This is a genomic window from Leptolyngbya sp. AN10, assembly GCF_050565645.1.
Taxonomy (GTDB): domain Bacteria; phylum Cyanobacteriota; class Cyanobacteriia; order Leptolyngbyales; family Leptolyngbyaceae; genus Leptolyngbya.
The window spans coordinates 1-57,671 of record NZ_JBNXVP010000013.1 but is presented as its reverse complement, the minus strand read 5'-3'; the positions used below and the strand labels follow the sequence as shown (position 1 = coordinate 57,671).

The window sequence follows — 57,671 nt, the reverse complement described above, 5'->3', positions numbered from 1 at the left end:
TGAATTTGTAAAACGATTTGTTCGATTTCTTTCGATGCTTTCGCGGCTCGGTCTGCCAACTGCCGGACTTCATCTGCAACGATCGCGAATCCCCGTCCTGCTTCTCCTGCCCGCGCTGCCTCGATACTTGCGTTCAACGCGAGAAGGTTCGTCCGAGATGCAATCTGAGAAATCAATGCAACGATCTTGGAAATCTCTTGAGAAGATTCTGCCAATCGTTTCACTTTGCGAGTCGTTTCTGCTACTGTTTCCCGAATTTCCAGAATCCCGGCTACAGTTCTTTCTACAGCTTCACCACCCTTGAGCGCAGTTGATGATGCGGTTCTTGCGACTTCTTCAGCTTCACGAGCGCTTTCTGCCACCCGCTGAATCGAATTTGTCATCACCTGTACCGAGTTCAGCGTCACTGCCAGTTCTTCAGCTTGTCTCAAAGCATCCGAAGACAGACTTCGCGCAAACATTTCGTTTTCGGTTGAACCCTTACTCACTTGGCGTGCAGCCTGTTTCACCTGTTGAACGATTTCGCGTAGGTTCTGAATTGTCAAGTTAAACGAGTCGGCAACGGCTCCTAACACGTCAGCCGTAACTTCCGCTTGAACAGTCAAGTCTCCACGTGCTGCGCCTTCCACATCGTCTAGCAGTCGAATCACTTGGCGCTGCAAATCTTCTTTTGCTTGCTCTTGTTCTTCTGCCTTGCGTTGCGCTTCGCTGGTTGTGGTCGAGATAACACGAGTCATTTGATTGAACTCGGTCGAGAGATGACCCAATTCATCCTCAGCGAAAACGGTTGCACGAGCGTTGAAGTTCCCTTGAGAAACGGCTTGGAATTGCTGTCTAAGGTCTTCTGTCGATCGCTTCATGTGTCGGGCTGTGAGTTGACCGACTGCCAAGGCTGTCCCACCTCCGCAGATTCCACCCGCCAGTGCCATCATGATGCCAGTGGTGCGAAGTTGAGAAACAACGGCTCCATTGTTCTGCTGTGCCGCTTGGTTCGCTGAAACGAAACTTACAACTGCAACCGCGACCGCTGAAACGATTCCTGCTGCTCCTGCTGTAATCATCTGCTTGGTGGCAAATGACGCATTCTCGATCGGTGCTAACCAGCCCTGCTCAATGGTTGGGGTTGGCTCTGCTACAGGTGCATCTAGCTGAGTGGTAAAGCTAGGAACTGAATCAGTCGTACTGGACATGCTGAAAAGTTCATCTTCACGAAGTTTCGAGTCCGTACCGTTCGAGGCGAAATTGGAATTTTGACCAAAATCAATTTCTGCACTGTCTGAAGCGGCTGACATATTCGAGGTGAATCCGAAAGCGCTTCCGACTGAAGGACTGGTGAAGCCTGCGGAATCTTCAGACAGGTCAAAGTCTGAGAGATTTCCGAGATCGTCGAAGTCTTCAAAATCGTCTAGAAAATCGACGTTGCTTTGATTGCCAGGGGTTGAGACTGGCGTACTTTGAGGCTCGTCGTAGATTGGTGCAAATTTGTTTTGCTCGGTTGGAAAGTCAAATTCTGCCGCAGCTTTCTCATCGTAGAAACCAGGAGCCGCCATGAAAAGAGTGTCTTCGCTGGTGTCACGACTTGCGATCGAGCTTCGATTCGGAGCGATGTCACCCTCAGAGATACCCGGATCGGTTGAAACCGTGGTCATACTGCCGTGTGACGGTTCATCATCGGCTGCAAATACTTGATCAAAATCATCGAGAACATTTGCAAAGTCACTGGTCGGTTCACTTGCGAAAGCACTTCCATTCGATGAAACTGCAAACGGATCATCTGCACCAAAGTGGTCTTGATTCTTTGAACCGTTTCCGTTGTGGCTTGCGCCAAATGGATCGCCAAACGGAGAAGCGTCTTCAGTTTCCGCATTGAAATCATCTTGCAACACGAAATTATCGAGAGAATTCGCTTCAAATGAATCAGCGTTGTGAACTTCTCCGAAAGATGAGTAATCCGTTTCTAAGTTCGTATCTGCAAAACTGTCTGCTCCGCCATCCGCAAACTGACCAGCATAAGCGAGTCCGCTATTGGCATAATCCACAAATTCGGGGTCAGCAGTGAGGTTGAGAACGGTTTGATACTGTTCTTGCGCCACATCGTATTTTTGTAGTCCGTAGCAATAGATGTGTCCGCGCAGTAGTCGAGCGCTCGGATCATCAGGATAGCGATCGACTAATCGATCGACAATGCCTGCCGCCTCTTCATACTTGCCCTGCATATAGGCGCGTTCTGCCTGTTGATATTCTTGGGCAAACTCATTCGTTCGTGCCATATGCCTCCTCCTGCAAGTATGTGCTGCGCTGAAAACCGAATTTGAAAATGGGAGCAGTTAGGGTAAAGTGAGAATAATACATGGTGTTACTTATCGTGGCGAAGCTTATTAAAAAGCTTTCTAAGCTCTCAGACTTGTAATACTCAGCATTTAAGTGTATCTCGATCGGGAAACGCTCCTCTTCAAAATAGTTCCCCTGTTCCTTTACGAAATCAACATATTTCGCTGAGTTCCGTACATCTTGCGTTGACATCCTCATGCCGCCCACCTTGCCGATCGCAATATCGAAACCTGATCAAGCAGGCGCAAGCATTGACCCCCTTCTTTATCCAGAATCCACTCGCCTCGTAAAAACGGTGCAACACTGTCAGGAACAGCGGTCGCGGCTTGCACATTTTCGATATCAAGCCACTCCATTCCGAGAATGCGATCGACGGCTAAACCGAGCATGATATCTTGATCCTCGACCGCAATCACCGAAATTTCTGGACGATCCGTATTCAGTGCTGCCGCATCTCCTAGAAATTGACCCAGATCTGCAACCCAAACGACGCGACCCCGGACGTTTAGCGTTCCGAGCAACAATGGCGAAACATTTGGAACAGGCGTAATTCGATCCGGTGAGGGCGACAACACCTCGCGAATTCCAGTTGCAGGTAACGCAAATTCAGCCCCGGAAGGCGTATAGAATCGCAAATGCAACTCACCTTCGGGGCTTTCTAGCTCCTGAAATTCGGGCGCTTGATCTTGCCCTCTTCCTGTTAAGAAATCTGGACTTCCTACCATTACCTCTGTTCCTAACCGCGCAACAATTGTTTCACCGTACCGACGAGTTCGGTGGGCTGGAAGGGCTTGGCAATGTAGGCATCTGCCCCTTGCTTCATTCCCCAATAGCGATCGAACTCTTCCCCCTTAGAGGAACACATCACCACAGGCACTTTCTGGGTCTTGGGATCAGCTTTAAGCCGACGACAGACCTCGTAACCATTCATCCGAGGCATGACGATATCCAACACAACCAAATCAGGACATTGCCCCTGAATGTGTTCCAAGGCTTCAACGCCATCGGTCGCGATCGTCACCTCGATCCCACTGCCTTTGAGCAGATCGGTGATCATTTCTCGCTGAGTGACGCTATCTTCCACGACTAAAACTGTACTCATAACCCCCTACCTGTGAGCTTTGCTGAACCGATGACGGGAGAAACTAGCCCCTGTTTACCTTGAATCATTACTAACTAAAGTACCCGCAATTACTGAATTAAACTGATACTGGCGCAAAAACTGGTATTTTCACGAGGCATTTAAATTTAATTCGGCTTCGAGCGCATCTAAAACTTGCTGTGTGGTCGTTAGATGTTCGGGCTGACCAACACCAATGTATTTTTCTAGCAGCATCAAAATCTCATGTTCTCCAAACGGTTTGGTTAAATAATCTGTTGCTCCGACCATTCGCGCTCGGACTCGATCGATAAATCCATCTTTGCCCGTCAGCATGATAATCGGAGTTTGCCGAAATGCGGTGGATTGCCGCAACATTGCACAGATTTCGTATCCGTCGAGTTCTGGCATCGTAATATCACAGAGAATCAGATCGGGCTTAAGTTGAAACACCAAACTTAGGGCAGTCAGTGGATTCTCGATCGTGCTGATATCGTAGCCGTTGCGATCCAGCATTAATTCTACTGCCTTGCAAACCGTCGGACTGTCATCGATACAGACGACCTTGGGAGCCTTCGGAGTGCGAGGAGGTGAGGATTGCACAGTAGGATTGCTGAGGTGCAGCCATCCTCGCTGAACATACGGATAGATTGCCCTCGCAACGGTAGAAATATCGCGATTCAGATATCGAGCGATTTGCCGAATTGAGGTTTTCCCGTCGGCATAGCGATCGAGCGCTTGAAAAGTAGTATCGGGAAGTGCCGCTTTTAATAAAGTTGAATTCCCGATCGTGGGACATTGATCGGGCGAGTGTAAATACGGGTGAAGCTGTTTCCAGTCTTGGACTTGCTTCAGTATTTTTGTCGCGAGTGGCGCAATCTCCATTGTGAGCAGTTGCGGAGTGAGCGGATTTCCTAGCTCGAACACAAATGAGCCATGATGCAGACTGAGCAAATCAAACAGAGTTTCGCGCACCATGCCTTGGATGATTTTTCTTCCCTGTTCTGGGGTCACTAAGTGATTTTCCAGAAGTGCCCAGAGACAACCGTACTCAGGCGTATTAAAAGTTGCGATCGACGAGGCGGGAATTTGGTCGATCGTTGATTCCAATCGATATCGATGTAAGTAATCTCGCAGACGAGAGAAATCGGATTCGGTTTCGCCTGCGTATACGATTTGACCGTTGAGAAAAAAGACAAACCAGGAGGGATGCTGACGGGATAAGCGATTCGTACTGCCTGAATATGCCTCGACAAATAATTCGCCCGTTCGCTGACCGAGTTCGATCAGTTGCAGAATACTTCTGATGTCAATTTCACTTAGCTGTCCTTGCATGAAGCTATGCCATTAACCCGCGTGAATTGTCCACACATTGTATCTATTAATGCTTGGGTGTACCGGAATTTTCTAAGACTAAGATTTTGCAAAGCCGATAATTTTTTCGATCGCGATGGGTAGAACGCAAACAATGCGGGCACATTAATCAAAGCATTGGGCATCGAAAGGAGAGGCTATTAGTGTGCTGTATCTAGCAGAAGTGGTTCAGAAGAAAGGCAACTTCATGGGCAGTGGTAAGTCTGAACTGAAGTTACTGGCTTGTCAGCGCGGGGAACAGAATTGGAGCGCGATTACCGCAGAAGAAGTCGTAGCGGCGGATGAAGCAAGTAAATTCAGCCCTGGGACGCTTTTGCTCGTCGATCTGACTGGCAATAAGCAGGTGCAGCGCGTTCAGGAAGCCGGTCGCCCGATCGCGAATATCTTACAGACGTTCTCGCGGCTTCAAGACAAGATTAAGACGAAAGAAGCTGAGATCGAGCAGTGGAACGAGTCGCTGACTTATCAGAGTCAGGAATTGACCCGTCGAGAAATGGAGATGGAAGCTCGGCAGGAAGAACTCAAAATTATTGAGGCTGAATGTCAGCAGATGGATCAGCAACGCCAAGAATTTGTGGCGATGCGGGATGAGGTGTTGCGCCAACAGGAAGAATTGGAGCGCAATCGCCAAGAGTTACAAGGGGCGTGGGAACAGTTACACGGACAAAAGCAGCAGTTAGAAGAGCGTCAGGCTGAATTGCTGGGTGCTTGTGTGTTGGATGAAGCGAAGGCACAAGAGCTTTATCAATTGCTCGATCGCTTAATGGAATCGGGTACTTCGCGGGAAACAATGCAGCAGTGCCATGAACTGCTCGACTACCAACAAAGTCTACTAGGTCATCATTGGCAAACTCTGGAAGAGCAGCGTCAGTCGGTTAAACAGATGCACCACGAGATTGATCAGCAAGCACACAATATTGCTGAACAGTGGCAAGCCTGGTATCAGGCTCAAGAAGCACTCGAACAAGCCAGAATCGAAGTGAAATCACAAGGATCGGTTTTGGAAGCCAAACAGGAAATTGCTCGATCGCTAAATGCTCAGATTCAATACCATAGCGATTTGTACCAGAAAATTCAGAATACGATCGATGGCGCAAACGGCGATTTGCCTCAAGTTGATGTTCAAGCTTTGGAAAATATGTCGCTTGAGGAACTCCGATCGATCGTTGAAGGAATTCAGCGGGAGTTCGATCAGTCCTCTCAATTCGTACATGGACAGGAAGAAGAACTACGGCTGAAAGAGAAAGAGATTCAGGAACTTAAAGATAAGATTGCTCAGGCGAGTGAGTTCGATCGCATGAGTTTAGAAACGGAACTCGTGGATGAGCAAGATGCGTATGAGTTTCTGCATCAAACTTTAGTCGGTCAGCGTCGCAGCTTGAAAGAGAAAGAAGTCATTTTGCGCCAGCACAAGATGGTTTTAGTGCGTCGGGGTGGGGCTGAACCGGATGGAGATGGAATCGATTTCTCGATCGTGTTTGCTCAAATCGAAGCGCAACGCCAAAAGCAGTCTGAAGAATTGCAGCAAATTGAGGCGCAGATTCGAGAGATTGAAGCCGCAATGCAGCAAGCCCAGGATCGAGTGAATGGTCAAACTGGTGAACAGGATGCAAAACGCAACGAATTGAAGCAGTTTGAAGAAGCATTGCAGGCTCAAAGAGTTGTAGCAGCGGAAATTGCGGGTCGAGTGGCGTTGTATCAGGAGATGTTACAACCGATTCAGGATTCGATCGCGTCAATGGGTCAGCAGCTTGAAACGATCGCACAATCGGGCGGGCAATATGCAGCGATCGAGGAAATGAAAGCGGTGATTTCTAGCCTGACTCAAAAGCCAGAATTTGTGATGGCTTAGGGTAGTTCTTTCAGGTAGATGAGATTGCCTGAGACTTCTGCGATCGTTCTTCCAATGAACGGATCAGTCCGCGATCGATTTGGAGCGGTAATCAGCGCGACGAATTTTTCAACTTGCTCAAAATTTGGGTTGAAGTTGAGGGTTTGAATTAGAAAGTGCCGTACTGCTCGACGTTGAAGCGCGATCGGGGCTTGGCAGAGAACTTTACGATCGAAACCTTCTTCTGAGATCGCTTTTTTGTAAAGTTCTTGTGCAGCATCTTCTAGATAATCAACATCTGCGGATAAAAGCTCGATCGTTTGTGCTAAATGCTGTTCAGCTTGGGGATTGAAGTGCGTTTTCAGATAAGGAATCAATTCTTGGCGAATTCGGTTTCTTGAATACGTTAAATCTGAATTCGTGCTGTCTTCCCAGATTTGAAGATTGCGATCGCGGCAAAATTCACCCGTTTGAGAGCGAGTTATTTCTAGTAATGGACGCACTAGGGTTTGAGTTGGACTGAGCGATCGTGTCCAATTTAGCGATCGTAATCCGTCGGCTCCACTTCCTCGAATTAAGTTGAATAAAAGTGTTTCAGCCCGATCGCTTGCGGTATGTCCAGTCACGATCGCGCTAAATCCTTCAATCGTTTGAAGTTGAGCGTATCGCCAGTTTCTAGCTTCTGCTTCATTGGCGGGAACGGAATCTGCGGTTTTTAGATGAAGCGGTAAATTCCATTGTTTGGCTAGAGTTGCTACATACTCGGCGTTCTGTTGAGAGTCGGAACGCCAGCGATGATCACAATGTGCGATCGCGAGATGCCAATTCCAACGCGATCGTAAATCGATCATCAATTGCGCCAGACACATCGAATCCTGCCCACCCGAAACGGCAATCAGAATCGATTGATTTTTCTGTAATAGATTGCGATGGCGAATCGATCGATGAATTTGAGCGTGGATCGGAGTCCAAGAATTCGCCATAGTCCGAGATTAATAATCGTCTTCGTCCGCGTAAATGTCGTCGATATTGCGAGGGCGAGGTCGATCGGATAACGGTTCTAATTTCGTCAACGGTTCCGGTTGCCGCGCTGACGATCGTTCCGGCAGTCGTTCTGGTTGTCTCGCGGGTGCGAATTCCAACCGAATCCGAACTCGTCCGCGTTGCCAACCTGTTCCAGAATTGAATCTCAAAGCTTCACATTCCAAGCCTTCATCAAACCAAGCTTCGCTATCTTCTGACCATTCATCGGATTGTTCACTGATGACTTGTGCCAGTTGATCGAGAAATTCGCTCACTTTGAAGGTTGGATTGTTCATCAACACGCGACCTCGATCGACGAACAAGACTTCATCTTCATTCATTGGGGTAAATCCGTTATCCATTCTCATTCCTCGTCGATCGCGTTCTCTGTGACATTATAGGAACCAACCGTAGCTGTGAAGTCCTTTACCGAGAAGATTCACTCCCAAATAACAGATCCAAACGACGACAAATCCTGCTGCTGCGAGAAGTGCGGGTCGTCGTCCTTGCCATCCTTTCGTGATTCGTGAGTGCAGATAAGCGGCGAATACCAGCCAAGTAATAAACGCCCAAGTTTCTTTCGGGTCCCAACTCCAGTACGATCCCCAAGCTTCGTTCGCCCAAACGCCGCCTGCAATAATGCCGATCGTTAAAAGCGGAAATCCTAATCCGATGACTCGATAACTAATATTGTCTAAAGTATCGGCAAGCGTCAGACGTTGCGGGGAAAGGGTTGTTTTTTCTAAAACTGCCGTTCCGCCTGCATTCACGCTAACCTCTTCGGAGCGGTGGAGTTGATAGGATTTTTCGCGGTAACTTCCTGTGCCGATCGAGCTTCCTTTGAGTTCAATATTTTGTCCGCGAGTCACGACGAGAAATGCGATCGCTAACAACGATCCGACCATCAGCGTGGCGTAACTCAACATCATCACGCTAACGTGCATCATTAGCCAGTTCGATTTCAAAGCTGGAACTAGAGGCGCGGAAGCCTGCATCGTATCGGGCAAAGTGAGCGCGGCAAATGCTGTAATTGCCATTGCCACTGGAGCCGTAACCACTCCAACCAGTTTGCTCTTGCTCATATTTTCTGCAATCAGGTGCATCGTCGTAATGCCCCAGACGAGGAAAAAGAGCGATTCATAGAGATTGCTGAGGGGGAAATATCCCGCTTCGATCCAGCGAGCGGCGAGCAGCGTAGCCGTTGAGAGATTCGCGATCGCCATTCCAGCGGTTCCCAGGGTTGAGGCGTAGGGAATCTGTGGAAAGGCTGCACCGATCCAGTAAATCAGCATCGTCGCGAATAAAACGGCAAAGGACAAATTATCTAAAATCCCTTGAAGTGCAACCAAATCCATTTCTGTTTCCCTTAAAAGTCATTCAAATTGGCGGTCTATTTCTCATTGTATAAGCCTGTGGAGGCACTGAGGGTTTTACGATCGGTCGTTCTTAAGTTTGAATCTTTGGTTTTGGTATTACAAAGTGCCTGTCAACTTTAAACGGACAGGTCAGAATAGAGAACAATCATCAGAATTAAATATCAGAGGTGTCCGTGGCTTTATACGCAGAATTGCATCGTCACCTGGGCGGGTCGGTTGTTCCTCGCATCTTGTGGCGCTATTTAGAACGCAGCGAGTCGGAGTTAATCGATCGCTTTTCCAATTATCCAGAGTTTGAAGATTTTTATACTCGACCGCGTAATACGCTGGATGAGTATTTGGAACTTCATACGATCGTAGAAGGAGTTCAAACCGCTGAAGCGTTGCCGTATTTTATTTATCGTTTGATGCGGGGTGCGTACATTTTCGAGAATTTGGCGTATCTGGAACTTCGCTATACGCCTTATTTGCGAACGAATCCAACCTTGGATCAGTCGCGGCGAATCGAGCAGATGACCGAAATTGCTCAGATCGTCGGGCGTGCAAGTCGGTTGAAGGAATATCCAATCGTTAGTAGCCAAATTCTCTGTATGCACTCGAAATTGCCGTATGAGGTGAATCGAGCGATCGTCGATTTGGCGGCTCAGATGCCTGAATATATTTGCGCGATCGATTTAGCAGGTGGCGATTCGTATTACGGGGAACGGTTGGGAGAGTTTATCGAGTTGTTTGAATATGCTCGATCGCTCAATCTGAATACAACTTGTCATTTATATGAAACTGAAGGCAATTATCCTGAACTGCTGCCCTTTTTGAATCGAATCGGGCATGGCATCCAAATTCCGCTCCGTTACCCGCATTTGATGAAAGAAGTGGCGCAGCGAAATCAATGTCTAGAAGTGTGCCCGACTACTTATCTGAAAACGGGAACGCTTCAGGAAGTTCGGCAACTGAAAGCGGTGTTTGATCAATGCTTCGATGCAGGAGTTGATATTGCAATCTGTACCGATAATGCGGGATTGAATGATGTGCGGTTGCCGTTTGAGTATGAAACGCTGCTCACTCAAGATGTGATTGGGTTTGAGGAGTTGCAGGCGTGTCAGGATGCGGCGTTTCGTCATGCGTTTGCGTGGCAGTATGCTCAACGTCCGGCTTCGTTAATCGATCGATTGTTGAAATCTGAGGCAAGTTAGAGCGTTGGGGAGATGAAAGTAGCTACTATCTCCCCACTTCTAACTAACGCAATCACGAGAGGCGAGTTGCCGAATGCCGAAAATTATCAACTTCTTGTCAGATCCAAGTCATTGCCCTGAGCTTGCCCAAGCCTACGATCAAGCAATCTCTTGTGATTCAGATTATCTTGCTTGGTGGAACAGTTGCCAGCGTGGAAATGCACTGGCGGAGTTTGCATTATCGCTTGAAATCGAGGAAAAGATTCTAATCCGCGCGATTTGCCGCTGTGTGCGAACTGTACTCAAGTTTATTCCATTACAATTTCAGCAGCAATCAATGCAAGTTTTGAAAACGGTTGAGGCATGGAAAAACGACCTTGCATCTCAAGAAGAAGTTCGGGCGGAGATTGACTCACTTCGTAGTCTAGCTAAGGTCTGCAATATCGATCAATCAGAACGTTGTGCTATTGCAACAATTATGATGAGCAGTAACCGCGACGTGGAGACCACAATTCGCTTTGTTGCTGATACTTGGGCGATCGCAGAAACAAAGGAAATCTCAAGAAGCGACGATTATTGTAATTCAGATCGCTATATTAAAGTCTTCAATCGAGTCAACCAAGTTTGTGCAGATATTATTCGTTCTGAAATTTCGATTTCTGTCATTACAGATAGATGGTCAAAATATAGTTAATTAAGGAGCGATCGCATCCGCTACAATCAAGCTACAGCTTCAAACCATTCGTGTCATGAATCTCCATGTCTCTTCGGTTCAGCCTAGTTCATCGCTTCAAATTTTGCTAGAGCAACAACCGGATGGGCAGATTCGGGCAGTCGTTCCAGCGTTACTCGAATGTGCGGTCACTCGTTCTACTCGTGGAGAAGCGACCCTTGCGGTATCTGCGAAGCAGCACGCAGCAATTCAGCAACTTCTATCAGAACGTTTGTCCACGCTCGAAGTTCTTGCCGTTGATTTGAATCCGCCACAAGAAACTGAGAAACCTTGGATGAAATTTGCAGGCGTTTTTAAGAACGATCCGGATTTTGCAGCGATCGTCAAAGCACTCCGAGAAGAACGAGAAATTGGCGATGATTCTCCTGCGTATTCCTTGGATGATATCGAATGACGTTACGGATTCTTGATACTGTTCACGTTTCACTGTTTCTCGGCGGACATCCAAAAGCCATTGCGAGATTGAATGAAGCAGGATTGAATTGGGCAATTACTGTGATTACTGTACAAGAAATCTTTAACGGCTGAATTGGCGAGATTAATAATCCTAATGCTCAACGTTCGGCATCGCTAATCGATCGGCTTTTGAAGTCTGAGGCGAGTTAGAGCATTAGTAGGGATGGGAAGTAGAAAAAGACTGTTTCTTGTCCCTCTAATCTTCATTAAGTATCCAGTCGCTAATTGCACTGATTATCGCTTGGGCGCTTGATTATTTTGAACAGATGTACTAATCTTACTTCAGTCATTAAACAGCAGAGGTAATAAAATGGAAGGGAAATGTCTTTGCGGTGCAATCACCCTCAGAACACCAGACCAAAAGCGCCTTGATGCTTGTCATTGCGGAATGTGTCGGCGCTGGGGAGGTGGACCAGCACTAGCAGTTTCTTGTGGTTCGGATGTGCAGATCGAGGGTGCTGACAAGCTGAAAGTGTATCAGTCTTCAGAATGGGCTGAAAGAGCGTTTTGTAGTGAATGCGGCACTCATTTGTTCTACAAACTACTGCCGACCAACCAATACTCGATTCCAGTTGGTCTATTTCAGAATGACATTAAGTTTGAGTTTGAAGAGCAAATTTATATCGATATGAAACCGGGCTACTACGAATTTGCTAATCAGACCTTGAATCTAACCGAAGCAGAGGTTCTCGCCAAATTTGCCCAAAGTGAGACGATCTGAGATACATCACCAGTTGTTCTCTGGAGGTAGGTTAGCAGAAATTAGCAATAGCGATCGCATCCGATACAATCAAGCTACCGCTTTGAACCCCGATCGCTTCATCAAACACAGTGTTTCTTAAAGCAAACACAGCGATCGCTTCATCAAACACAGCTTTTGCGAAATTAAACACAGTGTTTTGTGAAGTAAACACAGCGATCGCTTCATCAAACACAGTGTTTCTTAAAGCAAACACAGCGATCGCTTCACAATTCAATGCTTCCGCTGAATCAATCACAGTGTTTCATTTCGCGATCGCAGCTTTCGCTAACGGAATACAACTTCTCACCGAAGCAGAACTCGAACAAGAACTCATCGATCGATAAATTCAGAGCGGATCTTGAGTCGGAATGCCGATCGCTCTTGGAAATTCAGCGGGGGTTGCAGTTGTTTTCCGCAAATATAAACAGTGTCGAACCCCGTGCGTTAGGGGAGTTTCAAAGGAATCGCATTCTTCCACAATTCCGCCTAATTCTTGCACTGCTCGATCGAGTGCGATCGCTTCTTCGTCTGTCCATTGTCCGCGATACAAGACGGCAATTCCACCAACTTTGAGCAACGGTAACGCATACTCCGCACAAACTGAAGCTGCTGCCACTGCGCGAATGGTTGCCAGATTGTAAGCTTCTCGATGTCCAGAACTTTGTCCAACTTGCTCCACGCGATCGACCATCGATCGAACATTGCTTAATCCCAACGCTTTCGTGCTCTCTTGTAGGAAATTGACCTTTTTCCGCGTCGAATCGAGCAGAGTCACTTTCCAATCCGGACGCACAATCGCCATTGGAATTCCTGGAAATCCGGCTCCAGTTCCGATGTCGATCGCGCTTAAATTCGACTCAGTGACTTTCGGGAAAACTCCCCGCAGCGAATCCCATAAATGTTTTTCCCAGAAATCAACAGGTTCGGTAATACGAGTGAGATTCTGCTGTTGATTGCCTGTGATCACGAGTTCGTAAAACTGTTGAAACTGCGATCGCGCTTTCTCATCTGGACACCAGCCCGTAGTCGATTTCCAAAGATCGATCATTTCCGGTAACGCGACTAACATTTGACGCGCTCCAATCGGTCTGGAGAAAGTTCTTCAGGAGCGACTTCTTTTAGTTCACCGTGACGCAGCGACCAACAGCGATCGGCAATTTCTAACATATCGCCTGCATCGTGTGAGACGACTAGCAAACTCCAATGAGTTTTGAGCTTGGCAAGTAATCGAACCAATTGCCGACGAATTGACCAGTCTAAGCCTGCCGTGGGTTCATCGAGTAGCAAAATGCTCGGTTGGCGAATCAATTGAACCGCTAACGCCAATCGTCGTTGTTGTCCGCCACTTAGCGCATGAGGAGCCGTTGAAAGTGGCAAATGATCCAAGCTGACTTCTTGAAGGGCTTCGTGAATGCGATCGCTACTTAATTCGGGGTGTCCCAAGCGCAATTCTTCTAAGATCGTGCCGCCACAGAAATGCCGTTCGGGAAACTGAAACACCAGCCCGCACAACTGCTGCATATTTAGAAAATTCAATTCCTGTTCGCGCCAGAAAATCTCTCCGCTCGTATGTTCTGCCAAACCCGCCAAAATTTCGAGCAGCGTACTTTTCCCCGATCCACTCGGTCCAACGACTAACGTTAATTGCTGCGGTGCAACCTCTAAATTGATGGATTTCAAAATCGGCTCTGGGGTCGCAGTCGGATGATAGGACAAATCGCGCAGATAAAGCATGAACTCGTGAATGGCTAGGGCAACCCTCAGTTTAACCTGGGTTCATCCAGACAGACGTGATTAAATCGATGGAACCTGCGATCGCTTAAAATCGTCTCTTACCTCCGATGCGTCAAAAACTCAAACAATATGGTGAAGTGGCTATCCCGGAAGCTGGCTCAACAAGCAAGTGCGATCGCGCTAACGATTGGAATGTTCGCAACTCCGTCGCTGGCAAAAGATCCGTTTAGAACAAGTAATCCACGTCCAATTAGCGATCGAACTGAAGCCGCATTTCGGGCAATTTTCGAGAAAGGCAATTACACCGAAGCCACTCGAATTTTGCAGCAGGCTGATCCAAATGAGCCGCTTTCCTTTGCGCTCAAAGGTGCGATCGCTTATGTCAGTTTGCAAGGTGAATCTGATCCAGGACGCAAACAGACGCGACTCAACGAATTCAGAGGTTACGCCGCGCAAACTCGCAGTGTCGCTCAACAGTTAGCCAAATCTGACCCGCTCCGGGGCAATCTCTATCAAGCTGTAGGTACGATTTTTGAGAGTGGCTACGTTGCAGCGACAGAAGGAACCGTTCGCGGCATTCCTCAAATTTTGGGCAATCTTCAGGAAGCCTTTCGCTATTTGGATGCAGCCGAAAAAATCGATCCGAAAGATCCCGAACTCAATTTGATCAAAGGCATGATCGATTTGCTGCTTTCAACAGCGCTGAATCTGCCATTATCGAGTCCGGATGATGCGATCGCTCGTTTGCAAACTACGGCTCAACCGCGTTACGTTGCCGATCGAGGATTAGCGCTTGGATATCGCGACCTTAAACAGTTCGATCGTGCTCTGCAAGCGATCGATAATGCGCTAAAAGCCGCTCCAGATAATCCCGAACTCAGCTATCTCAAGGCTCAAATTCTCGTCCGCAGTCAGCGTCATAGTGAGAGCATTCCACTGTTTCAAAAGGCTCTGACTAAGCGCGATCAGCTTCCTTCTGTGACTGTTCGCCAGATTGAGCGAGAATTACGCAACGCACAGCAACGAGTAGGACAGCGATAGGATCGTGAGTTCGATGAAGGGTAGCAATCCTGAATTAGTCGTGAATTGCAAGATTAATCGTGCCCCCTAACCCCCAAGTTTGGGGGAACAAGAGTCTTAGCCCCCAGAATTGGGGGTTTGGGGGCACAATCCGCCCACAACGCAGCGCATAGCCACTGTAGAACTAGGGTTAAAATAGAATTTAGGCAACGATTTTTAACTGCCTGAATTTCTATTTATGCGTATTCAGTTTCGCGAGTTTGATCCGTTTAACGTCTGGTTTTGGGTTGAGTTTAATACTGTGCCTTCCGAGATGGAAAAACAGTATGTCGAAGAGGTGTTTAGCTCCTGGTTTTTCCTTGGCAAACTGGGAGGTTTTAATGCTGAGAATTTGCAAGTCCAAGATGCAGGGCTAGAAGTCAGCTACATGCCTTATGACGAGGATGTTGCTGCTGATAGCATGATGGCTGTGATGCACAATATGGGCGACTTTGAGTATGAAAGCAATTGGGGTCGCTGCTGGTTTGATTTGGGAACGAGTGATGCGATCGCCATTGACATTCTGATCAATTCCCTCAAACAGTTGAGCAAGGATTTTGTCACGATCGATGCTCTGATCGTCGGCGGCGAGAATGAAGATTGGCGCGTTCCTGGAAGCAGTGAACCTGGCTTTGTGGTGGACAATCAGCGCAATTAAATGAAAGAGTACCTAGAATCAACCGAGATCATTGATTGGCAACATCCCGCGATCGTTGAACAGGCTCGACAGCTTGCAGCGGGATGTCAGAGTCAGAGCGCGATTGCGAAATCTTGTTTTGAGTGGGTTCGAGACGAAATCCGCCATAGCTTTGACTATCAGATGAATCCGATTACCTGTCGGGCTTCTGATGTGCTGCAACACAAAACCGGATATTGCTACGCCAAAAGTCATTTATTAGCTGCGTTGCTGCGGACGAACGGAATTCCAGCAGGATTTTGCTATCAACGATTGAGCATTGATGATCAGGGTGCGCCGTACTGCTTACATGGCTTGAATGGTGTGTACTTGCCAGAAATCGGCTGGTATCGCATGGATGCTAGAGGCAATCGAGAAGGGGTGAATGCTCAGTTTGTTCCTCCTCAAGAGCAGTTAGCGTTCAAAATTCAGTTTGCAGAAGAAGCCGATTTTCGGTCAATTCTGCCAGAACCGTTTCCCGTTGTGATAGAAGCTCTGCAAAGTCAGGAAACCTGGGATGGAATGCTTCAAGCTCTTCCAGATGTGTCTTTAGAGGAAGCGAAAAGTCTCGGCTTACAACCCATCTAACTCGACTCTAATGACAAACACTCAGCTTTCACTCCCGTCGAAAATTCTGCTTGCTTTGTCTTTAGTATTCGCTGTGATTAGTGTGAATTGGGTCGCGATTAGTTCACATCGGATTACGCATCTAAACCTCGACTGTGGAGAGCCGCAAGGGGAGAGTTTTATTTTGGGAAACGCGATCGCGAAAGTGATTCAGGAGAACAATCCCAGACTCGATGTTTCGGTGATTGCGACGAGTGGGAGCGATGAGAACTTTGAGCAGCTTGAAAAAGGAGCGGCAGATTTAGCGATCGTTCAAGCGGATCTCCCTGGTGGACGGGCTGCAAGAACGGTCGCTGTTCTGTTTGAGGACATGTTTCAACTGATTGTTCAGTCGAAATCTGGGTTGAATAATTTGAATGATTTAGTCGGACATAAAATTGTTCTGCAACCAAACAGCGGTGAATTCTATTCGTTTCTAGAATTAACTGAACATTACGGATTGAAGCTTGAAGATTTTCAATTAACTTTCGCGACTGGAGCCGAAGCAGAAGATCTTTTTCGGCAAAAACAAGTCGATGCAATGTTCCGAGTGCGAACGCTGAATAACGATTACATTACTCAAATGGTTCAGCAAACTCGCGCTCAAATTTTACCGATCGAGCAAGCCAAAGCGCTACAAGTTCGCCATCCCGCGCTAGAACCCGCTCTGATTCCAATGGGAGTGTATCAAGGTTATCCCGCCATTCCACCCGTTGATCTGCCTTCTATCTCGCTGAAGCGGCTTCTCGTTGCGAGTCAGACGATCGATGCTGGAGTCGTTAAACAAATTACTCAAACAATCCTGGAACATCAACGCGAGATTGCCAATGCGATTCCAGAATCTTATGCTGATCTGCGTCCATTAGTGGCTGGCATTAAACGCCCTAGTGCATCGGAAGGAACAGGAATTGCACTGCATCCAGGAGCGATCGCATATTACGAGCGCGATCAGCCAACGCTAATCTCATTCTTGGTTTCTTTCCTAATCAAGAATGGCGGATTGTTGATCGCTTTAACCACTCTTCCAGCCGGAAGCTTAGTTGGATTGTGGGAATGGTGGCAGCGATTGAAACAACAAGCGGACGATCGTAAATTATTAGCCGATCGATATATCAATTCAGCGATCGCATCGATTGAAATTCCTGGAGAGTTGGAAGGTATCGATCGACAGTCCCACATTCGATCTCAGCAAAAAACTCTAGAGCAATTATTAATCGAAGCTGCGACTGCACTCGCTCAAGATCAAATTACTCAACAGTCTTTTCGAGTATTTAATGATGCTTACAATACAGCCCGATTAGTATTACAACGATGCGCTGAGAATAGCTCTGAGGATTTGTGCGATCGATACATTCAAGCTTTGATCAGTTTCCAAGAACCATCTCAGTCTGATTTGTCTGCATTGCTGCAACAAGTTGAAACCAGTTTGATCAAAAAAGAAATCACCCAAGAAGGCTTCCGAACCTTCATGGATGCTTACCGGGCAACTACTCGATCGCTCAAAACTCAGCGACAGGAAGCAGCAAAATCTTCACTGCCGACTGAAACTGCCGACTGAATAAGATTTGAAAAAAATGATGCGCCTGGGCGAATAGAATTCGCGGCTATACAAACGAAGTCCGTGAAGACGGACTAATCTTTGGCAATGGCTGTTAGTGTGCGGAGGCACACTTTGTTTGTATAGCTGTGAATTCCATTCGCCGAGCACAAATCAATCTGAACTCACCTTATTTCCGGTGCTGCTGCGACCAAACGCGAGTCGGCAAGCCCCAAACATAGATGAATCCTTCTGCTGCCTTGTGATCGAACTGATCTTCCGCTCCGTAAGTTGCAAGATCCGGTGTATACAGCGAATGCTCAGATTTACGACCCACGATCGATGAATTGCCCTTAAACAATTTCACCCGAACCGTTCCCGTCACTTTCTCCTGTGTCTGCCGCACAAACGCATCCAGCGCAGATTTGAGCGGACTATACCACAAGCCGTTATAAATCATCTGCGAATAGGTTTCCTCAATTCCTCGCTTGTAGTGCGTTACATCAGCGGTCAGTGCCAAACTTTCTAAATCGCGGTGTGCTTGAATCAACACCAACAAAGCAGGCGTTTCATAAATCTCGCGAGACTTAATCCCGACTAAGCGGTTTTCCACCATGTCAATCCGTCCGATCCCGTGATTGCCGACCCGATCGTTCAATTCGGAAATCAAATCGATCGGATTCAAAACGCGACCATCTAAACTGACTGGAATTCCCATCTCAAAGCCGATTTCAACGTAATCCGGTTCGTTGGGTGTATCCTCGATCGCTTTCGTCATCACATAGATTTCTTCCAGCGGTTCCGTCCAAGGATCTTCAAGTGGACCTGCCTCAATACTGCGACCGAGCAAATTACGATCGATACTGTAAGGCGACTTTTTCTTCACCGGGGACGAGATGCCGAAGCGCTCTCCATACGCGATCGTTTCTTCGCGGCTCATGCCCCACTCACGAGCAGGAGCCAGCACTTTCAAATCAGGATTGAGAGCCGCGATCGCCACATCAAACCGCACCTGATCATTTCCCTTCCCAGTACACCCGTGAGCGACCGCATCGGCTCCATATTCCGCCGCCGCATCTACGAGCAGTTTCGCAATCAACGGGCGTGCTAACGCAGTCGAGAGCGGGTAACGATTTTCGTAGAGCGCATTCGCTTGAATCGCTGGAAAGGCGTAATCCTTGACAAAGTTCATTTTTGCATCAGCCACCAGTGACACCGATGCCCCTGAGGTGAGTGCCTTCTCGCGAATCGGCTCTAATTCGTCTCCCTGTCCCAAATCCGCCGCTAGAGTGATGACTTCTTCAACACCCCATTCTTGCTTGAGGTATGGAATACAAACGGATGTATCGACTCCACCTGAATAAGCCAGCACAACTTTCTTCGCACGACCCATAAATTTCCGCTCTCTGTAACGTCAGAACAATCAAGTTTACAATTATGCCGCTAAACTTCTGTATCACACGTCAGAAGTTGCACAGAATTCGAGTTAAAGAAAGATTGCTGTCCGAGTCTCCGTGATCAAACCTGCGGGATCACGAATCTATCTTGCGACAGAATTTCTCAAAGTCAGGAACTCGACTGGGTTGAACTGCGATCGAGGATACTAGGAACGTGCCATTGAGGAGACGATCGCTGTGTTTTTGAGTGTTGTGATTCCGACGTACAACCGCAAACCGATTCTAGAAAAGTGCTTGAGAGCGCTAGAAAATCAGCAATATTCAGATTACGAAGTCGTTGTCGTGGATGATGGCTCAACGGATGGCACGGTCGAATGGTTGTCGAATTCGACTGAGTTTCCTCACGTTCGTTTGTTCTGTCAGGATCACAAAGGAGCGGCAGGCGCACGAAATTTTGGAGTAGAACAGGCGAAAGGAGACACGATCGTATTTATCGATAGCGATTTAGTCGTAACGGAAGTGTTTTTGCGATCGCACGTCGAAGCTTTAATGGAAGGACAAAAGGAATTAGGCAGCGATCGCCTTTTTACCTATGGTCGCGTAATCAATACTGCGAACTTTGATAATCCAACTTCTGAACCTTACAAGCTGACAGATTTTTCTGCGGCTTACTTTGCAACAGGAAATGTTGCGATCGCTCGTCACTGGTTAATCGAAGCAGGACTCTTCGACACCGGATTCAAACAATACGGTTGGGAAGATTTAGAACTTGGTGTGCGGTTGAAAAACTTAGGATTGAAATTAATTAAATGCCCTGAAGCCGTTGGATATCATTGGCATCCTGCTTTCTCTTTAGATCAAATTCCGCGCCTAATTGATGTCGAACTTCAGCGGGGACGAATGGGAGTTGTGTTTTATCAAAAACATCCGACTTGGGATGTAAAAATGATGATTCAGATGACTTGGATTCATCGAGTTTTGTGGGGAGTTTTGTCCCTGGGTGGCGCGTTAAATGAGAGAACCCTTGCGCCTGTTATGCGATCGCTAATCAATCAAGGAAAGCCCCAACTCGCTGAACAAGTCGCCCGAATTTTTCTCAACTGGTACAACGTCAAAGGCGTTTATGCTGCTTATGCTGAAGTACAACAGAAACAATAATCGCTTTGATAACTTTATCAAGAGATCTAAGTTTGGTAGATGATCAGTTTAGCTGGCAGACGTTTTACAGGATTATCAGGGGACTTAATCTTGACATCAGTAATGTTCAGTTGATTGGAAGTCGTCGCTTCAAGCCATCTTCTATCTTCCAAGGGTAAGGACAAATATTTTTCCTCTCTTAACAGGACAACCACTCTCAGTGAATCATTCGGTTCAAGAGAAATATTTAGATATTGAAAAGCCTTACGAGGATGTTCAATTTGCCACATTCCCCTAATTCTCAAACTTGTGATTCCGAGGGGATCGATTTTATTTACCCTTCCTAGTTCCTTAGTAATGCTAAATTCAAAATCTTGAATGCCTGCGATTCCTCTTACAATCCTCTGCTTAACAGTTTCATAGACTTCTCGACTTGCTGCGTAACAATCTCCGTACACGAGCCAGAGAGAACGAAGTTTTTCTTGCTGAACGCAACCGATCGCGTAAATTAAATCTTTCTCAGTCCACGCTTCACAGCTTCGACATGCGCTTGTGAGCATCGGACTATTTGCAAATAGCTTTGCTGAGGGATACGAGCTATTTAAAGCGATCGTAGAAGACTCTGAACCCAGTTTTTTCACTTCTATCGCATCCCCACCTGCAATCATGAGATCAGGTGGATTATTTGCATTCCCAAAATACGAATACACATCTTCATAAGCCGTCAATCTTTCTTCTTCACTTTGAACATTGAGCGTATTAGCGAAGATATCTTTGATGAATAGCTCTAAAGAATCACCTACAGCGTTAATTCTATTGCGACTTCGATAGTAAGTTACAACGTCAGAAATTGGATTCTCAATAACTGTTTTTACTGCTTTCAAGATGTTGGCATTACTCATGAAATCTACAATTCTAAACTAAGTTGAAACGTCTTATTAAATGGGAAACTAGGAGTATCTTCGGCTTCGCTTACTTCAAATAAATCATAATAAATCGCTTTAGCGATCGCACGTCCAAGTATTACAGGAACAGCATTTCCAATCATCTTATATCCATCTGATAGATCTCTGTAATAGAAGAGAATATTATCAGGAAATGTCTGAATTCTGGCGCATTCTCGAATGGATAAACGCCGATATGAATGAGGCGAATCAGGATCAAAAATGAATTTATCTCTCTCTAAGTAAATCATCTTATTTGCCTGTGGGTGCATCGGCGCGTGACGACCGCCTGCTTGAATCGTAAACGAAGGCTCATTCCAAGAACGCACTCGATTACGGGAAAGGTAGTGGCTAGAGAAACCGCCAATCATGTACTCGTGATTAGGAACTTTGCAGGCTTCTCCGTTTGTTTTATTCTTGTCTTGAGCAGGAATCGCTAAATTTCTCAAATCCCAAATTGCATTCTGTAGATTTTGAGATTGATGGTGAAACTTTTCTAATAAATCAAAGTTGAAACGTTTCTTTAGAGAAGCATGATAGCCCACAAAAAACACCCGCTCTCTATCTTGAGGAACGCCATAATCTGCTGCGTTTAAAAGCTTGTGTGCTACTAAATAGCCCGCTCTCTCGAAGCTAGTAATGATTGAAAGTAATGCAGGAAGGTGCTTTTTGTGAAGCATTCCAGAAACGTTTTCGGCTAAAAAGAAGAGGGGTTGTTTATCCTTTAAAACCCGGACATACTCTAGAAAAAGCTGACCCCTAGCATCATCAATCCCTTTTTGCGTTCCAGCTTCACTCCAGCTTTGGCAAGGTGGACCTCCAATAATGCCAATGCACTCAGGAATCTCCTCGGAAGGAATGCTTCTGATGCTGCGCTGATCTAAGACGGTTTCGGGATAGTTCTTTTTGTAGGTTTCCCAGATGCTTTTATCGTATTCATTTGCCCAGATTGTCCGAAATCCAGCTTGATTAAATCCTAAATCCAAGCCTCCACAACCAGAAAATAAAGAAACGATCGCTTTCGACATGGACGGTATACCACTGGATTCGGTCAGATGTATCTTTATACCTTAATAGTGAAGCGGACTCTTAATTCAAGCCTCGATTATTTCCTCTCAGTCTAGATTCACTCTTGCGATCGATTTCCCCAACTCCCCACTCTGACACAATACAAATCAGATCGTTTGGAGCGCTCTTTGTATGCTTCCTTCATGGCTTGTAATTGGTATTGTGACTTTTGTAATTGCCCTTGGAAGCAGCTTCCTTCGCCCCAAAGATGTCAAATGGTTTAATCGATTGCAGCGTCCGAGATGGCTCACGTTTGAGAAAGCGATTCCGCTGATTTGGACAGTGGTATTTATCTGCGGAGCATGGTCGGCTTACATCGTTTGGGAACGATCGCAGAATTGGGGATTGATGGCATTCTACGCACTCGTGGAAGCGCTCATCGTTGCTTACTCTCCGGTATTACTTTGGACAAGAAGTTTACGCAACGGCACGATCGTGGGTGGACTTGGATTTATTTTGGGACTAGTTCTGACCCTCTTAGTTCTGCCAATCTCAGGAATTGCCGCACTTTTATTGCTGCCGTATTTGATTTGGAGTCCGATCGGGACTTACACAACTTGGGAAATGGGGCGACTCAATCCAGAATCGCTTTAAGATGAAAGTAATATTGTTGCCCCTGTGCCCATGAACTCTCAAGATCGTTACACTGATACCGCATTAGGTCTGGTTTCGACCCAAAGTTTTCCCGCGATCGTGGGCACTGCCGATATGATGCTGAAGTCGTCTGGGGTGACGCTGGTGGGCTATGAAATGATCGGCGGCGGATATTGTACTGCGGTGGTTCGAGGTGGAATATCAGATGTCCGATTGGCAGTGGAAGTCGGAGCCGAAACGGTTGAGCAATTTGGCATGAAAGTCTCGACCGCAATTATTCCGCGACCGATGCCAAATTTAGATGAAGTGTTGCCGATCGGGAGTAAACTCGCCGCAATGGTCGGGAAACACACGACGAATCAGTTTAGTAATCTAGCAGTGGGATTGCTTGAAACTCGTGGCTTTCCGGCAATGGTGGCGGCAGCAGATGCGATGTTGAAGTCTTCAGATGTGACGTTGACTGCTTATCATACGATCGGTGATGGATTGTGTACTGCGATCGTGCGAGGAACCGTTGCAAATGTGGCAATGGCGGTCGATGTTGGAATGCAGGAAGCCGAACGAGTGGGAGAACTTCATTCGGTGATGGTGATTCCCAGAGCGTTGGATGATTTGGATCAAACGTTACCGATCGCGTCTTGTTGGATCGAGGAACTTCAGCCGCTACAGATTCCGATCACGGTCAAAGAAGTCGAAAAACCGCGTGTGGCATTACCAGAATTAGTCGAGTTGCAGCCGTTAGAATTGCCTGCACAGGTGGAAAAAGCATTGCCTCAAGCGCAGGAAGCCGAGTTTGAACCTGCTGTTGAGGAGAAACAAACGATCGAGGTTGAGGTTGAGATTGAACAGAGAAAACCTCTTGAGCTAGAGGCTGAAAAACCTGAAGAAGCGGAAGAGGAGTAAAAGCTAGGAATTGTTCTTGACTCGCAGAAATCTTGAATTCTGGCGTGTTCGTTCATCCGCTATCTCGCCCGGAAATGAATCTCCGGGCTAATTGAGGGAACCCCTCTGAAGAGGGCTAAAACCTCGCTCTGAGGGGGCTTCAGCCCCCTTTCTCCCATTAGCCTGGAGATTTATTTCCGGGCGGACTCAAACGCAGCGATGACCACAAGATTTTGGAAAAACTCAAATCGCTATCAGAAGTTGCCGTGTTCAGTATTGGCGAGTTTAAGTCGATCGAGGACTTCCGAGACAGGCAATGCGCCCAATTCTCCAGAAGCACGAGTCCGAATACTCAACGCATTCGCTTCAACCTCTTTCGCTCCCACAACTGCCATCACTGGAATTTTTTCCTTTTCGGCATTGCGAATTAGTTTACCGAGTCGATCGCCTTCCGGTGCGACTTCCGCCCGAATTCCAGCTTGCTTCATTTGTTGTGCAACTTGAACCGCAAACGGTCGAAACTCATCGCTCACAGGCAACAATCGAATCTGCTCTGGAGCGAGCCACACTGGGAAATCTCCAGCATATTCTTCGATCAGAATTCCGATCAATCGCTCCAATGATCCAAACGGTGCGCGGTGAATCATGACCGGACGTTGGCGGCTTCCGTCTTCTGAAACGTATTCGAGGTCAAAGCGTTCGGGTAAGTTGTAATCGACTTGAACGGTTCCAAGTTGCCATTCTCGATCGAGCGCATCACTAAAAATAAAGTCCAATTTCGGACCATAGAATGCCGCTTCACCGATGCCCTCGAAATAGTTCATTCCGAGAGTTTCAACCGCGCGACGAATTGCACCTTGAGCCTTTTCCCAAGCATCATCTGATCCGATGTATTTATCAGAATTCGGATCACGGAAACTTAGACGCGCTTTAAAGTTCTTCAGTTGTAAGCTCTTGAACACTGAGAGGATTAGATCTACAACACTTAGGAACTCTGAATCCAATTGCTCAGGAGCTACAAACAAGTGAGAATCATCCACGGTAAAGCCTCGGACTCTGGTTAATCCGCCCAGTTCACCAGATTGCTCGTAGCGGTAGACGGTTCCGAATTCTGCGAGACGCATTGGAAGTTCCCGATACGATCGCAGTTCGCTCTTATAAATCTGAATGTGAAACGGACAGTTCATCGGTTTCATCACGAAGCCTTGTTCCTCAGATCTGGCTTTGTCGTCCTCTGCCATCATCGGGAACATATCTTCGCTGTATTTCTGCCAGTGTCCTGAAGTTTTGAACAGGTCAACTCTGGCAATGTGAGGAGTGACGACAGGTAAATATCCGCGTTTGGTTTGTTCTTGTTTGAGGAAATCTTCAAGGGTCGATCGTAGAACGGTTCCTTTCGGTGTCCACATCGGCAAACCAGGACCGACCAAATCCGAAAAGATGAACAATCCGAGTTCTTTCCCTAATTTGCGGTGGTCGCGCTTCTGAGCTTCTTCTTTCCGACGTTTGTACTCCGCTAACTGCTCCGGAGTTTCCCAAGCTGTCCCGTAAATCCGCTGCAATTGAGCTTTGGTTTCATCCCCGCGCCAGTATGCACCCGCAACCGATTCGAGGTCGATCGCATCGGGGTTCAGTTCCGCAGTACTGTCCACATGAGGACCCGCACACAAATCCCACCACTGTTCGCCTAAATGGTAAATCGTGATTGGTTCTTCTTTGATATCGTCTAGGATTTCGAGTTTATAAGGCTCGTTGATTGCTTGAATTCGAGATTTTGCCTCATCGCGGCTCACTTCTTCACGAGTCACAGGCAGATTTCGACGAATGATTTTCGCCATCTCTTTCTTAATCGCCTTGAGATCCTTTTCGGTGAACGGCTCCGGGCTATCAAAATCGTAATAGAACCCGTTCTCGATCCAAGGTCCGATCGTCACTTGCGCCTTGGGAAAGAGTTTCTGAACCGCCATCGCCATCACGTGCGAAGTCGTATGACGAATCTTTTGCAAAGGAATGGATTCGCTGGTCTTGGGAAGATGGATTTTTTCCGGTTGCAAAGAATCGTCTGACATAGAAAGCGTTTAGTGGATGAATGCCTCATCTATCTTACCGATCCCCCGTCAAAACTGTGTTCATTCTTCAGAGTTTCGAGGTAAGATGAAAAAGGTTACGAAATGTAACGAATATTAGGATTCATTGACGCAACCAGACTCTTGTTCTCACCGATGTTTAACTCCAACCTTCCTGAACCCGATTTAGTCAAAACCGTTTTAGAACCGCTGCTTGATGATTTCCAGTATTGGTTTTCGCGATCGCGCACTCTCCTTGAATCTGAAACCATTCCGTTCCTAACTTCCGAAGAACATATCGACTTGCTCGATCGTGTGATTCAAACTCAACAAGAAGTCACCACTGTCCAATCCCTGCTCAGAATTACTGATGGGCAAGCAGGTGTAGACACTTCCGTTCTGGTGAACTGGCATCATTTAGTGAGCGAGTGTTGGCAAGTGAGCATGAAACTGCGATCGCGCAAGTCTTCATAAAGACACAACTGCATCGATTTACAAACTCCCTCTCAAATCCGATGCCAGGACTCCACAAAATCTGAGAGACTATTAGATAATTAGAAAACCAATTTTCATAATTCCGGGCAGGAACCGCACAGGTTCCCGTCTGACTGATTTTTAATTCATTCGTCAACTTGGCTTGGAAAGAGGCTTATGATTCTGCACCTACTTTACATTTTGGCGTTCACGGCTTTGGCATTTTTGGCGGTGGGTAATTTGATACGGAATATTATGGCGCTGGGTATTGAGTCACAGAGACAGTATCCGCCAATGACCCGATCGCAGAATCGCCCGGTTCCGCATCCAGAACTGCTCGATGAAAACGGTCGAATGATTAATGAACCCCTATTAGTGATGCGATCGATGAGTGTGGAAGATGCTCGCGAACAATTAGATGCAATCTACAAATCTTCGCCAGGTGGGGAATCCGCACAGTCGAGCGAGGACTAGCCTCGAACCAACTCGCCATAATTGTGGAGTAAGGCGGATCAATTGACGATCGCGCCTTTTCTATTCGGTGGGGGTTGGCAAGATGAAAGATCATTCTTGGTGGAATCAGGTTCGCGAATCGGTTGGTCATGGCATTTCGGAAGTAACAAAGCGAGTTTCGACTGACTCGATCGCGCGATCGCTCACGGGTTGGTTTCGAGTGGACGAGGCGGAAGTTAAAGAAATTTTGCAAAAAGTACGATCGGAGTTGCCCACGACAGAAGCGCTCCTGGTTGGAAAACCGCAGGCGGGAAAAAGTTCGATCGTGCGAGGATTAACAGGCGTTTCGGCGGAGATCGTCGGTCAGGGATTTCGCCCGCATACACAGTTCACTCAGCAATATAGTTATCCGACTCAAGACTTACCGCTACTGGTCTTTACGGATACCGTTGGTTTAGGGGATGGAACTCAAGAAACCTCTGAAGTGATCCGCGAATTGGTTGGGGAACTTCAACCTAATGAAACTCGTGCGAAGGTTCTAATTCTGACGATTCGCATTAACGATTTTGCAACCGATACTCTAAAGCAGATTGCCACTCGAATTCGTGCCAAACATCCAGAAGTCCCTTGTCTCTTAGTGGTCACTTGTTTGCATGAACTGTATCCAGCGGGTGTGATGGATCATCCAGAGTATCCGCCGAGTTTTGCAGATGTCGATCGAGCGTTTTCCACGATTCAGCAGAACTTTGCAGGATTGTTCGATCGTGCGGTTCTAATCGATTTCACATTAGAAGAAGACGGTTTTAACCCAACATTTTACGGCTTAGAAACGTTCATCGATACGTTGGCAGAACTGCTACCAGAAGCAGAAGCGAGAACAATCTCGCAGCTATTGAACGATCAGAACGCAGGTAAACAAATTAGTGATCTCTATCGTGATGCTGGAAGACGTTATATTCTGCCATTTTCCGTGATGGCGGGTGCTGCCGCAGCGATTCCACTTCCCTTAGCAACCATGCCTGTATTGACTGCGCTACAAGTGTCGATGGTGGGAGCATTGGGACAGTTGTATGGGCAAACCTTGTCACCTTCTCAGGCGGGGGGAGTCGTAAGCGCGATCGCGGGTGGATTTGCCGCACAAGCGATCGGGCGAGAATTGATCAAGTTTGTGCCAGGATTTGGAAGTGTGATCGCAGCATCTTGGGCGAGTGCATATACATGGGCATTAGGAGAAGCGGCTTGTGTGTATTTTGGGGATTTGATGGGCGGGAAAAAGCCCGACCCAAAACGAATTCAAGCCGCGATGAAAGAATCGTTTCAGTTGGCAAAAGAGCGATTTAAGAAGGCTTAAAATGAGAAAGTCTTTTCTGGATTGCGATCGGATTACGAATGACAAGTTTATTGATTAAATCCGAACAGTTATGTGTAAGAGGGTGTTTAAGAAGGATAAAAAGCGGCTTTGCTGCGTTGCCAGTCCGCCCGGAAATGAATCTCCGGGCGGGTGAATGCGATGAACGATTACTTCTCAAGCACCTTTTAAAATGAGCGATCAACAGTTTTATGAGCTTTGTCGCGTGAATCCCGATTTGCGGATCGAGCGAAACGCTAGTGGAGAAATTATTGTGCTGCCTCCAGCCTTTGCTGATGCTGGAAATCGCAACGGCAGAGTATCAGGGCAACTTTTTATCTGGTCAGAAGCAGACGGAACCGGAGAAGCTTTTGATTCGAGTTCAGGCTTCACGTTACCGAATGGTGCGATTCGATCGCCCGATGCAGCTTGGATTTTGTTCGAGCGATGGAATGCGTTAACTCCAGAACAGCAAGCCTCTTTCGCGCCGATCGTGCCAGATTTCGTTGTCGAACTCCGTTCTAGCAGCGATACATTGACCAGTCTGAAAGAAAAGATGGAAGAATATATTGCCAACGGAGTGCGGTTGGGATTGTTAATCGATCGCAAAAATCGGCAAGTTCACATTTATCGACTCGATCGAGATTCAGAAATTCTCGACAATCCTGAATCGGTAAACTGTGACCCTGAACTACCCATGTTTGCGCTGAAGATGGCGAAAATTTGGTAACAAACAAATCGCCCCCGAACCGAATTCAGAGGCGAAAAATGATTGAAAACTGCGATCGCGTTCTATGCCGAGAACGATTTTCCGCAGCCGCAGGTTTGATTTGCATTCGGATTAGTAAATTGGAATCCGCCACCAATCAACGCATTACTATAGTCCAACATCAAACCATAGAGATACAGTAAGCTTTTCGGGTCACAGACGACTTTGAAGCCTTCGTAATCAGAAACATGGTCATCCGGGCGAATATTGGTCGGGTCTTCAAAATCCATCGTGTAGGACATACCAGAACAGCCACCACCGCGCACTCCCACCCGGAGACACAGATCTTTTCCCTGCTGTTCACGCAGCATTAGAACGTGTTTCAGGGCTGATTCACTCATCTGGATACCGCTCTGAGGCTGTGTAGCTTGTGTAGTTTGTGTCATGCGATCGCTCCTACGAGATCCCGATTGAAACTTGCTTTATTTCTATTCTAGCAATTTCCCTCTTTCCTCGAATCTCTTGAATCAATTTGCATCATTTGATCCATGCTCAAGGAATTCCGCGTCTCCGAGCTTGTAGCGCCATGCAGTGATTTGGATGCAGGGAGGAGATGGGACAATGGTTTGCTCGGAAACATCGGGAGGAGAAGGGTCAAGAGGGAACGGTGAAGTTGGAAGGGGCAACGGTGAAGCTAGAAGGCTGACCGTTTGATCTTTGAAAGTGACAATTGAAGCTCAGAGCTTGAACAGTCGAGGTCGTTTGCTTGGTCTTTCGAGTTCTGAGCTTTATCTTTGAAGTAAAAAGGTCGAAGCTCCGAGGTCAGAGGTCGGAGTTCCGAGGTCAGAGGTCGCAAGGTGAGGTTAGAAGGTGGAGGTTCCGAGGTCAGAGATTAAAAGGTCGCAAGGTTGCTCGCTGCGTTTGATCTCGCCCCGGAATGAATTCGGGGCTAACAGGGGAAAGTCCTGTGAACAGGACTAAGAACGTAGTGTTGATCGGCTGTGAGTCTCCTTGGGTAGGCGCAAGGAACAACACTTCTCATATCTCTTCTTCGCGATCGCGGAAATTAGGCATTCAAGATTTGATTTGCGGTTAGCGCCAACTCAGGAAAGGTACGGGAGAGAATACGATCGTCATCCTTAAACGCAGTCGATCGATAAACGCCAGATTCATCGAGCAAGTAGACAAATACAGTTGGTGTTTTGGGATTGCCTAGATACGTTCGGCTCCCGATCGCTAAATAATCCACGATCCAATATTCAGAAATTCCCAAGCGTTGATATTCATCGAGTTTATCAATGTAATCGTCTTCCCAATTGGTTGAAACAACTTCTACCGCTAATTGAATCGGTTTGTCTAACGCACTATACGCATTTCGCTCTGAGCGCCACATTACTTTGCTGATGACACTAACATCTGGCTTGCGTCCTTGATTTTCACCCGTTTGGATTACGGCTGTGTTGTTCACAACATACTCAAGCTTCAGTCGTCTAATTTCATCGTTGAAAGCAAACAGGATGAGAAAGTTAACGTCATCGTGTTGTCTTGTTGCTCTCATTTCAACCATGTCTCCATCGAGCAGTTCGTAGTGCGCGTCTTCGGGATATTGCTCAAGAAACTGATCGAAGGTGAGCTTTTGTTTAGTAACGATCGACATTGCAACAGTTCCTCTTGTTTTGAATTGCGAGATACCAAGATCAATCCAGCGTTTCAGGTTTGCAATCGATAAAGCTGAGTGCATCAGGATCGAGAGAAGATGCGATCGCGGACTCTAGTACAGCTTCAACTGGGTACTCTATTTCTGCCGCTCGTGCATAAAACGCCTCTCGAATATGGCGCGGCAACTTCTCTAGAAAATTACGGGCAGTCTCTGCATCAAGATGATCAATTTGCTCTGTCGCTTGCATTATGAATCCCTCATCGGAATTTTCACATTGAAAGGCGGCTTTGTTGCCTGAATAATTAAACTTTCCAAGCTTAATGATAGCTGTGTCCATTGGTGATGGCATTGGCAGTCCTTTATTGTCAATCAAAACGGAACGGTGCAGAGAAAAGGTTGAAATTTAAGCTGAGAGTGCGGAATTTGGGGTAAAACGGTCAAAGTATCGAATTAGACCTGTTGCTCATGTCATCCTCACCCGAATCTTTGCAAAAGTTTGTCACGTTTGTTCAGCAACACCTGAAAGGAGATGAGAAAGGGGAGGCGCAGAACTTTTTAGATCGGTTCTTTCGTGCATTTGGGCATGAGGGAGCGATCGAGGCGGGGGCAACGTTTGAGGAGCGGGTGAAAAAGGGCAGTAAGAAAGGCAAAACGGGATATGCGGATTTGGTCTGGAAGCCGCGTGTGTTGATTGAGATGAAGAAGCGCGGGGAAGATCTCAATAAACATTATTCGCAGGCGTTTGAGTATTGGACTCGATTAGTGCCGGATCGTCCGCGCTATGTGCTGCTGTGCAATTTTGATGAGTTCTGGATTTTTGATTTTGATACGCAGCTTGATACGCCTGTGGATGTGATTCACCTGGCGCAACTACCAGAGCGATCGAGTGCGTTTACGTTTATGGAGTTTGCGAATCGTGCTCCGGTGTTTCGCAATAATCAGGTGGAGGTGACGGAACGGGCGGCGCGACGGATGGGGGAACTGTTGGTGCTGTTGCTCGATCGAGGAATTGAGAAGCTTATAGCGCAGCGATTTATTTTACAGTGTGTGTTGGCGATGTTTGCAGAAGATCGGGGACTGTTGCCGAATAGTCTGTTTGTGTCTTGTGTGCAGGATTGTTTGAATGGGGCGAGTTCTTATGATGTGTTGGGGCAGTTGTTTCGGGAGATGAATACGCCTGGAATTACGCCTGCTGGGAAGTATCAGGGGGTGGATTATTTTAATGGGGGATTGTTCTCGATCGTGCATCCTTTGGAGTTGCGACATCCGGAGTTGAAGCTTTTGGAGGTGTCGGCGTTGGAGGATTGGAGCAAGGTGCGTCCGGCGATTTTTGGGAATTTGTTTGAGTCTGCGATCGATGCTACGGAACGTCACGCTCACGGGATTCATTTTACGTCTGAGGCGGACATTATGAAGATTGTGCGCCCGACGATTTCGCGCTATTGGGAGGAGCGGATTGAGGCGGCGAGTACGATCGGGGAGTTGAATGCGCTGCAACTGGAGTTACAGAATTATCGAGTGCTTGATCCGGCTTGTGGGAGCGGAAATTTTCTCTATGTTGCGTATCAGGAATTGAAGCGGATTGAGGTAATGCTGTTGGATCGGATTGCGGAGAAGAGTCGATCGCCGCGTGATCAGATGCGGATGAGTTTTGTGACTCCGCAACAGTTTTATGGGATGGATACGAATCCGTTTGCGGTGGAGCTTGCGCGGGTCACGATGATGATTGCGCGAAAGGTGGCTATCGATAAGTTGGGATTGTTTGAGCCTGCGCTGCCGTTGGATACGCTCGATGACAATATTGTTTGCAAGGATGCACTGTTTAGCGAGTGGGTGAAGGCAGATGCGATCGTGGGAAATCCGCCGTTTTTGGGTGGAAGAAATGTGAGATTAGCGTTAGGTGATGATTATGTGAATCGTGTGGTTAAACAGTTTCCAGATGTAAAAGATGCTGTCGATTTCTGTTCATATTGGTTTCGTCTAGCTCACAAAACTATTGAAGAAACTGGTCGAGTAGGATTAGTGGGAACGAACTCAATTAGTCAAGGGTTAACTAGAAAAGTCACCCTAGATTTTGTTACTCAAAATGGTGGTTACATCTATGAAGCAATTTCTAGTCAACCGTGGTCAGGTGAAGCGGCTGTATATGTCAGCATTGCAAACTGGAGTAAAGAGAAACCTAAGATTTATTATCTTAATAATCAAATCGTATCAAGTATTAACTCTTCACTAAGCTCGGCGATTGATGTTTCATTAGCATCCTCGCTATCAAGTAATTTAGGTCAAAGCTTTGTTGGCGTTCAACCTACTGGTAGAGGCTTTATAGTTTGTGAGCAGCAAGTACAAGACTGGATCAAAGCAGATACTAAAAATAAAGAGGTTCTCAGACTTTACTTAACAGGTGAAAAGCTAACTGATAACCCCAATGGGCTTCCAGAGCGCTGGATTGTGGATTTTAATGATATGAGCATTGAAGAAGCTAGTTCTTACAAGTTACCTTTTGCTCATATTAAATCTACTGTTAAACCAGAGCGTGATTTGAATCGTAGGGCAACAACTAGAATTAATTGGTGGAAGTTTTCGGAGAAGCGACCAGCTATGAGGAAAGCTATCGCAAACCTATCTTGTTTTTTCGCAGTCCCAGAAGTCTCCAAATGGTCAATCTTTATTCCTTGTCCTCCTGCTTGGTTAGCAGGTAATACGACAAAGATTGTTGCTTCAGATGACTTCTACATCCTGGGAATTCTTTTATCTAAACTGCATCGTATTTGGCTTAAAGCTCAAAGTTCTACATTGAAAGGTGATACTCGCTATACACCTAGAACCTGTTTTGAAACCTTTCCGTTTCCCCAAACTCCTGCACTCGCCCTTGTCGAAAAAATCCGCTCAACGACGATCGAACTTCACAATTATCGCAGCGAACAAATGGAGAAAAAACAGTGGGGTATCACCAAACTCTACAACGAATATTTTTCAGAACCCACCAGCCAGCTTTATAAGCTCCATGCCAAGCTCGATGCCCTCGTCCTTCAAGCGTATGGCTTCAGCGAAACCGACGACATCTTAGAAAAGCTCCTCACGCTGAATCTAGAACTCGCAGAAAAAGAAAAGCGCGGAGAAACGATCGTCGGTCCCTGGTCGCCTGACAATTAAAGAAGGCATCGTCGAGATCTGATCCTCGATTGTTATTCAGATGAAGGCAAGGATGGAACCGAAAAATCGCTAAATAAGCGAACATCGAACGCTGTAGAGGATAGTGCGTTGACGAGTTTCTGATCTTGTGTGAGTAAAGGAGCATTCACTCGCTGAGAAAGAGCAACATAACAGGCATCGTAAGCAGAGATAGTGTGAGTGGCACTAATCACTAAAGCATCAAGCATTAAATCCGCAGTAGAAATCGATCTAAAATTAAGCGCTCTGAAACTCGTCAGGTTAGTTTGAGCTTCACTCACCGAGTAGAATCCAGCCCGAATGTACTTCCAGGCGATATTTGTGCATTCGATGTAAAACAGATCTGGGATGTAGATGTAAGCATTTGGATCGGTAAAGCGGGCAAAAAGCTCGTCCACTTTTGGAGTGAGAGGATCAATGATGAATTTCTTAATTCCAACACTGGCATCTACAACACAGCTTAAGTGATCTGTCATCTAGCCCGATCGTCCTGTAACAAAGTCAAGGAATCCGGTAAACCATGATTCGCTGGGCAAAAGCTTCGATGTTCTTCTATCTGTTGCAAAAGTTTTGCCTGAGTGAGTTTAGATCGTTCAGATTGAATAGCACTACTGAGCAAGACAATAATTTGAGAATCAATGGATTGATCATGCTGTTCTGCCAGTTGTTGAATCTGAGCCAATAAATCGTCGGGTAAATTTTGAATCAGCAGGGTTGCCATGCCTTACTCCTTACAAGATGAATTAATAATAAACGATCGATATAGGGTGGAACTGAATCTGAAGTACCTATGATTCGGCAATCCACAATTCAGTCCCACTCGCCTCGGATTTAGCTCGATCAATTCATCGCCTGTTCCAACACCCAATCGCGAATCAATTGATTTACCTGATCCGGAGCTTCATCATGTGGACAATGCCCCGCATTCAGATAGTATTCCGTCAGTTGTGTGTGATAGCTGCGGAACTTTGCACCCCGTTCCCGCGCATTAATCCAGGGATCACCCTCGCCCCAAAGCATCAACAGCGGTCGCGTCAATTCTCCAAGCAGCACATCAACCTTTTCCCCTTGAGGAGTGCGAAACACAGAAGCAAAAACCTTCTCGGCTCCTGGATCAAAAGCAGGACGTTGAATCTCCTCGATTAAGCGATCGGTAATTGCAGTCTGATCCAGATATACCTTTTGCAGCGTATTCCGAATCACGGATTTTTGCCGCACGTATTGAAATAACAGCCAGCTTGCCCAATCTTGATGGAACAATGTCATCACAAAACTGCCCATTACTTGGCGAATCGGATCGGGTTTGGTCGTCCCTTGAATATCCGTAAACGGACCCGCACTATTAATCAAAATCAGACCCGCTGCGGATTCGGGACGCTGAGAAGCCACACAGAGCGCCACATAGCCACCCAAAGAATTACCAGCAATCACCGCAGGCGCACCGATCACTTCAGCAATAAAATCATGAATCTGATCGCGCCAAAGATCGCCACTATATTTCCAATCCGGTTTTGCCGATCGACCAAATCCCAACAAATCGATCGCCCAAACCTCGAACTCTGAGCTTAGACCGATCACATTCTTGCGCCAGTGATCCGTCGAAGCTCCAAACCCATGAATTAACAACAACGGGGGGCGATTGTTTCGCTCACCCATTCGCACATAGTAAACTGACTCGTTTCGCCAGTTCCAAGACTGTCCGGGAACCGACTCGATCGAAGAAGCGACCTGCATGACACAATCCGCAATACAAACATTTTCAATTGTAGATCCTAAAAGCGATCGACATTTTCAAACGTCTTCTGACTGTATGCTTTTGCTGCTTCTCCGCAAGTCCGAGGAGTTGGAAACAGCTTCGTCGGATTGGCGATTCCTTTCGGATCAAAGGCTTGTCTCACCCATTGCATCGTCTCCAAATCCGCAGGTGAGAACATTTCCGGCATATAGCAGCGCTTATCCGCACCAATTCCATGTTCTCCAGAAATACTGCCACCGACTTTCACACAAAGCTTAAGAATTTCGCCACCGAGTTCTTCGACTTGCTCTAATGCACCTGGAACCGCATTATCGTACAGAATCAGCGGATGTAGATTTCCGTCTCCTGCATGAAAGACATTTGCGACTTTGTAACCATGCTTTTCGCCTAATGCTTCAATCTCGCTCAAAACATATTCGAGCTTAGTACGCGGAATTACACCATCTTGCACATAGTAATCAGGACTCATCCGCCCCATCGCTGCGAATGCTGCTTTCCGACCTTTCCAGAGGGTGAGCCGTTCATCTGCATCCGTCGCGACTGTAACGTTCCGCGCTCCATTCTGCTTACATATCTCGACAACTCGCTGAGTATTCAGTTCGGCTTCAACTTCCAAGCCATCCACTTCGACCAGCAAAATTGCAGTTGCATCTCGTGGATAGCATCCAGTCGCGACCACATCTTCCACGGCATTGATGCTCATGTTGTCCATCATTTCCATGCCACCCGGAATGATGCCTGCACTGATAATGTCGGATACAGTTGCACCTGCGGCTTCCACACTGGTGAAATCGGCTAAGAGAACGCGAATCGATTCGGGAGTTTTGAGAATCTTCAGCGTCACTTCAGTCGCGATTCCCAATGTGCCTTCAGAACCGACAAAGATTCCGGTCAAATCGTATCCAGGCATCTCAGGAATTTCGCCGCCCAAATCGGCGATCGAGCCATCCGGGGTAACAATCTTCACGCCCAAAACATGATTCGTAGTTACGCCATATTTCAAGCAATGAACTCCGCCCGAATTTTCAGCGACGTTTCCCCCGATCGAACAAATAATTTGACTCGACGGATCAGGCGCGTAATAAAATCCTGCACCGCTCACCGTTTGAGTCACCCAGCTATTAATCACTCCAGGCTGAACAACGACGCGCTGATTTTCTAAATCGACTTTGAGAATCTTCCGCATCAGCGACGTGACAATCAAAACGCAATTCTGAATCGGTAATGCACCGCCAGATAATCCGGTTCCTGAACCACGAGCGACAAAGGGAACTTGATATCGATCGCAGATTTTCACCACGTCTGCCACTTCTTCAGTCGTGCGGGGAAGCACCACAATTTCAGGACGTTCTCGATAGCTCGTCAAGCCATCACATTCATACACCAGCAATTCTTCGCGTTTTCTGACGACTCCAGATTTGCCCACGACTGCCTCAAACTCTCGTGCGATCGCTTGCCAATTCGGTTGAGTTATTATCGCTGTCATGTTCTGTTTCCGTGCAACGCTATGTTTAACGTACCAAAAATCAGCCAAGAATCGCCCTGATTTACAGCCGCGCAATCGTAGAAATGATTACAAAATAATTGATGATGAGCATTGGTGTTTTCTGAGCGTCCACTTTTTGGGTGACATCATGACCGTTCTCATTTTGGGACAGGCAGCAGATCGCCACGCGGCTCACATCTTCCGCACTCTAGAGCGCTTGGAAATTCGTTGTAATTTTTGGGATGTGGCAACGTTTCCCACTCAGAGCCAAATTAGTTGGTCGCCGTTGACGCAAGAAGGAATTTTACGATTGGCAGATGGTCGATCGCTTTCTTTAAGTCAGATCAGAAGCGTCTATTGGCGCAATTTCACTGGGGTCAAAGTTCCGAAGTTGCCGCATGAGAGTGTGCAAAAAGTGGCGTATCAAGATGCGATCGCGGTGATTCGATCTCTCCTGCAAATTCCTTCTATTCACTGGGTAAATCCATCCCAGGCGTATCAACTTCAACGCGAGAAGCCGCTTCAACTCAGTAAAGTTCATCAGTTAGGGGTGAGAGTTCCAGAAACGCTTGTAACAAATGATGCGATCGCGGTTCAAGAGTTCGTTCAGCGTCACACTAAAACGACCTTCAAACCGATTTACGGAGGTGCGAGAACTCAGTTAATGGCGGCTGAACATTTGAACCCCGATCGATTGCGATTGAGCTTACGAATTGCACCTGTGACTTTGCAGGAATATGTGGCTGGAGCAAATCTGCGATCGTACATTGTTGGCAATGTCGTCTATGCTGCCGAAATTTGTAGTGCATCGCTGGATTTTCATCAGGATGACGAAGCGAAATTAATTCCGATCGTTTTACCAGAAGTGATGTGTCGTCGGGCAATTGCGATCGCGCATACGTTACACGCGGAATGGATGTCGATCGATTGGCGGTTGACTCCAACTGGAGAGTTCCTTTTTCTCGAAGCCAATCCCAATCCGTCCTTTATTGCATTTGAACAGCAGACAGGATTTCCCATCACTCAAGCTCTGATTGAACTATTAATCGGAAACTAGAAATCGAAGATATCGAGTTGTTGTGTCGGGTCTTTTGGAGGTTCAGCAGATTTGGAGTTGCTTTTCCGAAGCCCGATCGCGATTTTGCTATGTTTCTCGATTTGGGTCATCACTTGACGGGCGCGATCGATGACTGAACTGGGCAGTCCTGCGAGTCGTCCCGCTTCAATGCCATAAGAGCGATCGGCTCCTCCGGGCTGAACTTTGTGCAGGAAAATGATTTGCTCTGGCATCTCGCGCACAGTCACTTGATAGTTTGCGACGTTTGGCAGAATCGATGCGAGTTCATTCAGTTCGTGATAGTGCGTTGCGAAGATTGTTCGGGCGCGGATCTCGGTTGCTAAATGTTCCGCCACTGCCCACGCGATCGACAATCCATCAAAGGTCGCGGTTCCACGTCCGATTTCATCTAAGAGAACCAGAGAGCGATTCGTTGCATGATTAAGAATATTTGCGGTTTCATTCATTTCTACCATAAAGGTCGATTGTCCGGTGGCGAGATCATCCACTGCACCAACGCGAGTGAAGATGCGATCGCAAATTCCTAAACGGGCGGAATCGGCAGGAACAAAGCTTCCAGTTTGCGCCAAGAGTTGAATCAATCCAATTTGACGCAGATAGCAGCTTTTTCCGCTGGCATTGGGTCCCGTTAGAACAATCAAATCTGGAGCAGGGGAACCGAGTTCAGCGGAATTTGGAACGAAGAAACCAGCAGGTACGGATTGCTCAACAACTGGGTGACGACCTTCGACGATCGAGATTTCCCGTCCGGATGAGAGCTTTGGACGACAGAAGTTTTTGAACACTGCCAGTTCAGCAAGTCCAGTTAGGGCATCAGCAGCAGCAACGGCGTGAGCGACCTTGCGAATGAGTTCGGCTTGTTCACCGACGTTCGATCGTAGTTCTACAAAAATTTCGTATTCCAGTTCGCTAATTTCCCGCCGCGCATTCATGATCCGGTTTTCGCGGGTTTTTAGTTCTTCAGTCGTAAACCGTTCTTCGTTGGTTAAAGTCTGCTTGCGCTCGTAGCCTTCAGGAAACTGTCCAGCTTTGGCACGAGAAATACTAATGTAATAGCCAAACGCTTTGTTGTATCCGACTTTTAGCGTTTGAATTCCGGTACGATCGCGTTCGTTTTTCTCTAGTTCTGCGAGCCATTTTTCATCTTCTGCGGCTTGAGAGCGCATTTCATCAAGTTGTTGCACAATGTTCGATCGAATCAATCCGCCTTCTTTAATTGCGATCGGGGGACGTTCGACAAAGTGAGCTAAAAGATTTTGACCTAGCTCCTCTAGAAGCGGTGGAACATTCTGCAACGCCCGAAGATAAGAGGATTTTGTTTTCGTGACTAATCGCGCTAACTCTGGAAGTTTGCTCAGTGATTCTGCAATATTGACCAAATCTCTTGGACTAGCGCTTCCTGATCCGGCTCGACCTGCTAGGCGTTCTAGGTCATAGATTTGAGAAAGCATTTGTTTGAGATCTTCTCGGAGAACGCCATCTTTTACGAGTTCCTCGATCGTGTCCTGACGCGCTTCGATTTCTGCAACATTGAGCAATGGCTGCAATAACCAACGTCTCAGGGCGCGGCTTCCCATCGGAGTTTCCGTGTGATCGACTGCCCAGAGAAGCGAGCCGTGGAACGTCCCATCTCGAACGGTTTGTGTGATTTCTAGATTACGGCGAGTTTGCGGATCAAGGGTTAAATATTCTGTGATCGTATAGGTGCAAATTGGCTGGAGCGGAACTTGCGTTGGCTCTGGATTTTTTGATTTTGTCGTATCTATAACATTGCGTTCCGAAGTCGATTCGATGTATTCGAGCAATCCGCCCGCAGCCCGAACTGCTAAGGGCAAATGTTCACAGCCCATCCCTTCGAGCGATCGTACTTTGAAGCGTTCGATCAATCGCTGACGGGCTTCGGCTTGTGAGAATGGAGACTGCGATCGCAAGGTATAGCAAAATTGCGTCGGTAAACTTTCGGGAATATGAGGCGATCGTTCTCCGGGTCGCAGCAATCCGCCCAAATCGGGTGCATTCGTTGGCATGAGAATTTCCGCAGGTTGTAACCGCATTAATTCACTGCTGAGTTGATCTAATCCGCTTGATTGTGTTGTGACAAATTCCCCGGTTGAAATATCCGCGTAAGCTAATCCCCAATGCGTTCCAGCGATCACGATTGCGGCTAAGAAATTATTGCGTTTCGCATTCAGCATTCCTTCTTCGAGAATGGTTCCGGGAGTAATCACTCGTGTGATCTCGCGGCGAACCAAACCTTGTGCTTCGGCTGGATCTTCAACCTGATCACAAACCGCGATCGCATATCCTTTTTCGACTAGCTGCGCCGAATAGCGATCGAGCGCATGATGTGGAATTCCCGACAGTGGAACACGCCCGACTTCTTTCCCGCCATCTTTAGAAGTGAGCACGATTTCTAATTCGCGTGAAATAATCAGCGCATCTTGGAAAAACGTCTCATAAAAATCGCCCACTCGATACACCAAGATCGCATGAGGATATTGGTCTTTGAGATCCGCGTAGTGTCGCATCATTGGCGTGAGATGTTCACGTTTGACCGCACGATGATCGGCATAGCGAACCGAATGCTTGATTAAGCGATCGGGAACTCCTTGGGTTGGATCAGGTTGAGCAGCGGGAACAGTCATGAAAGAAATTTAGTACAATATTACTAAAATCTAGCATTAGCCCAATCATTTTAGCGTGGATCAATTGGGGACAACTGAGGCGGGCAATCCCAACCGGGTCGAGTTCGGAAATTCCTATCAGAATTTTCTAAGGCAACAGAAACAAGTTTGTTAGCCTAGAGATACATGAAATCGGGCATTCTGCGTTTAGGATGTCCATACTGGTTAATTGCTGCAATATTTTTACGAGGGGATGAGCGAGTGGCTGCAACAAACTTCAAAGATTACTACCAAGTTCTAGGGGTGAGCAAAACCGCAAGCGCTGACGAGATCAAGAAGGCGTTTCGCAAACTCGCCCGTCAGTATCACCCCGATGTCAATCCTGGCGACAAAGCCGCAGAAGCAAAATTTAAAGAAGTCAACGAAGCGAACGAGGTTCTGTCTGATCCGGACAAGCGCAAGAAATACGATCAGTACGGACAGTATTGGAAACAAGCCGATCAATCAGGTGGATATTCTCGATCGACTTCCACTTCTCGATCGCCGTTCAACACAGGCGGCTTTGATGATGTCGAATTCGGTCGGTACGATAATTTCGAGGAATTCATTAACGATTTATTAGGTCGATCTCCTTATGGTGGGCGCGATCCATTCCGAAATGCAAACTATCGCGCTCCAGGCGGTTTCACAACGGATGAACGTGCTGCAACTGGAGAAAATCTTGATATCGAAGCTTCGATCAAACTAACTTTCTCAGAAGCGTTCAATGGAACTGAGAAGCGTTTGAGCGTGAATAACGAAGAGATTAACGTTCGCATTCCCGCAGGCGCTAAAGCGGGCAGTAAAGTTAGAGTTCGAGGCAAAGGGCGTAGTAGTCGGTTTTACACGAGTCAGCGCGGGGACTTGTATCTGACGGTTGAACTGTTGCCACATTCGTTCTTTCAATTTGATGCGGATGGCAATCTCGTGTGTGAAGTGTCGATCGCGCCTGATGAAGCGGTGTTGGGGGCGCAGATTGATGTGCCGACTCCGGATGGAACGGTGAAAGTGAATGTTCCGGCAGGAGTACGATCGGGACAATCCTTACGCTTACGCGGCAAGGGCTGGAAGAATCAGAAAGGCGAACGTGGCGATCAGATGGTGAAAATTACGATCGTACCTCCGAAAGAATTAAGTGCGATCGAGCGCGAAGCTTACGAAAAGATTCGAGACAATCGGAGCTACGATCCCCGCAGTGCGATTAAATCCGTCACGCTGTAAGTTGATCAATTTCACTTAACACTCTCTCAACGCTGGCATTGTGATCGAGGAATGAGAAGAGATGTTTGTATCTCAAAATGCCTTGTCGATCGAGCAAAAATTGAGCAGGTAACGGTGCACCCAAAGCTTGTCCAGTTTGGTACTTCCAGAAGATTTTGCAGGTTGAATCACTTAATAAAGGGAATTTTAGACCCAGATCTTCGACGACTTTTTTGCTTTGTTGTTCGTCGGTGCTGGTGATCATTAAGAGTTCGACTTGTCGATCGACGAATTCTTGATACTGATCATTTAGCGCTTTGATGTGCGGAAAGCAAAAGGGACAGTATTGTTTTTCGGTGAAAATCCGAGTGAAAGCGAGAATTACGGGGCGATCGTTGCGGTAATCGGAGAGTTTGACGCGGCGATCGTTCTTGATATCGGGTAGTTCAAATTCGGGAGTAGCTTGTCCCAGCGATAAGGAGTTCGTTGCTGGGATTGGCATGAAATTCTTGAAAAATCGTTGATTGATTAAGCCGCTGAAGTCGGTTGAGGTCAACATAGATCGATAGAAATAATTTTCTTTATTTTAGAGTTCGATCGCGAAACTTTCTCGGATGTGAAAATCGGCTTCTTTACCGCAATGTTTGAGTGCCCAATAGCTGATTTGATCTGTTTCGATTACGGCTGTGATTCCGAGGTCGATCGATTGAGTGAGATTGAGTTGAGTTAGATCGAGAGCAACCACAATAGAAGTGTGATTTGGCGATGTTGTAACGGTAAAGGGTAACGACGAAAACGCTCTCTCTTCTTGCATTCCAGTCCGGTAATCCTCGAATCGGTAAACATTCCAGTCCCCACTGGGAGATAGATTAATCTCCCAATATTGTGGTGAATTTTGTACACCGATAAAGAACTCAAAACAAGTTGTTTGCCATAAATTATCTTGTCGAGTGGAAGTTTTTGGATTGGGAATAAAAACCTGAGATCGATCATCAATGAGATCAAATTTAACAACCAGGCAGTGATTGTCTCTAGTAACACGCCCTGAAAGGTTTAAGCACGATGAATCGAATGTAGTCCCAAATGGATGAAGGCAGAACTTGCGAATTTTCATCGAAGATCCTCAATAATAGTACTGATCGCTGATTCTTGAGATTCGATACTTTTGGTGAGCGCGAATTGAACGAGCGCGCGGCTCAAATTGTGTTCTGGATAAGTTGTTTTGAAGTAAACATTACCTGCGAGATAATCTGTAAAAAATCGTAAACCTAGCTCAAACGCGATCAAGCGAATGGCATCAAATAGATAAAAATAATCTTGTTCGGTGAGAAATACTTTTGCCACGGTGAGATATCCGCGTAACACTCCTTGACACAGATCAGGCTCGAATCGAACGGCTTCCCAGTCTTGAGTTTCTTCCCCGATCGCATTACATCCCGATCGTAAACAGTCCCCGATATCGTAATGAATTAAGCCCGGTTTTACAGTATCAAGGTCAATCATACTCACGGCTTTTTCAGTTGTTGAATCCATCAAAATATTATTAATTTTTGGATCACCGTGCATTAAGCGAAGTGATAACTTTCCTGAGTTTTTTGCGTTTTCTAGAACGTGCGCCCAAGATTGTCGATCGCGAATAAATTCCAAGCAGTAGTTTACCTCAGTCGATCGAGCTACGGTTGTTTCAGATAAAACACGATCGTACTGTTCCAAATACTGAGGCGTAATGTGAAATCCTTCTAGCGTATCGGTTAATTGCTCCGGTGGTAAATCGCTGATCAGGCTGTGAAACATTCCCAGCGCATAGCCAATTTCTTCAGCATGATCGAGACTTTGGATCGTGTCATGCGATCGAGAATTTTCAATCAAGCTCAGCGCTCTCCAAAACGAGCCATTCTCATCAACGTAATGATCCTGGTTTTCAGAAATACAAATCACTTGAGGCGTTTCCCATCTGCGATCGAGAGATTGTTTTGATAAGCGATCGCAAATATGCTGTGTGCAAAGCCTCATATTTTGCATGACTGCTTGCGGCTGACGAAACACTTGAGTATTGATTCTTTGTAATACAAATTTTGATTCTTCTAGCGTTACTAAAAACGTGTCATTAATATTGCCGCTACCGAACGGCTGAATGTCTTTAATTGGATGATTTGCAAATTGAGTCGCGATCGTCCTCAAATTGTTCTGAAGTTGAATCATTATATACCCTCACATGTTCGAGGATATTATCTGATATTTTGTCGATCCGTGAATTTTCTAGTGAAAAAAATCCGTGGATTCACTGCTTTGTTTGAGCGTGTGAATGTTCTAGCACCCGACTTGGGCAATCTACCCATTGAGCAAACTAGAACCCTCGCCCCCACTGGAGAAACTTATGGAATTCGCGGGATTACCCAACTGGAATCGTTCTCTCTCAACTGACCCCGATCGTGGATCTACGATCGCGATTCCACAGAATTACTTAAACCCATCTCCCACTCTTCATAATCGCGGATCATCCCTGGTTGTGATCGATCCAACGGTTCCGAATTATCAAGAATTGATCGCTGGATTGCAACCGGATTCGCAAGTCTTGATCCTTGATCCAGTGCAAGACGCGATCGCACAAATTACTCAAACTTTATTGGGACAGAGCGGCATTTCTAGTTTGCATCTCGTCTCACATGGAAAATCGGGCGGCATTCAACTCGGTGGGACTTGGCTCGATCGAACAAACCTCGATCGTTATCAATCCGAACTCCAACTTTGGGCAAAATCGCTCACTGATGAAGCTGACATCTTGATCTACGGCTGCGAAGTCGCTCAAGGAGAAGCGGGACAAGCATTTATTCGACAATTCGCTCAACTCACCGGAGCAGATATCGCAGCATCGGATGATTTAACCGGAAATACGAAACTCAACGGGGACTGGATTCTTGAAGCGAATACCGGAGAGATTGCAAGCGCGATCGCATTCAACGCTGAAACCCGCACCCAATACGCTGGAATTTTGCCCGTCGATCTGATTTCTAGTGGCAATCCGACGCTCGTTAGCGGCAGTGTTGGACTCAACAATATTGGACGCAATGCAGTCAGTGGGGATGGGCGCTATGTTGTGTTTACCAGTAGTGCCGTTCTTTCACCGAACGACGCAAATGGTGCATCAGATGTATTTTTGTACGATCGCACCTCTGATACGATCGCACTCATTAGCCGCAATTTTGGCGATACCGGGACTGCTGCTGGAAACTCATTCAATCCAGTCATCAGCTTTGATGGCAATTCTGTTGCATTTATCAGCAATGCGAATGACTTAGTTTCGGACATGAACGCGACTAGGCAAGCGAACAATATCTTCGTGTGGGAGCGATCGACAAACACCATTACTTTAGTCAGTCGCAACCAGGATGGAACCAGTGGCATCGAAGACTCTGCTGCACCCAGTATCAGCGATAACGGTCAGCGGATCGCCTTTCAAACTCAATCCCAACTCTTATTCACCGATACCAGCACCGTTCCAGATGTGTATGTCTGGGAGCGCAGCACAGGATTAACTCACATCAGTCGAAACCGCACCGACGAACGCAGTCGAACTCAGGGCGCGGATTCTCCTGCGATCAGCGGTGACGGAAACTATGTTGCCTTTACGAGCCTTTATACGAACCTTGCGTTTGGAGATATCAATCGCTCTCAGGATGTGTTCTTGTGGCAAGCCTCGAATGATCAGATTGTGAACTTAACGATCGATCGGCTTGCGAACTCATCGACTCCGGTGATCAGCCAGGATGGAAGTCGCATTGCATTTGTGGGCGATCCTGACAAGCCGATTACCGATCCGACTCCCAGAGTTGCAAACGTGTTTGTCTGGTCACGCTCTGGATTTGATCAAGCGGGAATTGTACAAGGCAGTGTTCAATTGGTGAGCTTGGATCAAACTGGAACAACATCTGGTAACGCAAATGGTGGATTTGGTAGCGCTGCGGGATCACTGAACCCGTTCATTAGTCGGAATGGAAATGCGATCGCATTTACGAGTTCTTCGAGCGATCTAGTGAATGGGGATGACAATAACGCGATCGATGTTTTTGTTCGGAATCTGACGACGAATCAAACGACGTTGGCGAGCCGTAGTAGTGGAGGCGCGATCGCGAATGGAAGTTCGGGCAATGTTAGCTTGAACGCGGATGGAACTCGTGTGATTTTCACCAGTACTGCGACGAATTTGGTGAATGGCGATACGAACGCTCAACAAGATGTATTTGTGCGCGATTTGACCACGAGCAGTACCTTTTTAATTAGCCGCACTCCAACAGGTAGCGTTAGTAATAATGCTTCTGGAACGAATTCTACTGGCATTGGTGCTTCGACTTCTGTTCCGATTCTCACTAGCGATGGTACAACTGCTATCTTTGTCAGTCTCGCGAACAATCTCGCACCTGGAGACACAAATGATTTGGTCGATGGATTTGCCGTTTCGGTTGCGACTGGAAATGCCACCGTGCTTAGTCGTCGAAATGATGATCCAACTCTAGCTTCTCGCACTGGAAGCGGTACTTCTACAGCAGGAGCGAATTCAATCAGCGAGGATGGGCGATACATTGTGTTTACCAGTGCCGCTCCTGAAATCGTGAATGGTGATACGAATGGCGTTGCAGATGTATTTTTACGCGATCGACAAACAAACACGACGACGTTAATCAGTCGCGGAACAGAGATTGCGAATGGTGCTTCTGGAAATGCAATCATTAGCGCGAATGGTCGCTATATCGTGTTTACCAGTGCTGCCTCGAATTTAGTAGCAGGGGATAGCAATAACGCGATCGATATTTTCTGGGTCGATCGTGAAACTCAAGCCATTCGATTGGTGAGCCGTGCAGGTAGCAGTGCAAATGCAGCTTCACTCAGTCCAGTTGTCAGTGCAGATGGATTATTTGTCGCGTTTACCAGCACTGCAACGAATTTGGTGAACGGTGACACAAATGCTCAGCAAGATGTCTTTTTGTGGAATAGCGCAGATAACTCGATCGTGCTTGTGAGCGCGGGAAGTAATGGCACATCTGAACAGCCTGTGATTAGCGAAGACGGGCGATACGTGGCGTTTGTGAGTGCTGGATCGAACTTAGTCAGCGGCGATACGAACGAGCGACGAGATGTATTCTTGTGGGATCGCAACAATCCAAACAGCTTAACCTTGGTGAGTCAGTCTACGGGTGGCGTGATTTCGGATGGGGATTCGTCGCAGATCAGCATGAGTCGAAATGGACGTGCGATCGCATTTACCAGTACCGCTCGGAATTTAGCAGGCACTCCAGATATTGATAGTGATGAAGATGTCTTTGTTCGCAATCTAGAGAGCAATACAACCGTTCACGTCAGTGTGAATCAAGCGGGTGGATATAGCGCAACGCCACAGACGGGTCCGAATGCAGGCTTTAACTTGAGAGCATTCAGTCCAGTGATCAGCGGAAATGGTCGATACGTTGTCTTTACGAGCGATTTTGGCGATCTCGTTGCGGGAGATGCGAACACTGCAAATGATGTGTTCCGACGCGATTTAGAAACAGGCGCAACTCAACTGATCAGCGTGAATCAATCTGGAACTGGAAGCGGATCTGGAACTCCAGGATCAGATGGTGGAACGGGTAGTGGATCGGGATCTGGCTCATCTTCTCCAGCGATTAGCAATGATGGTCGATTTGTTGTTTTCAATAGTTTCTCTAACGATTTAGTGAATGGCGACAACAATGATTTACTTGATGTGTTCGTTCGCGATACGACTTCTAATATCACTTCGTTAGTCAGTTCTACCATCAACGAAGTGAATAGCGGTCGTGGAGCTTCATTTGCTCCTGTGATCAGTGGTAATGGAGGTTACATTGTCTTCAACAGTCGCGCAACAGATTTAGTTCCCCGTGATTTGAATGGAACAACCGATGTCTTTGGATTGAATTTAGCAACAACGGTCAGCATTTCAATCGTGCCAGATACGGTACAAACAACAGCAGAAAGTTCCTCTCCCAGTCCAGTGCAGTATCGAATTTGGCGCAATCGATCGGTGGGTGAACTGAGCGTGAAATTAGCGATCGACCCTTCGAGTACTGCAACGATCGATCTCGATTACTTGCTTGGAGGCAATGGAGGTCTGAACTTCACGCGAAACGGTTCTGAACTCACAATCCAATTGGCAGATGGGGTTGAAGAAGCTTTCCTCACGCTGAATCCAATTAACGATACGCTCATCGAAGATGAAGAAGTCGTCAATCTCAGCCTAGTTGCAACTCCTGACTATTCCGTTGCAGAAAGCTTTGGAACCACCTCGCTTAGAATCATCGATAACGACATTCCAATTTTCGTTTCAGTTTCTAATACCACTACAGACAGCACAGAAGGCAACGCTGACGAAAAAGAATTCACCTTCCAAATCAAACTAGACACTGTGCCGTTTACTGCTCCGGTGACTGTTCGTTATGCAACTCAAACCGGAACAGCGGACACAGATGACTTTACTGAAACGTTTGGTGAACTTAGGTTTGGAATTGGCGAAGATACTAAGACTGTAATTGTTCGCGTGAAAGGCGATGCACAGTTTGAAGCCGATGAAACTTTTAGCTTAGTTCTGAGCGATCCGAGTGCAAATGCGAGAATTGCAAATAATCAAGGAACTGCGATCGCAACAATCACAAACGATGATACTGCGCCTACAGTCACGATTTCAGGAGCAACTTCAATCACTGAAGGCGATACAGATTCGCAAGACTATGTTTTCACGGTGTCACTGAGCGAAGCCACCAGCACAGAAGTTGAAGTTGATTATGCAATTCTCGATCTAACTTCTACGATCGGTGTTGACTATGTTGCGGCTCCGACTGGAAAGGTAACGTTTGCTCCAGGACAGACCACTCAAACGATCGTGGTTTCGGTAAAAGGCGATCGTTTATTTGAAGTGAATGAACAGTTCCAAATCGAATTGTCGAATCCAATTGGCGCAATTCTTCGCGATGATCAGAAGTTAGTCACGGGAACGATCGTAGATAACGATACTGCACCAACAATTACGATCGAAGCTGCTTCCGAACAGTCCGAAGGGACAACGCCTTACACATTCACAGTGAGATTGTCCGAAGCTTCTGGTCGTCCTGTCACCGTAGACTATGAAACGATTGCGGGAACTGCACTAGCAGGAGAAGACTTTACAGCAAGCACTGGCACGATTACTTTTGCACCGGGCGAAACGAGTCAAACGATTCAGATCGCGATCGCTGATAATGCCATTCGCGAAAGCAATGAGTCGTTCTCAGTCAGATTGTCGAATCCAATCGATGCCACGATTACCACCGATAGCGCCATTGCAACGATCGTCGATAATGATGCAATTCCAACCGTTTCGATCACAAACGTCTCTCAGGCAGAAGGAAACAGCGGCAATACTGCATTTCAGTTTGAGGTCACGTTGTCAAATGCAAGTGATGAAGAAATTGTTCTAAATTACAACACGAAAGATGGAACAGCTACGATCGCAGACAATGATTATGAAAGAATCGAATCAGGAATCATTCGGTTTGCACCCGGAACAACGAATCAGACGATTACTGTAAACGTAAAAGGTGACACAAAACGCGAAAGAGAGGAAACATTCTCGATCGAATTAAGCACAACAACTCCGGAGCTAGTGACCATTCCAACAACTGCCATCGGCGTTGGGACAATTCAAACCGACGATTCTGCTTTCCCGATCATCAGTGTTTCACCCGCAACAGTTCGAGAAGGCGGCGTTCTCTCGTTTACGGTTTCACTGTCTGAGGTCAGCGATGAAGTGATCACAGTTGATGTTTTAACCAGTGATGGAACGGCTAAGACCGATGATTTGGACTATACTGCGATCGCAACTCGAACTTTAACGTTTAATCCAAACCAACTCACTCAAACGATCGAGGTTCAAACGACGAGTGATAACAAGCTGGAACCCGATGAAACAATCAATCTAACTTTATCGAATCCGGTGAATGGGACGATCGCTGGAACCGGAACTGTGATTGGAACCATTGAGAATGATGATCAGCGTCCCACTCTCACGATTACCAGTCCAACTTTGAGCGAAGATGATCCGGCTGCTGCAAATTATCCATTCACAATCCGGTTATCCAATCCAACAACCGAAACGGTAACAGTGAGATATCGCACGATCGAAGGTGCTCCACTGACCGATCCTGCGCTCGTCAGCGATAACGATTATGTTGCGGCGGATGGAACTGTGACCTTTAATCCGGGTGAAGTGGAAAAAACGGTCTTCGTTCGCGTGAATGCCGATCGCAAATTTGAACCCACCGAACGCTTTGTTGTTCGCCTTGAAGATGCGGTGAATGCAGATGTTTCGCCCTCTGCTACCGATGCGTTTGGAGTGCTGAGCAACGATGATGCAGAACCAGAATTATCAATCCGTTCTGTCTCTCGATCGGAAGGAAATTCAGGCAAAACCGCGTTTCAATTCGTAGTGTCACTGAACAATCCAAGCAGTCAGGAAATTCGCGTCAACTACACAACTGTGAATGGTTTAGCGATCGCTGGATCAGACTTCGATGCGACCAATGGAACACTCGTTTTCGCACCTGGAACCGAAGAACAGATCATTACGGTGAATGTGAATGGCGATACAGATTTTGAGCCAGAAGAATCCTTCTTAGTGCGCTTAAGTGATCCGATCAACGCCAAACTTTCAAACACCGAAGTCCGAGGCACGATCGTCAATGATGATGGAGTGGTGATCCCGACGATTCAAATCGAGGATGTGGTCGCTTCTGAAGGTAGCGCAGATCAAACTTACACCTTCAAAGTTAGACTCTCACAAGCGACGACAAACACCGTAACGGTTCAATATCGCACCGATGACGGAAGTGCCACAACGACAGACAACGACTATGTGGGAATCACGACACCGCAGACTTTGACGTTCAATCCGGGAGAAATTGAGAAGGAAATCTCGATCGTGGTTCGCGGTGATACGAAGTTCGAGCAGAATGAATTCTTCTTTGTCGATTTGGTCAATCCCACGAATGCGAATTTGTCTACCGTGAGTCGAGGACGCGGTGTTATCAGTAACGATGATGCAACACCGACGATTAGTATTGGAACCGTTGCGGTTGCTGAAGGAAATGACGGATTTGTGAATGCGACGTTTACAGTTTCGCTCTCGAACTCAAGTGATCAAACGATCGAGGTGAATTACGCAACCGAGGATGGAACTGCAAGAACAGACGATAACGATTACGAGCAAGCATCCAGTAAACTCACATTTCTACCCGGAACGACTTCTCAAACGATCACCGTTCGAGTTCGAGGCGATCGCAAATTTGAATCCGATGAATTCTTTACGGTTCGCCTATCTTCGCCTGTGAATGCCGCTCTCTTTAATGCTCCAAATCAAGGCGTAGGCACGATTCAAAGCGATGACTTCCGACCGACGATCTCGATCGATGACACTGCATTGCTCCCGGTAGTAGAAGGCAATTCAGGGAATACTCCCGCTCGTTTTGCGGTTCGCCTGTCTAATCCCAGCAATGAAACTGTGACCGTAAAATACGTCACTCGAAACATTACGGCGAACGATTCTGATTACACCGCAGTAACCACTCCAGCCACACTCACGTTTGCCCCAGGACAGACGGAACAATTCATCGAACTGCAAGTCATCGGTGATACTCGCTTTGAACCGGATGAAACCTTCAGCATCGAACTCAGCGAAGCGACGAATGCTCAAATCGCAACAGGTCGAACGGTTGCCACGATTCGGAACGATGATCCTATCCCGCAATTGTCGATCGCTGCTGTTCCCACGTCCAAATCTGAAGGCAATGAAGGGACAACCCCATTCACGTTTGAAGTGAGTTTGAGCGATGCTAGTTTCGTTCCAATCACCGTCAGTTACACAACCGTTGATGGAACAGCAACCACCGCAAACAAAGATTATCTACAAGCGACAGACACACTCACGTTTGCACCGGGTGAAACGAAAAAAACAATCACAATCAACGTTCTCGGAGACACAGAATTTGAAGGAAATGAAACGTTCCAAATCAGATTAAACAATCCCAACAACGCCACGATTCAAACTGCATTGGCGACCGCAACGATCGTAGAAGACGATACACCAGACAATACCGATGATAGTGATAGTCTCTACGATCTCCTCTGGCGCAATCGTCGAACAGGCGAGAATCTACTGTGGATGCCTTCTGGAACATTCCTCGATCGAGAAATTCCGCTCCCGTCCGTTCTTGATCCACTGTGGAAGATTGCGGGCACGACTGATTTTGATAACGATGGCGCAATGGATGTGCTCTGGCGTAACATTCAGACCGGAGAAAATCGGATCTGGCGCACAAATCCCGATCTGACCTTTACCGAAGTCAATTTACCGACTGTCAGCGGCGACTGGGAAATAGCGGGAATCGGCGACTTCAACGGCGATCGTAATTCTGATTTGTTCTGGCGCAATTCGCTCAACGGCGGCAATGTGGTTTGGTTACTGCGCGGAACGACTCCGTTCTTTGGGGTAGAAACGGCTCCAGTCGTTCAACCTGGATGGCAAGTTAAAGCGATCGCGGATTTCGATAATGATGGCAAATCGGATCTGTTCTGGTCGAATCAAAGTAATGGCGCGACCGCAATCTGGTTAATGGATGGGACATCGCCGCGAACGGGTCGATTGCTGCCTCAAGTAGCTGATGTGATGTGGCAACCCGTTTCAGCAGGGGATTTGAATCGCGATGGATTTGCCGATTTGATCTGGCGACATGGGCGCAGCGGTGAGAACGTCGTTTGGATCATGCAAAATGGCTGGGCGACTCGTTCGGTCTCTCTGCCTGTTGTGCCCGATGCAAATTGGCAAATCGAACAAGTATTTGATTTCAACGGCGATCAAAACCTCGATATTCTGTGGCGACAAACCGTAAGCCAGGAAACGGTGATCTGGTTCCTCAATGGCGAACAGGTTGGAACGGGGGCACTCTTACCGAGCTTGCCCGATCGCAATTGGCAAATCGAAGGAGCAGGCAAATTCGGCAATCCGAGCAAGGGCGAAATCCTGTTACGGAACTATCAAACTGGAGAGAATCGGATTTGGCGAATTCACCGCGATCTGTTCAATCGCACATTCGAGATGGAATCTCAGTCGATCGATTGGGAAATCCAAGGAACCGCAGACTTCGATCAGAATGGCAGCGCGGACATTCTCTGGCGCAATCTTCGGACTCGTGAACTATCGATCTGGCTTACCGATCGGGGTGAAGTGTTGAATAAAGTCTCAGTTCCAGCGGGTGTGATTGTCTCGAATGATTGGAAGATTGCAGGCGTGGCGGACTTTAGCGCGGATGGTAGTCCAGATATTCTCTGGCGCAATCAGACTTCCGGTGGACTCTCGCTGTGGTTATTTAACGGCACTCAAGTGACAACTGGATTTGAGCTACCGTCTGCTGATTTTGGTTGGCGCATCGAAGGCGTGACCGATTTGAACGGCGATCGCAATCCAGATATTGTCTGGCGCAATTCGTTCTCTGGTGAACTTTCATTCTGGCTTTTTGATCGGACTCAAGTTCGACTCGGTTTTCTCGGTCCTGCAATTCCAACAAACTGGCAGATCAAGGACTTCGGCGATTTCAACCGCGACGGACGAATGGATTTAGTCTGGCGCAATGATGGCTCGAATGAGACTGTACTTTGGATGATGGATGGAGCAAGAATTGTCGATGGGGTCGTATTGCCAACTGCCCTACCAAGCTGGGATATCGCGGGCGTGGGTGACTTTAACCTGGATAATCAAACGGATTTGATTTGGCGCGATCGCGTTAACGGTACGAATACGGTTTGGTATCTCAACAACGGTCGATTTGCCTTGTCTAACTTCATTCCAGCGATTCGAGATATCGATTGGCAAGTCAAAGATATCAACGACTTCTAAATCGCGCTTCTTATGCTAAGATTTTCGCGTCTAATTGCGAGAATCCAACAATGGGAACAGAAGTCGAGTTCGGAGCTACAACGGGGTTAATGGATGTCGAAGCGGTACAGAAGACACTCAATCGATCGAGGGCTTCCGTGTACCGCTATGCCAATACTGACCCCGAATTGCTCAATCCGCCGTTTGATCCCAAGAAGCTCAATCCAGAGTTACGCACCTCTGCGAATGATCCCTTGATCTTTCACTCAAACGAGGTGGCGCGGTTTGCCAAAGATGTCTTGAAAATCAAGCAAGTGACGATCGAGATTCAAGAACCGCAGCCGAATAAAACTCAGGAAGTGCTAGAAGCGATTTTGGCAGAACTTCAGAGCATTCATGCGTTGTTAAAATCTAGCGATCGCGTTTCGTAGCGGGATCGATCGTTTGTTCTTTCACTGCGATCGCGTGTTTCGCAGGCTCGATCGGTCTTCCACGATATTTAGAATAAACCTGGGTGAACTCAGCACCAAACAGTAAGATTTGCGCTGAGTAAAACACCCAAAGCAATACAACGACTAACGATCCCGCAGCCCCATAAGTAGAGCCAACACTACTGTTACCAAGATAAAGTCCGATCAAGAACTTACCAATATTAAAGAGAACCGCAGTCACCGCAGCCCCAACCCAAAGATTCTTCCAAGGCACTTCAACATCAGGAAGAAACTTATAGATTGATGCAAACAATACGGTGATCAACGCAAACGAAAGCACAAAATTAAGGACTCTCCCAATCTGAAATGCTTCAGGAAGAAATCCACCAAAATAGCCGCTCACTCCAGATAACGCTGCGGAGAGCACTAACGATACCAGAAGTAGAAATCCAATCACCAACACCATCGCAAACGATAAAAACCGAGCTTGGACAAAACTCTTAACCGCTCGTCCCGGCTTCGGTTTCACTTCCCAAATCGTATTCAATGCCGTCTGCAACTGACCAAAAACACCCGATGCCCCAAAGATCAAAAACCCAACCCCAACCAGCGTCGCAATCCCGCCCCCAGAATCCGGTCTACTCGCATTCTGAATCATCGACTGAATAAATTCCGCTCCATCTTGCCCAACTAATCCTTGAATCTGCTGAACGATCTCACCGCGAGCCGCTTCTTCCCCGTAAATTGCACCCGCGATCGCAATCACAATAATCAGCAAGGGCGCTAACGAGAACATCGTGTAGTATGACAACGCCGCAGCTAACAATGGAACATTATCTTCGTTCCATTCGTTCACCGTATCGCGAACCAATCGCACAATCGTTTTGAATCTCATCGCCTTAAAAATAATCCTTACAGCACGACCCTACACGGAAGTTCGATCGCATGTCATCGTTCACGAGTGGGAATCAGTTTCTACCTTACGATTGAGGGAAATCTACTCAGTCCTCTAACTGTTGCAAACTGCGAATCTAACTCCAGAAAGGTACGAATCCGATCCCCATCCTGTTAGTTTAATTGCATCAAACATTACTTCGAGAAAAATCACAGTTTAGCAATCTTGAAGTGAATTGATTATTTGCAAATTACTAAACGTTAAGGACATAACTATGAACATTCTAGCGTGGATTGTTTTGGGACTACTGGCAGGCGCGATCGCAAAAGCAATTTATCCCGGTCGTCAAGGTGGCGGACTCCTCAGCACGATGATTTTAGGAATCGTTGGCGCATTCATCGGAGGCACGATCGTCACGGTACTTGAGACTGGAACCCTTGCCTTTACCGCCACTGCCTTGAGCATTCCGGGTCTCCTCGTCGCGGTATTGGGTGCAATCCTAGCAATCTTCATCTACAACAAATTTACTCATCGTGCTTACTAAGGGATTGTCAAGCGATAATTTCACACGCTCATCTTCGGCATTTCTCCCTCTGCGATCGCTCTAGGAGTTTACAGATGCACTGCGGGAGACCTCAGATTCGCTTCAGGAGTCTAAGAATTGACTTTGGAAGTTTAGAAATTGACTTTGAGAGTTTACAAATGCTCTCCACGAGGTCTCGGATTGACTCCGGGAGTTTACAAGTGCTCTCTCGGAGTTCACAAATACTCTCTCGGAGTTTACAAATACTCTCTCGGAGTTTACAAATGCTCTCTCGGAGTTTGCGTTAACTTCATCTGCGATCGCAAATTGCCCCCAAAGATGGCGAAGTTCTCGTCGCTCAGGCAAACCTGAATCGTTAGAGACCCTCCCAACTCTCCACGAGTTCAAGCTGTGAAGTTATTTCTTGACTACCTCTAAGTTTCGGTTACGCACTGCAAACTCAATTACGGAGAAATTTCCATGAGTCAAGAACGCCAAGTTGCGACCGATAGTTCCGATCGCGCCCAAAGCGATGTCTACGATCCGCACATTGTCCCGGCTGAAACCGCTGCCCGCATGGAACGTGAAGGGAACGAATATAAAACTGTTCCGACTGAAGAACGTGAAGCGTCTGCTCCCACGGACGATCAAACTGATTCAGAAAGCATTCACACCACAGGCGGCTACACCGTAGACAAAGAAGGCTTACTGAACAATTACGCGATCGAGCCTGAAATGTACTACGAGGTTCCCGGTGATGCTCGTCAAGCTGAGGAAGAACTTCATCAAGAGCGCGTCGAAGAATACCGCAGCATCAATCAAGATGAATCGGGCAAGCTGACGATGGAAGATGACAAGCGAGGTCACGGTAGCGGAGCAGTCTAAGTTCTAAGAGTGTGTGGTCATATCGTAACGGTGATTTGGAGCAATCTGAATCACCTTTTTTAGCGATTAGAAATACGATCGACACTCCGAAACCGCTCTCCCACATAGCTCAACGAATCTGCAAGATGTTTCCCCCAAAATTTTCCGCACCGCTCTTATCAACCCGCTATGACTAAACATTGTTTTGAAATTCTTAGGCTGTGAAACAACTTGAGGCGCAGCAGGTACGGGAAGTGGAGAAACACTTTTTGAAGTTGAAGTGCTCACATTGAGTGCTGATATCGAACATCCCACCAGCAAACTAAAAGAAGTAGCGCCTAGAATTTTTTTGAAGTGCATACCAGAAGAGAAGCGACATCGAGAGAGACGGAAAAGCGCGATCGTCAGTGCCACAGCAAATAATTCGACAGGGTTTCTCGATCGAGCAAATGGCACGCTCATCCTACCGTATGGATCTTTAGCTGTGTTCGTCAAAGCTTGGAAGAAATTAGAAAGAATTGAAAACTTACGGTTCGCTCATTTTCAGGGAGGGTCGTCAGATTGCGGACCTAAGCGGGTATAAATCTCCGTCGGGAAGTTCATCAACTGTAGAATTCGTTGCTGTAAGGGATTCAGAGTCGTGAGATCCACATAGACTTCCCCTCTAACATGAATCAAAACGAGGGTAATTTCTTTGAAACTTTCCAGCAGTCTTTCAGCGGTGGGTTGAGCGGTGGAACGCTTGGGATTGCCCGCATAGAGTCCCGCCAACTCTGTCTGTTCCTGTGCGAGCGAGCGGCGCACCTGAAACTCCACTAAGGTCAAAAGTTGCAGTCCGATAGAGAGGAGTCGCATCAGTCCTTTGATGTGGTCTTCACGTTGCAGGAACATCGGTCTGAGTGAGAGGGGATGCCCTTTGAGCCGCCCAAACTGATGTTCAATCACATACTCCTGTCGATAGACAATCACCGCCTGGGACAAGGATAACTGGGCTTGGGGATGATTGGTCGCATAGACCCGCCAGCCCAACTGCTGCATCTGCTGCTCTACCGCACTGAGGTCAAGCGTGAAGTCTACTTGAAAGCGGTGTTGCTCGATAACTTGTGCGGGTCTATCGCGATATTTCCGTTGCACCACTTGGGTCACTTGTTCTGAATAGTCCAACACGAACAGACCCGCGACTCGATGCTTTGCTAGCACCCGCTCGCT

51 protein-coding genes (1 of these 51 running past the window's edge) are annotated in these 57,671 nt (G+C 47.0%); 24 read left to right on the top strand and 27 right to left on the bottom strand.

Going from position 1 to position 57,671, the window contains the following annotated elements:
- From ACQ4M5_RS19020 to ACQ4M5_RS19005, 4 genes are all read right to left on the bottom strand, one after another.
- Positions 1-2,270 carry the 5' portion of a methyl-accepting chemotaxis protein gene (locus ACQ4M5_RS19020; protein WP_430677242.1) on the bottom strand. It extends 340 nt beyond the left edge of the window, so the window shows 2,270 of its 2,610 coding nt (coding positions 1-2,270); its start codon is at positions 2,268-2,270; the stop codon falls past the left edge of the window.
- A 255-nt stretch (positions 2,271-2,525) separates the two neighbouring features.
- Positions 2,526-3,056, bottom strand: a complete 531-nt coding sequence (locus ACQ4M5_RS19015; RefSeq protein ID WP_068380691.1) for a chemotaxis protein CheW — start codon at positions 3,054-3,056, stop codon at positions 2,526-2,528.
- Between the two features lie 11 nt (positions 3,057-3,067).
- Complete coding sequence (locus ACQ4M5_RS19010) at positions 3,068-3,433, bottom strand: response regulator transcription factor (protein WP_058999058.1); 366 nt, start codon at positions 3,431-3,433, stop codon at positions 3,068-3,070.
- A gap of 129 nt (positions 3,434-3,562) precedes the next feature.
- Positions 3,563-4,765 carry a DUF4388 domain-containing protein gene (locus ACQ4M5_RS19005; RefSeq protein WP_430677241.1) on the bottom strand — a complete coding sequence of 401 codons (1,203 nt, stop codon included), beginning with the start codon at positions 4,763-4,765 and terminating at the stop codon, positions 3,563-3,565.
- A gap of 184 nt (positions 4,766-4,949) precedes the next feature.
- Between ACQ4M5_RS19005 and hmpF the strand changes: the two genes are divergently transcribed.
- The gene (gene hmpF, locus ACQ4M5_RS19000; RefSeq protein WP_430677240.1) at positions 4,950-6,656 is read left to right on the top strand and encodes a pilus motility taxis protein HmpF; all 1,707 of its coding nucleotides are present in this window, start codon (positions 4,950-4,952) and stop codon (positions 6,654-6,656) included.
- Here the strand turns inward: hmpF and tilS are convergent.
- From tilS to ccsB, 3 genes are read right to left on the bottom strand one after another with little or no spacing between them, the layout of a single operon-like run.
- Positions 6,653-7,618 carry a tRNA lysidine(34) synthetase TilS gene (gene tilS, locus ACQ4M5_RS18995; RefSeq protein WP_430677239.1) on the bottom strand — a complete coding sequence of 322 codons (966 nt, stop codon included), beginning with the start codon at positions 7,616-7,618 and terminating at the stop codon, positions 6,653-6,655. The genes hmpF and tilS overlap by 4 nt on opposite strands.
- Positions 7,619-7,627: 9 nt before the next feature.
- Positions 7,628-8,020: a KGK domain-containing protein gene (locus ACQ4M5_RS18990; RefSeq protein ID WP_430677238.1), complete on the bottom strand. Its 393-nt coding sequence runs from the start codon at positions 8,018-8,020 to the stop codon at positions 7,628-7,630.
- A 33-nt stretch (positions 8,021-8,053) separates the two neighbouring features.
- A complete protein-coding gene (ccsB, locus tag ACQ4M5_RS18985; RefSeq protein WP_430677237.1) occupies positions 8,054-9,013 on the bottom strand; it encodes a c-type cytochrome biogenesis protein CcsB in 960 nt (319 codons plus the stop codon).
- 194 nt (positions 9,014-9,207) lie between these two features.
- Between ccsB and ACQ4M5_RS18980 the strand changes: the two genes are divergently transcribed.
- From ACQ4M5_RS18980 to ACQ4M5_RS18960, 5 genes are all read left to right on the top strand, one after another.
- Positions 9,208-10,227: an adenosine deaminase gene (locus ACQ4M5_RS18980; protein WP_430677236.1), complete on the top strand. Its 1,020-nt coding sequence runs from the start codon at positions 9,208-9,210 to the stop codon at positions 10,225-10,227.
- A gap of 73 nt (positions 10,228-10,300) precedes the next feature.
- Entirely contained in the window at positions 10,301-10,900 is a 600-nt protein-coding gene (locus tag ACQ4M5_RS18975; protein WP_430677234.1) for a hypothetical protein, read from the top strand.
- 55 nt (positions 10,901-10,955) lie between these two features.
- Entirely contained in the window at positions 10,956-11,333 is a 378-nt protein-coding gene (locus ACQ4M5_RS18970; protein WP_430677233.1) for a hypothetical protein, read from the top strand.
- A complete protein-coding gene (locus ACQ4M5_RS18965) occupies positions 11,330-11,467 on the top strand; it encodes a hypothetical protein (protein WP_430677232.1) in 138 nt (45 codons plus the stop codon). The genes ACQ4M5_RS18970 and ACQ4M5_RS18965 overlap by 4 nt, the downstream gene beginning before the upstream one ends.
- Positions 11,468-11,705: 238 nt before the next feature.
- Complete coding sequence (locus tag ACQ4M5_RS18960) at positions 11,706-12,116, top strand: GFA family protein (RefSeq protein WP_430677231.1); 411 nt, start codon at positions 11,706-11,708, stop codon at positions 12,114-12,116.
- Between the two features lie 31 nt (positions 12,117-12,147).
- Here ACQ4M5_RS18960 and ACQ4M5_RS18955 read toward each other — a convergent pair whose 3' ends face one another.
- The 3 genes from ACQ4M5_RS18955 to ACQ4M5_RS18945 form a co-directional block, all read right to left on the bottom strand.
- Complete coding sequence (locus tag ACQ4M5_RS18955) at positions 12,148-12,393, bottom strand: hypothetical protein (RefSeq protein WP_430677230.1); 246 nt, start codon at positions 12,391-12,393, stop codon at positions 12,148-12,150.
- Positions 12,394-12,483: 90 nt separating this feature from the next.
- Positions 12,484-13,206: a 16S rRNA (guanine(527)-N(7))-methyltransferase RsmG gene (gene rsmG, locus ACQ4M5_RS18950; protein ID WP_430677229.1), complete on the bottom strand. Its 723-nt coding sequence runs from the start codon at positions 13,204-13,206 to the stop codon at positions 12,484-12,486.
- The gene (locus ACQ4M5_RS18945; RefSeq protein ID WP_430677228.1) at positions 13,200-13,871 is read right to left on the bottom strand and encodes an ABC transporter ATP-binding protein; all 672 of its coding nucleotides are present in this window, start codon (positions 13,869-13,871) and stop codon (positions 13,200-13,202) included. Before ACQ4M5_RS18945 ends, rsmG begins: the two co-directional genes overlap by 7 nt.
- Positions 13,872-14,000: 129 nt before the next feature.
- Here ACQ4M5_RS18945 and ACQ4M5_RS18940 point away from each other — a divergent pair, with 129 nt between their 5' ends.
- The 4 genes from ACQ4M5_RS18940 to ACQ4M5_RS18925 all read left to right on the top strand — a co-directional run bounded on the left by ACQ4M5_RS18940 (position 14,001) and on the right by ACQ4M5_RS18925 (position 17,770).
- Positions 14,001-14,912, top strand: coding sequence for a Sll0314/Alr1548 family TPR repeat-containing protein (locus ACQ4M5_RS18940; RefSeq protein ID WP_430677227.1), 912 nt, complete (start codon positions 14,001-14,003; stop codon positions 14,910-14,912).
- Between the two features lie 217 nt (positions 14,913-15,129).
- The gene (locus ACQ4M5_RS18935) at positions 15,130-15,588 is read left to right on the top strand and encodes a DUF3531 family protein (RefSeq protein ID WP_430677226.1); all 459 of its coding nucleotides are present in this window, start codon (positions 15,130-15,132) and stop codon (positions 15,586-15,588) included.
- Positions 15,589-16,194: a transglutaminase-like domain-containing protein gene (locus ACQ4M5_RS18930; protein WP_430677225.1), complete on the top strand. Its 606-nt coding sequence runs from the start codon at positions 15,589-15,591 to the stop codon at positions 16,192-16,194.
- Positions 16,195-16,204: 10 nt separating this feature from the next.
- The gene (locus tag ACQ4M5_RS18925; RefSeq protein WP_430677224.1) at positions 16,205-17,770 is read left to right on the top strand and encodes a TAXI family TRAP transporter solute-binding subunit; all 1,566 of its coding nucleotides are present in this window, start codon (positions 16,205-16,207) and stop codon (positions 17,768-17,770) included.
- A gap of 169 nt (positions 17,771-17,939) precedes the next feature.
- Here ACQ4M5_RS18925 and ACQ4M5_RS18920 read toward each other — a convergent pair whose 3' ends face one another.
- Positions 17,940-19,142, bottom strand: a complete 1,203-nt coding sequence (locus ACQ4M5_RS18920) for an argininosuccinate synthase (RefSeq protein ID WP_430677223.1) — start codon at positions 19,140-19,142, stop codon at positions 17,940-17,942.
- Positions 19,143-19,383: 241 nt separating this feature from the next.
- Here ACQ4M5_RS18920 and ACQ4M5_RS18915 point away from each other — a divergent pair, with 241 nt between their 5' ends.
- The gene (locus ACQ4M5_RS18915; RefSeq protein ID WP_430677222.1) at positions 19,384-20,304 is read left to right on the top strand and encodes a glycosyltransferase family 2 protein; all 921 of its coding nucleotides are present in this window, start codon (positions 19,384-19,386) and stop codon (positions 20,302-20,304) included.
- Positions 20,305-20,330: 26 nt separating this feature from the next.
- Here the strand turns inward: ACQ4M5_RS18915 and ACQ4M5_RS18910 are convergent, their stop codons facing one another.
- Both ACQ4M5_RS18910 and ACQ4M5_RS18905 read right to left on the bottom strand, forming a co-directional pair.
- Entirely contained in the window at positions 20,331-21,185 is an 855-nt protein-coding gene (locus tag ACQ4M5_RS18910; protein ID WP_430677221.1) for an NgoPII family restriction endonuclease, read from the bottom strand.
- A gap of 5 nt (positions 21,186-21,190) precedes the next feature.
- Positions 21,191-22,255 carry a DNA cytosine methyltransferase gene (locus ACQ4M5_RS18905; protein WP_430677220.1) on the bottom strand — a complete coding sequence of 355 codons (1,065 nt, stop codon included), beginning with the start codon at positions 22,253-22,255 and terminating at the stop codon, positions 21,191-21,193.
- A gap of 172 nt (positions 22,256-22,427) precedes the next feature.
- Between ACQ4M5_RS18905 and ACQ4M5_RS18900 the strand changes: the two genes are divergently transcribed.
- Together ACQ4M5_RS18900 and ACQ4M5_RS18895 are read left to right on the top strand one after the other, a co-directional pair.
- Positions 22,428-22,889: a TspO/MBR family protein gene (locus ACQ4M5_RS18900; RefSeq protein WP_430677219.1), complete on the top strand. Its 462-nt coding sequence runs from the start codon at positions 22,428-22,430 to the stop codon at positions 22,887-22,889.
- 30 nt (positions 22,890-22,919) lie between these two features.
- Entirely contained in the window at positions 22,920-23,792 is an 873-nt protein-coding gene (locus tag ACQ4M5_RS18895) for a carbon dioxide-concentrating mechanism protein (RefSeq protein WP_430677218.1), read from the top strand.
- A 233-nt stretch (positions 23,793-24,025) separates the two neighbouring features.
- Here ACQ4M5_RS18895 and thrS read toward each other — a convergent pair whose 3' ends face one another.
- Positions 24,026-25,840 (bottom strand): threonine--tRNA ligase, encoded by a 1,815-nt coding sequence (gene thrS / locus ACQ4M5_RS18890; RefSeq protein WP_430677217.1) that lies wholly within the window; start codon positions 25,838-25,840, stop codon positions 24,026-24,028.
- Between the two features lie 153 nt (positions 25,841-25,993).
- Between thrS and ACQ4M5_RS18885 the strand changes: the two genes are divergently transcribed.
- From ACQ4M5_RS18885 to ACQ4M5_RS18870, 4 genes are all read left to right on the top strand, one after another.
- Positions 25,994-26,311, top strand: a complete 318-nt coding sequence (locus ACQ4M5_RS18885) for a DUF2605 domain-containing protein (protein ID WP_430677216.1) — start codon at positions 25,994-25,996, stop codon at positions 26,309-26,311.
- Between the two features lie 177 nt (positions 26,312-26,488).
- Positions 26,489-26,785: a DUF2973 domain-containing protein gene (locus tag ACQ4M5_RS18880; protein WP_430677215.1), complete on the top strand. Its 297-nt coding sequence runs from the start codon at positions 26,489-26,491 to the stop codon at positions 26,783-26,785.
- An 82-nt stretch (positions 26,786-26,867) separates the two neighbouring features.
- The gene (locus ACQ4M5_RS18875) at positions 26,868-28,115 is read left to right on the top strand and encodes a YcjF family protein (protein WP_430677214.1); all 1,248 of its coding nucleotides are present in this window, start codon (positions 26,868-26,870) and stop codon (positions 28,113-28,115) included.
- Between the two features lie 190 nt (positions 28,116-28,305).
- The gene (locus tag ACQ4M5_RS18870) at positions 28,306-28,842 is read left to right on the top strand and encodes a Uma2 family endonuclease (protein ID WP_430677213.1); all 537 of its coding nucleotides are present in this window, start codon (positions 28,306-28,308) and stop codon (positions 28,840-28,842) included.
- 62 nt (positions 28,843-28,904) lie between these two features.
- Here ACQ4M5_RS18870 and ACQ4M5_RS18865 read toward each other — a convergent pair whose 3' ends face one another.
- From ACQ4M5_RS18865 to ACQ4M5_RS18855, 3 genes are all read right to left on the bottom strand, one after another.
- Positions 28,905-29,267, bottom strand: a complete 363-nt coding sequence (locus tag ACQ4M5_RS18865; protein WP_430677212.1) for a HesB/IscA family protein — start codon at positions 29,265-29,267, stop codon at positions 28,905-28,907.
- 620 nt (positions 29,268-29,887) lie between these two features.
- Positions 29,888-30,478 carry a Uma2 family endonuclease gene (locus tag ACQ4M5_RS18860; protein WP_430677211.1) on the bottom strand — a complete coding sequence of 197 codons (591 nt, stop codon included), beginning with the start codon at positions 30,476-30,478 and terminating at the stop codon, positions 29,888-29,890.
- Between the two features lie 40 nt (positions 30,479-30,518).
- Complete coding sequence (locus tag ACQ4M5_RS18855; protein ID WP_430677210.1) at positions 30,519-30,728, bottom strand: hypothetical protein; 210 nt, start codon at positions 30,726-30,728, stop codon at positions 30,519-30,521.
- Positions 30,729-30,946: 218 nt separating this feature from the next.
- On the opposite strand from ACQ4M5_RS18855, the gene ACQ4M5_RS18850 reads away from it, so the two are divergent.
- Entirely contained in the window at positions 30,947-33,634 is a 2,688-nt protein-coding gene (locus ACQ4M5_RS18850; protein ID WP_430677209.1) for a DNA methyltransferase, read from the top strand.
- A gap of 32 nt (positions 33,635-33,666) precedes the next feature.
- Here the strand turns inward: ACQ4M5_RS18850 and ACQ4M5_RS18845 are convergent, their stop codons facing one another.
- The 4 genes from ACQ4M5_RS18845 to glcD all read right to left on the bottom strand — a co-directional run bounded on the left by ACQ4M5_RS18845 (position 33,667) and on the right by glcD (position 36,894).
- On the bottom strand, positions 33,667-34,128 hold the full coding sequence (locus tag ACQ4M5_RS18845; protein WP_430677208.1) for a type II toxin-antitoxin system VapC family toxin: 462 nt from the start codon (positions 34,126-34,128) through the stop codon (positions 33,667-33,669).
- On the bottom strand, positions 34,125-34,373 hold the full coding sequence (locus ACQ4M5_RS18840; protein ID WP_430677207.1) for a FitA-like ribbon-helix-helix domain-containing protein: 249 nt from the start codon (positions 34,371-34,373) through the stop codon (positions 34,125-34,127). The genes ACQ4M5_RS18845 and ACQ4M5_RS18840 overlap by 4 nt, the downstream gene beginning before the upstream one ends.
- A 119-nt stretch (positions 34,374-34,492) precedes the next feature.
- Positions 34,493-35,386: an alpha/beta fold hydrolase gene (locus ACQ4M5_RS18835; protein WP_430677206.1), complete on the bottom strand. Its 894-nt coding sequence runs from the start codon at positions 35,384-35,386 to the stop codon at positions 34,493-34,495.
- Positions 35,387-35,424: 38 nt separating this feature from the next.
- Positions 35,425-36,894, bottom strand: coding sequence for a glycolate oxidase subunit GlcD (gene glcD / locus ACQ4M5_RS18830; protein ID WP_430677205.1), 1,470 nt, complete (start codon positions 36,892-36,894; stop codon positions 35,425-35,427).
- Positions 36,895-37,042: 148 nt separating this feature from the next.
- Between glcD and ACQ4M5_RS18825 the strand changes: the two genes are divergently transcribed.
- The gene (locus ACQ4M5_RS18825; protein WP_430677204.1) at positions 37,043-37,951 is read left to right on the top strand and encodes a hypothetical protein; all 909 of its coding nucleotides are present in this window, start codon (positions 37,043-37,045) and stop codon (positions 37,949-37,951) included.
- On the opposite strand, the gene mutS is transcribed toward ACQ4M5_RS18825, so the two are convergent.
- Positions 37,948-40,617 carry a DNA mismatch repair protein MutS gene (gene mutS, locus ACQ4M5_RS18820; protein WP_430677203.1) on the bottom strand — a complete coding sequence of 890 codons (2,670 nt, stop codon included), beginning with the start codon at positions 40,615-40,617 and terminating at the stop codon, positions 37,948-37,950. The genes ACQ4M5_RS18825 and mutS overlap by 4 nt on opposite strands.
- 165 nt (positions 40,618-40,782) lie before the next feature.
- Between mutS and ACQ4M5_RS18815 the strand changes: the two genes are divergently transcribed.
- Positions 40,783-41,856 (top strand): DnaJ C-terminal domain-containing protein, encoded by a 1,074-nt coding sequence (locus ACQ4M5_RS18815; RefSeq protein WP_430677202.1) that lies wholly within the window; start codon positions 40,783-40,785, stop codon positions 41,854-41,856.
- Here ACQ4M5_RS18815 and ACQ4M5_RS18810 read toward each other — a convergent pair.
- From ACQ4M5_RS18810 to ACQ4M5_RS18800, 3 genes are read right to left on the bottom strand one after another with little or no spacing between them, the layout of a single operon-like run.
- Positions 41,846-42,394: a peroxiredoxin family protein gene (locus ACQ4M5_RS18810; RefSeq protein ID WP_430677201.1), complete on the bottom strand. Its 549-nt coding sequence runs from the start codon at positions 42,392-42,394 to the stop codon at positions 41,846-41,848. The two genes, ACQ4M5_RS18815 and ACQ4M5_RS18810, sit on opposite strands and share 11 nt — an antisense overlap.
- Before the next feature lie 27 nt (positions 42,395-42,421).
- Entirely contained in the window at positions 42,422-42,949 is a 528-nt protein-coding gene (locus tag ACQ4M5_RS18805; protein ID WP_430677200.1) for a DOMON-like domain-containing protein, read from the bottom strand.
- Complete coding sequence (locus ACQ4M5_RS18800) at positions 42,946-44,037, bottom strand: phosphotransferase enzyme family protein (RefSeq protein WP_430677199.1); 1,092 nt, start codon at positions 44,035-44,037, stop codon at positions 42,946-42,948. The genes ACQ4M5_RS18805 and ACQ4M5_RS18800 overlap by 4 nt, the downstream gene beginning before the upstream one ends.
- Before the next feature lie 175 nt (positions 44,038-44,212).
- On the opposite strand from ACQ4M5_RS18800, the gene ACQ4M5_RS18795 reads away from it, so the two are divergent.
- Positions 44,213-53,770, top strand: a complete 9,558-nt coding sequence (locus tag ACQ4M5_RS18795) for a Calx-beta domain-containing protein (protein WP_430677198.1) — start codon at positions 44,213-44,215, stop codon at positions 53,768-53,770.
- Positions 53,771-53,820: 50 nt separating this feature from the next.
- Complete coding sequence (locus tag ACQ4M5_RS18790) at positions 53,821-54,180, top strand: resolvase (protein WP_430677197.1); 360 nt, start codon at positions 53,821-53,823, stop codon at positions 54,178-54,180.
- On the opposite strand, the gene ACQ4M5_RS18785 is transcribed toward ACQ4M5_RS18790, so the two are convergent.
- Entirely contained in the window at positions 54,161-55,075 is a 915-nt protein-coding gene (locus ACQ4M5_RS18785; RefSeq protein WP_430677196.1) for a YihY/virulence factor BrkB family protein, read from the bottom strand. The genes ACQ4M5_RS18790 and ACQ4M5_RS18785 overlap by 20 nt on opposite strands.
- A 274-nt stretch (positions 55,076-55,349) precedes the next feature.
- Between ACQ4M5_RS18785 and ACQ4M5_RS18780 the strand changes: the two genes are divergently transcribed.
- Complete coding sequence (locus ACQ4M5_RS18780; protein WP_430677195.1) at positions 55,350-55,619, top strand: GlsB/YeaQ/YmgE family stress response membrane protein; 270 nt, start codon at positions 55,350-55,352, stop codon at positions 55,617-55,619.
- A 459-nt stretch (positions 55,620-56,078) separates the two neighbouring features.
- Positions 56,079-56,483, top strand: coding sequence for a hypothetical protein (locus ACQ4M5_RS18775; protein ID WP_430677194.1), 405 nt, complete (start codon positions 56,079-56,081; stop codon positions 56,481-56,483).
- Positions 56,484-57,005: 522 nt separating this feature from the next.
- On the opposite strand, the gene ACQ4M5_RS18770 is transcribed toward ACQ4M5_RS18775, so the two are convergent.
- The coding region (locus tag ACQ4M5_RS18770; RefSeq protein WP_430677193.1) for an IS1634 family transposase at positions 57,006-57,671 on the bottom strand (666 nt) is incomplete at its 5' end.

Coding starts and splice junctions, on each gene's coding strand:
- ACQ4M5_RS19015 (WP_068380691.1), bottom strand. CDS start 3,056: ATGGTAGGAAGTCCAGATTTCTTAACAGGAAGAGGGCAAGATCAAGCG.
- ACQ4M5_RS19010 (WP_058999058.1), bottom strand. CDS start 3,433: ATGAGTACAGTTTTAGTCGTGGAAGATAGCGTCACTCAGCGAGAAATG.
- ACQ4M5_RS19005 (WP_430677241.1), bottom strand. CDS start 4,765: ATGCAAGGACAGCTAAGTGAAATTGACATCAGAAGTATTCTGCAACTG.
- tilS (WP_430677239.1), bottom strand. CDS start 7,618: ATGGCGAATTCTTGGACTCCGATCCACGCTCAAATTCATCGATCGATT.
- ACQ4M5_RS18990 (WP_430677238.1), bottom strand. CDS start 8,020: ATGGATAACGGATTTACCCCAATGAATGAAGATGAAGTCTTGTTCGTC.
- ccsB (WP_430677237.1), bottom strand. CDS start 9,013: ATGGATTTGGTTGCACTTCAAGGGATTTTAGATAATTTGTCCTTTGCC.
- ACQ4M5_RS18975 (WP_430677234.1), top strand. CDS start 10,301: ATGCCGAAAATTATCAACTTCTTGTCAGATCCAAGTCATTGCCCTGAG.
- ACQ4M5_RS18970 (WP_430677233.1), top strand. CDS start 10,956: ATGAATCTCCATGTCTCTTCGGTTCAGCCTAGTTCATCGCTTCAAATT.
- ACQ4M5_RS18965 (WP_430677232.1), top strand. CDS start 11,330: ATGACGTTACGGATTCTTGATACTGTTCACGTTTCACTGTTTCTCGGC.
- ACQ4M5_RS18960 (WP_430677231.1), top strand. CDS start 11,706: ATGGAAGGGAAATGTCTTTGCGGTGCAATCACCCTCAGAACACCAGAC.
- rsmG (WP_430677229.1), bottom strand. CDS start 13,206: ATGTTAGTCGCGTTACCGGAAATGATCGATCTTTGGAAATCGACTACG.
- ACQ4M5_RS18945 (WP_430677228.1), bottom strand. CDS start 13,871: ATGCTTTATCTGCGCGATTTGTCCTATCATCCGACTGCGACCCCAGAG.
- ACQ4M5_RS18940 (WP_430677227.1), top strand. CDS start 14,001: ATGGTGAAGTGGCTATCCCGGAAGCTGGCTCAACAAGCAAGTGCGATC.
- ACQ4M5_RS18935 (WP_430677226.1), top strand. CDS start 15,130: ATGCGTATTCAGTTTCGCGAGTTTGATCCGTTTAACGTCTGGTTTTGG.
- ACQ4M5_RS18930 (WP_430677225.1), top strand. CDS start 15,589: ATGAAAGAGTACCTAGAATCAACCGAGATCATTGATTGGCAACATCCC.
- ACQ4M5_RS18925 (WP_430677224.1), top strand. CDS start 16,205: ATGACAAACACTCAGCTTTCACTCCCGTCGAAAATTCTGCTTGCTTTG.
- ACQ4M5_RS18920 (WP_430677223.1), bottom strand. CDS start 19,142: ATGGGTCGTGCGAAGAAAGTTGTGCTGGCTTATTCAGGTGGAGTCGAT.
- ACQ4M5_RS18910 (WP_430677221.1), bottom strand. CDS start 21,185: ATGAGTAATGCCAACATCTTGAAAGCAGTAAAAACAGTTATTGAGAAT.
- ACQ4M5_RS18905 (WP_430677220.1), bottom strand. CDS start 22,255: ATGTCGAAAGCGATCGTTTCTTTATTTTCTGGTTGTGGAGGCTTGGAT.
- ACQ4M5_RS18900 (WP_430677219.1), top strand. CDS start 22,428: ATGCTTCCTTCATGGCTTGTAATTGGTATTGTGACTTTTGTAATTGCC.
- ACQ4M5_RS18895 (WP_430677218.1), top strand. CDS start 22,920: ATGAACTCTCAAGATCGTTACACTGATACCGCATTAGGTCTGGTTTCG.
- thrS (WP_430677217.1), bottom strand. CDS start 25,840: ATGTCAGACGATTCTTTGCAACCGGAAAAAATCCATCTTCCCAAGACC.
- ACQ4M5_RS18885 (WP_430677216.1), top strand. CDS start 25,994: ATGTTTAACTCCAACCTTCCTGAACCCGATTTAGTCAAAACCGTTTTA.
- ACQ4M5_RS18880 (WP_430677215.1), top strand. CDS start 26,489: ATGATTCTGCACCTACTTTACATTTTGGCGTTCACGGCTTTGGCATTT.
- ACQ4M5_RS18875 (WP_430677214.1), top strand. CDS start 26,868: ATGAAAGATCATTCTTGGTGGAATCAGGTTCGCGAATCGGTTGGTCAT.
- ACQ4M5_RS18870 (WP_430677213.1), top strand. CDS start 28,306: ATGAGCGATCAACAGTTTTATGAGCTTTGTCGCGTGAATCCCGATTTG.
- ACQ4M5_RS18865 (WP_430677212.1), bottom strand. CDS start 29,267: ATGACACAAACTACACAAGCTACACAGCCTCAGAGCGGTATCCAGATG.
- ACQ4M5_RS18860 (WP_430677211.1), bottom strand. CDS start 30,478: ATGTCGATCGTTACTAAACAAAAGCTCACCTTCGATCAGTTTCTTGAG.
- ACQ4M5_RS18855 (WP_430677210.1), bottom strand. CDS start 30,728: ATGCAAGCGACAGAGCAAATTGATCATCTTGATGCAGAGACTGCCCGT.
- ACQ4M5_RS18850 (WP_430677209.1), top strand. CDS start 30,947: ATGTCATCCTCACCCGAATCTTTGCAAAAGTTTGTCACGTTTGTTCAG.
- ACQ4M5_RS18845 (WP_430677208.1), bottom strand. CDS start 34,128: ATGACAGATCACTTAAGCTGTGTTGTAGATGCCAGTGTTGGAATTAAG.
- ACQ4M5_RS18840 (WP_430677207.1), bottom strand. CDS start 34,373: ATGGCAACCCTGCTGATTCAAAATTTACCCGACGATTTATTGGCTCAG.
- ACQ4M5_RS18835 (WP_430677206.1), bottom strand. CDS start 35,386: ATGCAGGTCGCTTCTTCGATCGAGTCGGTTCCCGGACAGTCTTGGAAC.
- glcD (WP_430677205.1), bottom strand. CDS start 36,894: ATGACAGCGATAATAACTCAACCGAATTGGCAAGCGATCGCACGAGAG.
- ACQ4M5_RS18825 (WP_430677204.1), top strand. CDS start 37,043: ATGACCGTTCTCATTTTGGGACAGGCAGCAGATCGCCACGCGGCTCAC.
- mutS (WP_430677203.1), bottom strand. CDS start 40,617: ATGACTGTTCCCGCTGCTCAACCTGATCCAACCCAAGGAGTTCCCGAT.
- ACQ4M5_RS18815 (WP_430677202.1), top strand. CDS start 40,783: ATGAAATCGGGCATTCTGCGTTTAGGATGTCCATACTGGTTAATTGCT.
- ACQ4M5_RS18810 (WP_430677201.1), bottom strand. CDS start 42,394: ATGTTGACCTCAACCGACTTCAGCGGCTTAATCAATCAACGATTTTTC.
- ACQ4M5_RS18805 (WP_430677200.1), bottom strand. CDS start 42,949: ATGAAAATTCGCAAGTTCTGCCTTCATCCATTTGGGACTACATTCGAT.
- ACQ4M5_RS18800 (WP_430677199.1), bottom strand. CDS start 44,037: ATGATTCAACTTCAGAACAATTTGAGGACGATCGCGACTCAATTTGCA.
- ACQ4M5_RS18795 (WP_430677198.1), top strand. CDS start 44,213: ATGGAATTCGCGGGATTACCCAACTGGAATCGTTCTCTCTCAACTGAC.
- ACQ4M5_RS18790 (WP_430677197.1), top strand. CDS start 53,821: ATGGGAACAGAAGTCGAGTTCGGAGCTACAACGGGGTTAATGGATGTC.
- ACQ4M5_RS18785 (WP_430677196.1), bottom strand. CDS start 55,075: ATGAGATTCAAAACGATTGTGCGATTGGTTCGCGATACGGTGAACGAA.
- ACQ4M5_RS18780 (WP_430677195.1), top strand. CDS start 55,350: ATGAACATTCTAGCGTGGATTGTTTTGGGACTACTGGCAGGCGCGATC.
- ACQ4M5_RS18775 (WP_430677194.1), top strand. CDS start 56,079: ATGAGTCAAGAACGCCAAGTTGCGACCGATAGTTCCGATCGCGCCCAA.